Raw genomic sequence first — 55,719 nt, forward strand, 5'->3', positions numbered from 1 at the left:
ATCGAACCCGGAATCTCGAGATTCCGGGTTCGATGCTTTGCATCGCCCCGGAACGAGGTTGTTTACCCCCCTTTGCCTTGATTCCCATGGCCGCCGTCGATACGGTCCCGCGCGATTCAAAACCCCCGCGAGAGCCTGATCTGACGATGGACGCCTCATTGCCCGCCCATATGCGCCCGGACCGCTCGTTCCAGGGCCTGATCCTGGCCCTGCAGCGCTACTGGGCGGATTACGGCTGCGTGATCCTGCAGCCCTACGACATGGAAGTCGGCGCCGGCACCTTCCATCCTGGGACGACCTTGCGTGCGCTCGGACCGCGGCCGTGGAATGCCGCCTATGTGCAGCCCTCGCGTCGGCCCAAGGACGGCCGCTACGGCGAAAACCCGAACCGGCTCCAGCACTATTACCAGTTCCAGGTCATCCTCAAGCCGTCGCCGCCGAACCTCCAGGAGCTGTACCTGAAGTCGCTCGCCGCGATCGGCATCGACTCCGCCGTCCACGACATCCGCTTCGTCGAGGACGATTGGGAGAGCCCGACGCTGGGCGCCTGGGGCCTTGGCTGGGAGTGCTGGTGCGACGGCATGGAAGTCAGCCAGTTCACCTATTTCCAGCAGGTCGCCGGCGTCGAATGCGCACCGGTTGCGGGTGAGCTCACCTACGGCCTCGAACGCCTCGCCTGTTATCTGCAGGGCGTCGATCGCATCATGGACCTGAACTTCAACGGCCGCGAAGGCGCAGAGAAGGTCAGCTACCGCGATGTGTTCTTCCAGGCCGAGCAGGAATATTCGCGGCACAATTTCGAATATGCCGATACGGCGATGCTGTTCGAGCAGTTCAAGATGGCCGAAGCGGCCTGCAAGAAATACCTCGAGGCTGGCTGGCAGAAAAACTCGGAATCCGGCAAGCGCGAGGCCCATCTGATGGCGCTCCCCGCCTATGACCAGTGCATCAAGGCGAGCCATGTCTTCAACCTGCTCGATGCGCGCGGCGTGATTTCGGTGACGGAGCGACAGAGCTACATCTTCCGGGTTCGCGAGTTGGCGAAAGCCTGCGGCGAAGCCTGGGTGCACACCGAAGCCGGTGGAGCGGCCTGATGCCAGATCTCTTGCTTGAACTGTTTTCCGAAGAAATTCCCGCGCGCATGCAGGCCAAGGCGGCCGATGATCTGCGCCGCCTGGTCACCGACAAGCTCGTCGCCGAGGGCCTGGTCTACGAAGGCGCGAAAGCCTTCGCGACGCCGCGCCGTCTTGCGCTCACCGTGCATGGCATCCCCGCGCGTCAGCCTGACCTGAAAACCGAACGCCGCGGGCCCAAAGTCGGCGCCCCCGATGCGGCCGTGCAGGGCTTTCTGAAGGCCACAGGCTTGAAGTCACTGGATGAGGCCAAGATCCAGCGCGACCCGAAGGGTGATTTCTACATCGGATTGATCGAGAAGCCCGGCCGCGACGCCATCGACGTGCTCGCGGAAATCCTGCCCGTGATGATCCGCACCTTCCCCTGGCCGAAATCGATGCGCTGGGGCGCGCGCTCGGCCAAGCCGGGCGCGCTGAGCTGGGTGCGTCCGCTGCACGCGATCACCGCGACCTTCGGCCTCGAGACCGAAGAGCCCGATGTCGTGAAGTTTTCCGTCGACGGCATCGAGGCCGGCCAGACCACCTACGGCCATCGCTTCCTCGCGCCGTCGGCTATTTCCGTCCGCCGCTTCGAGGACTACGAAGCCAAGCTCCTGGACGCGAAGGTCGTGCTCGACGCTGAGCGGCGTAAGGACGCGATCCTCACCGATGCCAAGCAGCTTGCCTTCGCGCAAGGGTTCGAGCTCGTCGAGGACCAAAACCTGCTCGACGAGGTCTCGGGCCTCGTCGAATGGCCGGTCGTGCTGATGGGCTCGTTCGAGCAGGAGTTCTTGAAGACTCCCGACGAGGTGATCCGCGCCACCATCCGTAACAACCAGAAATGCTTCGTGGTCAGGGATCCCAAGACCGGGAGGCTGACCAACAAGTTCGTCCTCACGGCGAATATCGAGGCCACCGACGGCGGCAAGGTCATCGTGTCAGGCAACGAGCGCGTGATCCGCGCGCGGCTGTCGGATGCGAAGTTCTTTTACGAGACCGACCTGAAGACCAAGCTCGAGGATCGTCTGCCGAAGTTCGAGCAGATCGTGTTCCACGAGAAGCTCGGCACGCAGGCCGCACGCATCAAGCGGATCGAGCGTCTCGCCGCCGAGATCGCGCCGCTGGTCGGCGCCGATGTCGTCAAGGCGACGCGTGCCGCGCATCTCGCCAAGGCGGATCTGCTGACCGAAGTCGTCGGCGAATTCCCTGAGGTGCAGGGCCTGATGGGCAAGTACTACGCGCTGGCCCAGGGTGAGGACGCCTCGGTCGCGGCTGCCTGCGAGGAGCACTACAAGCCGCAGGGGCCTGCCGACCGCGTGCCGACCGATCCGGTCAGCGTTGCGGTGGCGCTCGCGGACAAGATAGATACGCTCGTTGGGTTCTGGGCGATCGACGAGAAGCCGACGGGCAGCAAGGATCCGTATGCACTGCGTCGTGCGGCGCTGGGTGTGATTAGAATCGCGTTAGAGAACGAGATCGACTTGCATCCAAGAGGTCTCCTCGACTCGCATATCCACACCGTTCGGCCCGACGTCTCTGATACTGAGAAGGGAAACATCGGCGATTCCTTCCAGGACTTCCTGGAAGATCGATTGACGGTTCAACTGAGAGAACAAGGCGCTCGGCATGATCTCGTCGCCGCTGTGCTTGAGCTTGGCGGAAACGAGGCTGGGCTGCTTTCAATCGTCCGCCGCGTCGATGCACTCGGCAAGTTCCTGGAGTCCGACGACGGCAAGAATCTGCTCGCTGGCACCAAGCGTGCCAGCAACATCCTCTCGATCGAGGAGAAGAAGGACAAGCGCACGTTCGACGGTGCGCCGGATGCCGCGCTCTACGGCCTCGATGAGGAAAAGGCGCTGGCCAAGGCGATCGGCGAGGTGAGGGCGGAAGCAAGTGCCGCCGTCGCCAAGGAAGACTTCGCCGCCGCGATGAGCGCGATGGCAAAGTTGCGTCCGCCGGTCGATGCGTTCTTCGACAAGGTGCGCGTCAACGACGACGATGCCAAGGTGCGCGAGAATCGTTTGAAACTGCTGAACGAGATCCGCAGCGCCACGCGCGGAGTGGCGGATTTCTCGAAGATCCAGGATTGAGGCGCGGTCGGGCGATAGGAACTACTGTCATTCCGGGGCGCGCCACTTGGCGCGAGCCCGGAATCCATTTCTCCTCGTCATGCGCTGCATGATGGATTCCGGGTTCGCGCTCCGCGCGCCCCGGAATGACGAGAGAAAAAATGCCCCACCCGGCGGGGGGAAGACCGGGCGGGGCCTGATGTCCGATTACACTGCTCGCGCCAGCCTGATTGATGTGACGCGACGGACATCTAGTTGATTTCTGGAAGCGCTAGTTCATCACCTCGACGATGCGCCGCGAGCGCGGCTCGACCAGCACCGTCTCGCCGTTCACGACCGTGTAGCGATACGTCGTCGCACCGAAACGTTGCGGCACGTCATAATAAGTGATGCCGGTTTCAGGTAAGGTGGCACCGACCACGACGCGATCGGGAATGCTGAATGCCGGCACACGTTGCTCGACGACATAGTCCCGGAAAGCCGGCCGCTGCTCGACCGCAATCGTTGGGCCGCTGTCAACGACAACGGGCGCGCGTCCCACTGTGATCCCGGTTTGCGCCTGCGCCGCGATCGGCGCGCTGAGCGCGATGCCAAGCGCTGCGAGGGCGAGAATCCTGTTCCGCATGGGCAACTCCTTCGAATCGATTTCAGCCCGCGCCAGTGGCGCGACCGGTTGCCAATGCTGCGCCGCGCGTGATGTTCCGGAAAAAGCCTTGCCGCATACGCGGCAATTTCGGGCAGTTTTCGCGAAGCCTGGAACCGGGATCAGTCCTTGTGCGTCTCTACGGGCGAAACCCGGTCCGCTATGATCCCGCCGCGATTCGCCTCATCCCACGGAAAGATAGTTCATGCACCTCACCGTCGCCCACATCTCGCCGCTCCTGTCGCTGCTTGCGGGCGTTCTCATCCTGATCATGCCGCGCCTGCTCAACTTCATCGTGGCGATCTTTCTCATCCTCAATGGTGCGATCGGGCTCGGTTTGTTGAAGTGGCTCCATCTCTAGGCTTCACTTTTCGGAACTGTTCGACTTGCGCAGGCCTGCCCAAAGTGGTGTAAGGCGCGCGATTTCCCATTCCTCTCGAAGGTTGTGTGCAAGCTATGGCCAAAGCCGCCTCGAAGCCTAAGAAACTCCCAGCGAAATCAAAGCCTTCCGCCAAGGCGAAAGCCGCGCCGGCCGCCCGCAAGGCGCTCCCCAAGAGCAGCTCTGTGAAGAGCGCCCCAAAGCCGGTCGCCAAGGTTGCCGCGAAGGCTGCGGCCAAGCCGGCCGCTAAGGCTGCGACCAAGGCGGCTGCACCGAAGGTCGCTGCCAAGGCTGCTCCAGCCAAGAGCGCGCCGGCAAAGATCCCGGCCAACAAGTGGGTCTTCACCTTCGGCGACGGCAAGGCCGAGGGCCGGACGGAGATGCGCGACCTGCTCGGCGGCAAGGGCGCCAATCTCGCCGAGATGGCCAATCTCGGCCTGCCGGTGCCTCCGGGCTTCACCATCCCGACCTCGGTCTGCACCTATTTCTACGCCCACGACAAATCCTATCCGAAGGAGCTGCAGTCGCAGGTTGAGAAGGCGCTCGACTATATCGGTAAGTTGACCGGCAAGGTGTTTGGCGACACCAAGAACCCGCTGCTGGTGTCCGTACGTTCAGGCGCGCGCGCCTCGATGCCGGGCATGATGGACACCGTGCTCAATCTCGGCCTCAACGACCAGACGGTGGAAGCGCTGTCCGAGCTCTCCGGCGACCGCCGTTTCGCCTATGACAGCTACCGCCGCTTCATCACCATGTATTCCGACGTGGTGCTCGGCTTCGAGCATCATCACTTCGAGGAAATCCTCGACACCTTCAAGGACAGCCAGGGCTATACGCTCGACACCGACCTCACCGCCGAGGACTGGGTCGACCTGGTCGGCAAGTACAAGGACGCGGTCGCGCGCGAGACGGGCAAGGATTTCCCGCAGGATCCGCATGACCAGCTCTGGGGCGCGGTCGGCGCGGTGTTTTCGTCCTGGATGAATGCGCGCGCGGTGACCTACCGCAAGCTGCACGACATTCCGGAATCCTGGGGCACCGCGGTCAACGTGCAGGCCATGGTGTTCGGCAATATGGGCGAGACCTCGGCAACCGGCGTTGCCTTCACCCGCAACCCCTCGACCGGCGAGAGCAAGCTCTACGGCGAGTTCCTGATCAACGCGCAGGGCGAGGACGTGGTGGCGGGCATCCGCACGCCGCAGGACATCACCGAGGAAGCGCGCAAGGAGTCCGGCTCCGACAAGGCATCGATGGAAGCGGCGATGCCTGAGGCCTTCAAGGAGCTGACGCGGATCTACACGCTGCTCGAGAAGCACTACCGTGACATGCAGGACATGGAGTTCACGGTCGAGCAGGGCAAGCTGTGGATGCTGCAGACCCGCGGCGGCAAGCGCACCGCGAAGGCCGCGCTGCGCATCGCGGTCGAACTCGCCAATGAGGGCCTGATCACCAAGAAGGAAGCGGTGATGCGGATCGATCCCGCTTCGCTCGACCAGCTCCTGCATCCGACCATCGATCCCAACGCCAAGCGCGACGTGATCGCGACCGGCCTGCCGGCATCCCCGGGTGCTGCCTCCGGCGAGATCGTGTTCTCGTCGGACGAAGCGGCCAAGCTCCAGGGCGACGGACGCAAGGTGATTCTGGTCCGCATCGAGACCAGCCCCGAAGACATCCACGGCATGCACGCCGCCGAAGGCATCCTGACCACCCGCGGCGGCATGACCTCGCACGCGGCGGTCGTCGCGCGCGGCATGGGCAAGCCCTGCGTCTCCGGCTGCGGCACCATCCGCGTTGATTACGGCCGCGGCACCATGAGCATCGGCTCGCGCACCTTCAAGGCCGGCGACGTCATCACCATCGACGGTTCGCTCGGCCAGGTGCTGGCCGGCCGCATGCCGATGATCGAGCCGGAACTGTCTGGCGAGTTCGGCACGCTGATGAATTGGGCCGACCAGGTCCGCAAGATCGGTGTTCGCGTCAACGGCGACACGCCTGACGATGCCCGCACCGCGATCAAGTTCGGCGCGGAAGGCATCGGCCTCTGCCGCACCGAGCACATGTTCTTCGAGGAGACCCGCATCCGCACCGTGCGCGAGATGATCCTCTCCGAGGACGAGCAGTCGCGCCGTGCCGCGCTGGCAAAACTCTTGCCGATGCAGCGCGCCGATTTCGTCGAGCTGTTCGAGATCATGAAGGGCCTGCCCGTCACGATCCGCTTGCTCGATCCGCCGCTGCACGAGTTCCTGCCGCACACCCATGCCGAGGTCGAGGAAGTGGCGCGCGCCATGAACACCGATCCGCGGCGCCTGGCTGACCGCGCGCGCGAGTTGTCGGAGTTCAATCCGATGCTCGGCTTCCGCGGCTGCCGTATCGCGATCGCCTATCCCGAGATCGCCGAGATGCAGGCACGCGCCATCTTCGAGGCCGCGGTCGAGGCCGAGAAGCGCACCGGCAAGGCCGTCGGCCTCGAGGTGATGGTGCCGCTGATCGCGACCAAGGCCGAGCTCGACCTGGTCAAGGGCCGCATCGACGCCACCGCGAAGTCGGTGATGCGCGAGACCAACACCAAGATCGCCTATCAGGTCGGCACCATGATCGAGCTGCCGCGCGCCTGCCTGCTCGCGGAAGAGATCGCCGAGAGCGCCGAGTTCTTCTCGTTCGGCACCAACGACCTGACGCAGACGACCTACGGCATCAGCCGCGACGACGCCGCGAGCTTCCTCGGTCCCTACGTGACCAAGGGCATCCTCTCGATCGATCCCTTCATCTCGCTCGACCAGCAAGGCGTCGGCGAACTGGTCAAGATCGGCGTAGCGCGCGGCCGCAAGGCGCGCCCGAAGCTCAAGATGGGCATTTGCGGCGAGCACGGTGGCGATCCGGCCTCCGTTGCCTTCTGCCACAATGTCGGCCTCGACTACGTATCGTGCTCGCCCTACCGCGTGCCGATCGCGCGCCTCGCCGCCGCGCAGGCCGCGCTCGGCAAGGCGGTTGCGAGCCAGGCGTAAGGACGAGTTGAGTGGTTGAATGCGAAGAGGCGGGGCTTCGGCTCCGCCTCTTTCATTTGAGCCCATGCTCTCTCCACGTCATTGCGAGCGCAGCGAAGCAATCCAGAATCCCTCCGCGGAAAGACGCTGGATTGCTTCGCTGCGCTCGCAATGACGAGTGTGTTGCGGCAGCGCGAGTTCATCACGCGTCCCGTAATGATACGTGCGCGCAAGAATCATCAGAAAGAGTTCCTTCACCATTCGCATTGACCGATTGTTTACCGCTTCTCGCGACGCGACGTTTACCAATGCGCAGCATCGCCCCGTGGAAACACCTGACATTGCTTGAGTGTGCCTTGCGCGCAACGCGGATTAACGCCCCGGCAACCTAAATTAGATACTCACGATAAAGATCGAATTGCACGGATGTACTGAGTTCGATCAGAACGGGCGTAAGCGTAGCGTGAGCGTATCGATGTCAGTGTTGCGTAACCATCCGAAGGGTGCGCGGTTCGCATCCTTCGGACTCGGTCTCTGCATCTTCGCATTGATGCCGAGAGAGATCGGATATCAGGACATAGGCTCGCTGCTGGCGCGTCAGCCCGGCGTTGCCGAGCGCTGGCAGAAGCAGGTGTTCTCTGCGGCCTCGTCCATTCAGCTTGCCACTTACAGCTTCTCGCGCCCCATCGGCACATCCGCGCCGCAGAGCGCGATGGTGCGTCTCGCCAGTCTCGATGGCCGCGATGTCACCGGTTCCATTTCGCGCAACCCGGTGCTGCAAGCGCCTGCGCGCTACCAGGCCTCCGACTTTCCCAGGGTTGACCGTGCGCTGAAGGGCGATCGGCTCGCCACCGTGACGCCCGCGCCTGTGCCTGAGCCGGCAGCTCCAGCCGCGACGCCCGCGCAGGAAAATGCCGCGACCTCGAACAGCTCCGTGTTCGGCGCGAAAACTGCCGTGCTGCCCGCCGTACAGCCGCAAGCGATGTCGCCGGAGTCCGCGGCGGCGCTCGATCCCGAGTTGCAGGAGGCGATGCGTGCGCCGCCGTTGGCTCAATATACAAATGCGCCGAGGGCAGACGACAACGCCCTGTCGTTTGCAGCACAGCCACTCAACACGCTGAAGCAGGCGACGGTCGAAGCTCCGCCGCGCGATCCCTTCAGCATCAAGACCTCGAACCTGTTCTTCGGCAGCTCTTCACTGGGCGGTAACCTCGAGAGCATCGAGAGCTGGCAGCCCGGCGCCGAGCCGCTGATCGTGATGCCCGACCCTGATATGAAGCTGGCCTCGCTGTCGCCGGCGAACGAGGACGCCGCGAGCGCCACCGAGAGCGGCGAGAGCGTCGCGCCGAAGGGTGAGGTCAACGCCGACAACCAGCGCGCAAAATCTCCGGCCGAGCGGCTGGCCCTCGACGAGAAATCACGCGCGAAGTCGGAAAAGTGTCTTGCAGAAGCCGTCTATTTCGAATCCCGCGGGGAGGCCGTGCGCGGCCAGATCGCGGTCGCGCAAGTTGTGATGAACCGCGTATTTTCAGGCAAGTATCCTGATACGGTGTGCGGCGTGGTCTATCAGAACAAGTACCGCCACTTCGCCTGCCAGTTCACCTTTGCCTGCGACAACAATCCCGACGTGATCCGCGAGCCCGAGATGTGGGAGCGCGCCAAGAAGATTTCGAAGGCCATGCTCGACGGCCAGATCTGGCTGCCTGAAGTGGGCAAGTCGACGCATTACCACGCCTATTGGGTGCGTCCGTCCTGGGTCGCCGAGATGAAGAAGATGTACAAGACAGGCGTGCACACTTTCTACCGGCCGCGCAATTGGGGCGACGGCAGCGAGGAGCCGAGCTGGGGCACGCCGGCGCAGACCGCCGCGCTCTCGGCCGAGCTCGTCCAGGAGGCGAAGAGCTCAGCCGAGATGGGCGTGACGGAGCGGCGCTAAAAGCGCGTCTCACATCTCGATATCCAACGCGCAGTCGAGATTCGGCGCCGAATGCGTCAGCGCGCCCGAGGAGGCGTAATCGACGCCGGTGGTCGCGATCGCCGCAATCGAGTCCGGCGTGACGCCGCCGGAGGCTTCCAGCTTCACGCGGCCTTCCGTCATCCTGACAGCCTCGCGCAGCGTCGCGACGTCCATGTTGTCGAGCAGCACGGCCTCGGCCAGCCCAGTGTCGAGCACCTCGCGGAGCTGCGCCAGCGTATCCACCTCGATCTCGATCTTGACGAGATGGCCGGCATGGGCCCGAGCGCGCTCCAGCACGGGACGGATGCCGCCGGCGACTGCGATGTGGTTGTCCTTGATCAGGATGGCATCGTCGAGGCCGAAACGGTGGTTGAAGCCGCCGCCGCAACGCACCGCGTATTTCTCCAGCGCCCGCAATCCGGGCGTGGTCTTTCGCGTGCAGCAGATGCGCATTTTCGTGCCTTCGGTACGCGCGACATAGTCGGCCGTGAGTGTCGCGACACCGGAGAGACGGCCGACGAAGTTCAGTGCAGTCCGTTCCGCGGTGAGGATCGCACGGGCCGGACCGGAGATCGTCAACACCTGTTGCCCGCGGGCGATGCGCGCGGCGTCGCGGACATGCGCGTGGACCTCGATGTCGGTCGATAGCTTTTGCAGCGTCGCCAGCGCCAGCGGCAGGCCGGCGATGACACCGGACTGGCGTGCGATCAGGACGGCTTGCGCCTTGGTCGCTTCGGGGATCGTTGCGAGCGAGGTGATGTCGCCGGCGCGGCCGAGATCCTCGTCGAGTGCGCGATGCACGGCATCATCGATGGCGAGTGGAGAGAGGAAGGCGTCGGGATAGAGCAGGGAGGTGGGGGTGATCATGACAAACTCCGTCAGGCGATCATGGATTGAGCGATGCGTGGAAGTGAATGCGCGCTGAGCCCGTCCGCGATCTCGCGTGCTTGAGCGAGCGTCGTCATCGTTCTCTGCGCCAGCGCAGGCGCCTCCTCGGGATGGTCAGAGCGGAAATGCGCGCCACGGCTCTCGCGCCGGCTCCAGGCCGCGGAAGCAACGAGCAAGGCCGCCGTTGCCATGTGGCGGACCGCGGTGCTTGTTGCTGAGCGTTCCAGTGCACCAAAACTGCGTACGGCTTCTGCGAGCCCGTAGTGCTCGCGGATCACGCCGACATTTGTGCTCATCATCGCGCGCAGCCGCTTCGCGGCGCTTGCATCCGGCGCGCTGCCGCGTGGCGTCACCAGTGTTTCGGGGAGCCCGGCAGGTGAGGGGATCGCCTGGCCGGCGATGTCGTCGGCGATGCGCGCGGCGTAGACCACCGCCTCCAGCAGCGAATTTGACGCAAGCCGGTTGGCGCCATGCATGCCCGTTGACGAGACTTCGCCGCTGGCCCAGAGCCCGTCGATCGAGCTGCGGCCGCGCGCGTCGACCGCGATGCCGCCCATGTGATAGTGCACCGCCGGCGCGATCGGGATGACTTGAATCGCTGGATCGATGCCGCCGGCAATGCAGCTTGCATGCACTGTCGGGAATCTTTCAGCGAAATGGGCGCCCAGTGCCTGCCGCGCATCGAGGAAGGCGCCGCGGCCCGCCGCGATCTCGGCGAACACGCCGCGGGCCACGATGTCGCGCGGCCCGAGTTCGGCGAGGGGATGTTGCGCCGCCATGAAGCGCTCACCCTCGCTGTTGATCAAGGTCGCGCCTTCGCCGCGCAGCGCCTCGGTCGCAAGCGGCGCCGGATCACGCCCGACCATGATGGCGGTCGGGTGGAATTGCACGAATTCCGGATCGGCGATCACAGCGCCGGCGCGAGCGGCGATCGCGAGGCCAGATCCCTGGGCCTCAGCCGGATTGGTGGTGACGGCATAGAGATGGCCGATGCCGCCGGTCGCGAGCACGACTGCGCGCGAGGCGATCATCACGGGCCTTGCCGCAAAATTGCCGGCCTCGCGCAATTGAAGGCCGGTGACGGCGCCATCGTCGGTGAGCAGCGCTTCGGCGACAAAACCTTCGATCAGGCGGATCGACGGCGTGCGGCGTACAGCCTCGCTCAGTGCCGCGATGATGGCTGCGCCCGCGCCATCGCCGCGGACGTGCACGATCCGCCGCGCCGAATGCGCGGCTTCCCGCCCCACTGCAAGCCGGCCTTCGAGATCGCGGTCGAACGGCACGCCATAGGCGAGCAGATCGTGAATCCGCGGGCCGGCCTCGCGCGCGATACCGAGCGCGATCGCTTCATCGACGATGCCGCCGCCGACCGCAATCGTATCCGCGGCATGTGCCTCGGGACTGTCGCCATCGGCGACGGCAGCCGCGATGCCGCCTTGCGCCCACGCGGATGAGGCGCCCTGTCCGAGCGGCGCCGCCGAGATCAGCGTCACCGGCCGCGGCGCGAGTTTCAGTGCGCAGAACAATCCGGCGAGGCCGCCGCCGACGATCACGACATCGTCGGTGGAGCGGGTGAGGTTGTGGATGTTTGTCATGGCTCTTTCCTTTCACTCAACTGTCGTCCCAGCGAAAGCTGGGACCCATACGCCGCGGCGGAAGTTGTCTGGCGAAGCTCTGCAACGTCGTTCTTCGCAACCACATCTTCCTGTGGTTTTGGGTCCCGGATCTGCGCTTCGCCTGTCCGGGACGACACCGAATGTGTTGTCAGTTCTTCAAATTGATCATCCGCTCGACCGAACGCCGCGCGCGTCCTGCAAGCGCGGGATCGATCGTCACTTCCTCGCCAAGCGTCAGCAGGCTCTCCAGGATGTTGGCCAGCGTGATGCGCTTCATGTGCGGGCAGAGATTGCAGGGGCGCAGCATCTCGACATCAGGCAGCTCGGCGCGGACATTGTCGGCCATCGAGCATTCCGTGATCATCACGAGGCGCTTCGGCCGCCGTTCGCGCACCCAATTGATCATGTGCGCGGTCGAGCCGGTGAAGTCGGCTTCCGCCAGCACATCAGGCGGACATTCGGGATGCGCGATGATCTGCACGGAGGGGTCGGCATCGCGGAAGGCGCGCAGCTCCTCGCCGGTGAAGCGCTCATGCACCTCGCACGCGCCCTTCCAGGCGATGATCTTCACGTCGGTCTTCGAGGCCACGTAAGTTGCGAGATAGCGGTCGGGCAGGAAGATCACGCGCGGTGCGTTCAGGCTCTCGACCACCTGCACCGCGTTTGACGAGGTGCAGCAGATGTCGACCTCCGCCTTCACTTCCGCCGACGTATTGACATAGGCAACGACAGGCACGCCGGGAAACTTCTCGCGGAGCAGCCGGACGTCTGCGCCGGTGATGCTGGCGGCGAGCGAGCAGCCGGCGCGTGTATCAGGGATTAGCACCGTCTTGTCCGGATTAAGCAGCTTCGACGTCTCCGCCATGAAGTGCACGCCGCACTGGACGATGATGTCGGCCTTCACCTTGGTGGCCTCGACGGCGAGCTGGAGCGAGTCGCCGCCGATGTCGGCAACGCCGCGAAAGATCTCCGGCGCCTGGTAATTGTGCGCGAGGATCACCGCGTTGCGCTCGCGCTTGAGCTGGTTGATCGCGTGAATCGTCGGCGCCATCAGCGGCCACTCGATCGCCGGGATCACATGTTTGACGCGCTCGTAGATCGGCGCGGTCGCGCGTTCCACCTCGCCGGTCCATTCCAGCAAAGGGCGCGGCAGCGTCCCTGATCGTGCCGGCGCGACCGGAGTGGGGGTGGCTTGGCCCTTCGGCCGGTCGGCGAAATCATCAGGGCCGTAAATTTCAGCAATCGGCATCGAAGCCTCCCGTGCAGGTCAATTATGCTCTATTTGAGTATATACGGACCCTGAGAAATCCGGCCGAAGCGGCCGGTGGGATTTCGCCAGAGCTTACATATACTCAATCTGAGTAAATCTGAAATAGCACGCCCTTCGGCGATCCGCTAGGCCGAGTCGCACACATTTCCGTCAACTCGTGCTCCGTGCGCCGACCCAGGCAGCGATCAAACGCAATGCTCCCGCAAAAGCCCTTCATGGAACGCAATCATTTTTGACTTTCGATTTTCATGCATCTGCATTAAACGGCTGACTCGCGGCCGCCGATTTGCGAACCGCCAACGCCGAATGAGGAACACCATGTCGATCCCAGCGGGCGAGCTCGCTCCCTCTCGTTCCTCCAATTGGCGCACCCCGGCGGTCATCATCCTCTGCGGCTGCGCGATCGGCATGCTCGGCTTCGGTCCGCGCTCGGCGCTGGGCTTCTTCGTGCAGCCGATGAGCCATGAGTTCGCCTGGGGGCGCGACGTGTTCGGCCTCGCCATCGCTTTCCAGAATCTGTTGTGGGGGTTGGGCCAGCCGTTCGCCGGCGCGGTCGCCGATCGCTTCGGCCTGTTCCGTGTGATGTGCGTCGGCGCGCTGCTCTATGCCGGCGGGCTTCTCTTGATGCGCTATTCGTCGACGCCGCTGTCGCTCAACATCGGTGCGGGCGTGATGGTCGGTTTCGGCCTCGCCGGTTGCTCGTTCAATCTGGTGCTGTCGGCGTTCACGAAACTATTGCCAGCCGAGAAGCGCGGGCTTGCGCTCGGCGCCGGCACTGCGGCGGGCTCGCTCGGCCAGTTCCTGTTCGCGCCGATCGGCGTCGCCCTGATCGACAATTTCGGCTGGCAGCAGGCGCTCACCGTGTTCGGCTTCCTGATGCTCCTGATCATCCCCCTTGCGCTGGCGATCTCGACGCCGCCGGTCGCAACCACGGCCAACGCGGCGCCCGCGGATGAGCAGACCATCACCAGGGCGCTTGCCGAGGCTTTTGGTCATCGCTCCTACGTGCTGTTGGTGCTCGGCTTCTTCACCTGCGGCTTCCAGCTCGCTTTCATCACCGTGCATCTGCCGGCGTTCCTGGTCGATCGCGGCATCTCGACGCAAACCGGCGGCTGGGTGATCGCGGCTATCGGCCTGTTCAACATCATGGGCTCGCTCAGCGTCGGCTATCTCCAGAATAGCTTGCCGAAGCGCTACATCCTCTCGGCGATCTATTTCACCCGTGCGCTCGCGACGCTCGCCTTCATCTCGTTTCCGATCACGCCGTTCTCCGCGATCGCGTTCGGTGCAATCTCCGGCCTCACCTGGCTGTCGACGGTGCCGCCGACCTCGGCGCTGGTGGCGCTGATGTTCGGCACGCGCTGGCTGGCGACGCTCTATGGCTTCGCCTTCGTCAGCCATCAGGTCGGCGGTTTCCTCGGCGTCTGGTTAGGTGGCATCGTCTTCGAGAAGTTCGGTTCCTATACGCCGATCTGGTGGCTCTCGATCCTATTCGGTGTGCTCTCGGCGCTGATCAATCTCCCGATCGTGGAGAAGCCGGTTCAGCGAGTGGTTGCGCAGCCTGCCTGATCGGCTAAACATCCCGGTCAAACAAGTCAGGGAGTTTGCTGTGGCCACGTTCAAGGCGATCCGGATCGACAAGGCGGACAAAGGCACTACCGTCGCGCTCACGCAGTTCGACGAAGCCGAGCTGATGGACGGCGACGTCACCGTCCGCGTTGAATGGTCGACGCTGAACTACAAGGATGGCCTCGCGCTGACAGGCAAAGCGCCGGTGGTGCGCCGCTTCCCAATGATCGCCGGCATCGATTTCGCAGGCACGGTCGAAGCCTCCTCCCATCCGCAGTGGAAGGCCGGCGACAAGGTCGTCTGCACCGGCTGGGGCATGGGCGAGACCCATCTCGGCGCCTATGCCGAGAAGGCGCGGGTCAAGGGCGACTGGCTGGTCGCCCTGCCGCAGGGCCTGTCGGCGCGCGATGCCATGGCGATCGGCACCGCCGGCTTCACCGCGATGCTCTCGGTGCTGGCGCTGGAGAAGCACGGCCTGTCGCCGAAGAGTGGCCCTGTGGTCGTGACCGGCGCGGCAGGCGGTGTCGGCTCGGTCGCCATCGCCGTGCTGTCCCGGCTCGGCTACCACGTCATCGCCTCGACCGGCCGCGCCTCCGAGGCCGATTACCTGAAGAACCTGGGTGCCGCCGAGGTGATCGACCGCAGTGAATTGTCCGCACCGGCAAAGCCGCTGGCCAAGGAGCGCTGGGCGGGCGGCGTCGATAGCGTCGGCTCGACCACGCTGGCGAATCTGCTGTCGATGACCAGGTACGGTGGCGCCATCGCCGCCTGCGGTCTCGCGGCTGGCATGGACCTGCCGTCTTCTGTCGCACCCTTCATTTTGCGCGGGGTGTGCCTTCTCGGCATCGATTCCGTGATGTGTCCGATCGAACCGCGAAAAGCCGCCTGGCAGCGCCTCGCCTCCGATCTGGACAGGGCGAAACTATCTGAAATCACTACGGAAATTTCGCTCGATCAGGCTCCGGAATGGGGTGCGAAAATCCTGGCCGGCCAGGTCCGCGGCCGCATCGTGGTAAAAATTCTCTAACGACGTTCAGACTTTACCAACCAAGCTGCTTCAATGTCGCCATGGTTAGTATGGTAAGCAGCGGGTAAAGAGATAAAGGCATCGCCCGCTGCGGGGTCGGTTCGGAGTAGAGCATGCTTGCGCGTATTGTGTTGGGGGCTGTCACGGCAGTCGTGACGTTTGCACCGGCCATCGCCTTGGCTGGGAGTATGAACGCCGACGAGGCACGCCGCTTCGTCGCCGGCAAGGTCTTCGCCTTCACCTGTTTCGACGGTACCCGCGGCGCAGGCCGGATCCTTGACGATCTCGGTGCTGCCGGCGCGGTGCAGTTCTCGGGCTCGGGCCCGGTGCGCCATCTCCGCCTGCCGGGCAACACTCTCCAGATCCGCGGCCAGAACGTTTGCGCCTCGATTAAGGGCATTCCGTTCGAGCCTTGTTTCAACCTTGAGAAGACCGACGACCGCAGCTTCCGCGGCTCGGTCTCAGGCATGGGCTTTGCCTATTGCGACTTCCACCACCAGGGCGGCAACCAGATGCTGATGGCGCGTGCCGTCGCACGGCCGCGCTCGCTGCATGCACCGGAGCAGACCGGTTCGGTCAATACGTCGAGCACCGAGGTTGCCGCGCGGGTCGAGACGCCGAGGGTCGAGAGCAGCCGGATCGAGCCGGTGAGGTCGGACGCGAGGTCCGAGCCAAAGTCGGAATCGAAGAACGAAGGTCCGCTGGAACTGCGCCGCTCGACCGAGTGATGTCAGGCGCAAGCCTGCGCGCTCAATTTACCCGCTTTTGACGAATGCATCGCACGCGAAGCCGTGGCGCCGTAGTCATACGGCCCGCGGTTTTTATGCCTTGGTAGCGACTGTCGCCCCAGCCTGCGCAACGGCCGGGAGGCGGCCCTACGCAAGAGTTCGATAATGTCGCTGTATTTCTTTCGCATCAGCACCGGCCGATATTCCGGCGCCGCTGATCAGCCGTACGAGTTCGAGGATCGTGCTGCGGCCTGGACCGAGATGACCGAGGTCTGCGCCAATCTGCTCGGCAGCATCGCCCGCAATCTGAAGCCGAATGCGAAATGGAGCATGGAGCTGCTCGACGAGAACAAGCAGCCGGTGTTTCGCATCAGCTTGGCCGGCGAAGCCGTCGGATGCAAAATGACCCCGCGTTGACTTGAGGCTGCAATTTACAACTATGACGAGATCAAATTCCTTCGATTTCAATTATGTAGCGCAAAAAATCAGTACTTCTGCGGATCTCGCCGTTAACCGCAGATGGAGCTCTGGCCGATAGCCTTCCGGGTAAGGGCGATCAACGTCCAAGCGGCCGGCAATGACATGGCTGCTCGCGTTTCTGAGGAAGCGGGAATGTTGAGCCACATCAGATTGCGCATAGGAATTGCGCTGCCGGCGATCATCGCGGCGCTGGTGCTACTGGGTGTGGGATCGGCTAGTTTGATTGCCTTCCACGCCATCGGCAAGCGGCAGGATGCCGATGCGTTCCTGAAGGTCAATCGCGCCGCCCAACTGCTGCTCCAGAGCGCAGGACAATGGGCGATCGAACGCGGACTGACCAACGGCGCGCTGAAATCCGCCGATCCACTTGCTTACGAACGCGCTGCCGAGATCGACAAGGCCCAAGGATCGGCGGACGCGGCGTTCCAAGCAGCTATCGTCGAGATCCGGTCCATTCCTGAAATGGCGCTGGCGCAGTCGCAAATTGCGGAAGCCCAGGCCAGATTCGAGTCGCTGCGCGGCCTCCGAGCGAACGCCGCCACCAATCTCTCACGGCCACGCTCCGAACGGGCTCCTGAGGTGGTCGACGGCTTCGCCGCCGCGATCACCGACGTGATCGAGATCGCGAGCAACCGGTTGCGGTTAACGCTCGAGACTTTGACCAGTCCTCCCGCCGCAAAACTCGCCCAGCTCATTGGCGTGCGGCACCTGACGGCCCAAATGGCCGAGAACGCGGGGAGAGAGCGTGCGCTGCTCGCCGGTGCTGTCGGCGCTCGCGCCAAGCTTGGCGCTGGCGAACTCCAGCGTCTCGCCGGGCTGCGGTCCAAGGTCGAGCTCGCATGGGAGGCGGTGGTGCCGCTGCGGCTCCGCCCGGATTTGCCGACGGGGATCGGCGAGTCCATGGCCGAAGTGGAGAGGACCTATTTCGGCAGCTACGGAGAGACTCGTGCGCGTGTGCTTTCGGCCGGGGACTCCGGGGCTTATACGATCAGCGGGGCCGACTACTTCGCTCGCGCGACAGCAGGTATCAATGCCGTACTGAAGCTTGCAGGGTCCATCGGATCAGCTGCCGAGCAAGAAGCAAATCTGGAGGCGACGTCCAGTCTCCGGAATTTCATCATCACGCTTGCGTTTCTCGGCATCTCGCTGGTTCTGGCAGGGCTGAGCTTCTGGATTACCTTCTCGCGCATTCTCAAGCCGCTTTCCGCGATCACGGCCGCGATGAGAGGATTGGCTGATCGAGATTTCGAGGTCGAAGTGCCGTGCGCGGGCCAGCCTGTTGAAATAGGAGAGATGGCGCGAGCAGTGGAGGTGTTCAAGCAGAACGGCCTTGCGGTCGACCGGATGAGGGCAGAGCAGGCCGACGCGGCTCGGGTTGCCGCCGAGCAGCGCAAGGCCGAGATGCACAAGCTTGCCGACGGGTTCGAAGCGGCGGTCGGCGAAATCATCGAGACGGTGTCTTCCGCCTCGACCGAGCTCGAAGCGTCGGCCTCCACGCTGACCTCGACGGCGGAGCGCGCACAAAAGCTCACCACCATGGTCGCTGCCGCCTCCGAGGAAGCATCCACCAACGTGCAGTCGGTGGCGTCGGCGACCGAGGAGCTGTCGTCGTCGATCACAGAGATCAGCCGGCAGGTGCAGGAATCCGCCCGCGTCGCCGGCGATGCGGTCGACCAGGCCCGCACCACGACCGATCGCGTCAGCGAGCTCTCCGCGGCCGCGACGCGGATCGGCGACGTGGTCGAGCTGATCAACACCATTGCCGGCCAGACCAACCTGCTGGCACTCAATGCCACCATCGAGGCCGCGCGCGCCGGTGAGGCCGGCCGCGGCTTTGCTGTGGTGGCCTCCGAGGTCAAGGCCCTCGCCGAGCAGACCGCGAAGGCGACCGGCGAGATCGGCCAACAGATCGCCAGCATTCAGACCGCGACGGAATTCTCGGTCGGTGCCATCAAGGACATCAGCGACACCATCGAGAAACTGTCCGAAATTTCCTCGACAATCGCAGCCGCCGTCGAGGAGCAGGGCGCCGCGACGCAGGAGATTTCCCGCAACGTACAGCAGGCGGCTGAAGGCACCCATCAGGTTTCGGCCAACATCACCGACGTACAGCGCGGCGCGAGCGAGACCGGCTCCGCCTCCGCGCAGGTGCTCTCGGCGGCGCAGTCGCTGTCCGGCGACAGCAACCGTCTCAAGCTCGAGGTCGGCAAGTTCTTGGGTACCGTTCGCGCCGCCTGATCCAGGCCTGCCCCGTTCACGGCGCGCCGGCCGCGGCGCACCGGTGTGGCGCGATGGAACGTTCGCGACGCCGCAACAAATGGTTGTGGAAGAAATAACGGCCACAATGTCACTATCCGTAGTTCCACGTAGGTCTCTGTTAACGGCTGGTTGCAACTATGTGCGCAATCTTGCCGGATAAGAACCAGCCAGCATTGTTGGAATGACCCGCCCTGCCGTCCGTCTGACGGTCATGGCGCGGGTGACGTGTGCGTTTAGGTCTCATCGGGATTTGTCGTGATGTCGAAATTGTCGATCGTCTTCAAGCTTCTGACCGTGTTGTCGGTCCTCGTGCTCTCGCTCGCCGGCGTCGGCGTCGTGGCAATCGGCACGATGCAGAACATCAATTCCCACACAGTCGAGATCGCGGAGAGCTGGCTGCCGAGCGTGCGTGCGCTGGGCTCGATGCGGGCTGACATTAACGAGCTGCGCGTCGCGCTTCGCCTGCACCTGATGCAGGACACAATCGAGGGCAAGGAGGCCGCCGAGAAGCGGCTGGCCTCGCTGCAGGCGCGCATCGAGACCACCCGCAAGGTCTACGAGCCGCTGATTACCTCGGCCGAAGAGCGCTCGCTCTACCAGCAATGGACCAAGGCGTGGGCCGATTACCTGACGGGCGTGCAGGATGTGATGGCGCTGTCGCGCAAGAGCCCCGGAAAGTTCCCGACTGACGCCAACGAGATGTTGCAGACCAAGGTCGCGAAGATGGCCCAGGCGGCCGATCCGCTGCTTCAGAAGGGCATTGAGCTGAACAATCACGGCGCCGAGCTGGAGACGAAGCAGGCGGCCGACAGCTACGCCATGATCTTCCGCGTGCTGGTGGGCATCATCATTGCTTCGGTCGCGATCGCGATCGGCGCGGCTTACTATCTCGTGCGCGACGTGTCGCGCGGCATTGCCTCGATCATCAAGCCGATGCAGTCGCTCGGGGAAGGCGATCTGTCGGCAGAGGTGCCGCACCGTGGCGAGAAGACCGAGATCGGATCGATGGCGGATGCGCTGCAGATCTTCAAGGAAGCGCTGATCGCCAAGCGGGCCGCCGACGAGGCGGCGAGGCTCGACGCCGAGGCCAAGATCGAGCGTGGTCGCCGCGTCGACGCCATCACCCGCAAGTTCGAGGCCATGATCGGCGAAGTCGTTGGCACCGTGTCGTCGGCCTCGACCGAGCTCGAGGCTTCCGCGTCGACGCTGACCAATACTGCCCAGCGCGGACAGGAACTGGCGACTGTCGTCGCCGCGGCTTCCGAGGAAGCATCCACCAACGTGCAGGCGGTGGCTTCCGCTTCCGAGGAGCTCTCGTCTTCCATCACCGAGATCAGCCGCCGTGTGCAGGACTCGGCACGGATGGCGGCGGAAGCCGTCGAGCAGGCGTCGCGGACCAACGAGCGCGTCAACGAGCTGTCGCAGGCGGCCGCCCGCATCGGCGACGTCGTCGAGCTGATCAACACAATCGCGGGCCAGACCAATCTGCTGGCCTTGAACGCCACCATCGAGGCGGCGCGCGCGGGCGAGGCCGGCCGCGGCTTTGCCGTCGTCGCCTCCGAGGTGAAGGCGCTGGCCGAACAGACCGCGAAGGCAACCGGCGAGATCGGGGCGCAGGTCTCGGGCATTCAGGCCGCAACGCAGGAATCCGTCAACGCCATCCAGGAGATCGGCGGCACCATCGAGCGGCTGTCGGAAGTGTCGGCGGCGATCGCCGCCGCGGTCGAGGAGCAGGGCGCGGCGACGCAGGAGATTTCGCGCAACGTCCAGCAGGCCTCGGTTGGCACCCAGGAGGTGTCGTCGAACATTACCGACGTGCAGCGCGGTGCGATCGAGACCGGCGAGGCGTCAGTCGAAGTCCTGTCGGCGGCGAAGTCGCTCGCGTCCGACAGCACACGCCTCAAGGTCGAGGTCGCGCAGTTCCTGGAGTCGGTCCGCGCGGCCTGATCCTTTAGCTGCCCGTCTGCGGAGCCGGCGGTGGCGTTGCGTGCCGCCGGAACAGGATGCGCTGGTAGAGCCAGCCGATCGCGACCAGCACGATGCCGAGGCCCATGAACGACAGGGCCCGATAGACGCCTGTCAGCGTCGACATGTCGATGACGAAGGCCTTCAGGATCGTCAGCGCGATGACGGCGGCGGACGCCAGCCGTGCCCGCTCGGAGTTGGCGAGAATGCCGATGCCGAGCAGCATGACGCCGAAGGCGAGCCAGCCGATCGAATAGGTGTATTGCTCGGCCCCCGTGGTCTCGCCGGTGGTGAGGAACGGGCCGTGATAGAAGCGGCGGATCTCCAGCGTCAGGTAGACAAGCGCAAACACCAGCGCCGCACCCGCAATCGTATTCGCATAGATCTTGCCCCGCGCGTCAGCCACCGCATAAGCGAGCAGCAGCATCAGCACCGCCGGCAATGCGTAGCCGAGCAGCAGCAGGTTGAACAAGGCGCCGCCGACATCAATGTGCCACAGCAGCGGGTTCTCCAGGAACAGCAGGCCGAACACGCTGACGAAGCCTGCGATCGCCGTGAGCACGATCGCGCCGACATTGTGCACGATGCTGTGGCTGCGCAGCCGCAGCCGCTCCAGTCCGATCGCCATCGCCAGCGCCACGCAGACCTGCAGCGCGGCTTCGAGCAGCGAGGGCGATGCGATCATGTCGCCGCCGGTCGCGAAGTGGCGGACCTCCATGAAGGCGAGCAGCGCGGTGAACAGGATCGCGGCCGCTTCCACCATGCGCAGCGGCGCATCGTCGCCCCTGCGGCGCAGGAAGTGGCTCGCCGCCCAGAACGAGGCGGCCGGCAGGCCATAGCCCCACAGCAGCCAGTTGAAGATCGGCGTGGTACCGACGGCATCTCCGACGATGCGCGGATCATAGAGGATGCGCGCGGTGACGATGCCGGCGAAGATGGCGGCAAGCCAGCGCAGGAATGGGATCGGCCGCTGCAGCGCGATCCAGGCGGTGCCGAGCGACATCAGCGCCAGCGCGATGGTCAGCCAGCCCTTCTCCAGCGCGAAGGTCAGCGCCAGCGCCAGCGCGCCGAGCGTGCCGGTCGCAAACAGCGCCGTCGAGATCGCAAGGCCCGGCCGGCTCTCCCGACGGGTCAGCGTTTCCGTCGCAAAGCCAAAGGCTGCGGCGAGCAGCACCGCGAGGATCGCGAACGGGATCGAGCGGTCGAGATGGGCAATGCGGGCGTAGAGCGCGATGAGGATCGCGATTGGCGTCGCGACACCAGCTGCCGACCACACCACGGGAATGATGGCCGAATGGGAGCGTCCTTGCGCGAAGAAGCCGGCGATGCCGAAGCCGGCGGCAAAGATCGCGGCCATCACCAGATGCTGCGTCACCGCGCTATCGATCGCGGTCGGCGTGATGCCGGGCATTGGGCCGCCCGGCAGCACCAGCATGTCAGGATTGGCGCGCACCGCCCATTCGGCGAACACGATGAACACGGTTGCAGCGGCCGCGCCCAGCGCGCCGACGGCGGCCTCCGCGCGCCAGGCGACGAACAGCGTCGCCGCAACAAGCAGCGTGAAGGCGATCAGCGACAGGTCGGCATGCGCGCTCGACAGCACGATCAGCATCGCGCCGAACAGATAGGCGCCCAGCGTGCTCGACGAGACCGGTTCGATCTGTCCGCCTTCGATGGTCGGGCCGAACATGAAGCCGCAGACGACCAGCAGTGCAGCGAGCACGAAGCCGGCGATCACGTGGAATGCGTGCGGCGCGACGTGCAGGTCACCGGTGTCGAGGCCCGGGAAAGTCCAGAGCACGGCGAAGACGATCGTCGTGACCGCGAGCCAGCGCCACAGCCGGATGCGGGCGAGGCCAAAGCTCGCGGCGGTGACGACGGCGAGATAGATGTACAATGCCCAATAGTCCGGCTTGCCGCTGGAGACGAGCACCGGCGTCGCGAAGGCTCCTACGACGCCGAGGCCCGCGAGCGCCGGTCCGTGCAGCAATGCTGCTGCGAGCGTGGCCATCGCCACGATGCCGAGCAGCACGAAGGCGGTGGCGGGCACGAGGAAGCCATAGAGCGCGTAGGCCGCATACACGGTTGCGAAAGCCACCGCCGTTCCGGCCGCGGTGAGGATCGCGGGGATGTTGGCAATCGGCAGCGCTGCAATGCTCGAGATGCTTTCTTTGCGCCGCGTCCATTCGCCGGCACCCAAAAGCGCGGCCGCGAACAGGCCGCCGAGGAACACGCGTACGCCGGGGCCGACAAGGCCAGCCTCGATCGAATAGCGCACCATGAAGAAGCCACCGAGCGCAAGCGCCAGGCCGCCGATCCATACCACCCAGCGGGTGCCGAGCCGTTCCTCGAAACCGGGGGCGGGGGCGGGCAAAGGTGGCGGCGGTGCGTCGGCTGCGGGGCTGGCCTCAGGACTTGCTTCGGGCGGAGGCGGCGAAGCCTCTTCGGTGACGAGCGGCGGCGCGGTCTCGGCTTCCGGCGCAAGCGGCGGCGGCTCTGCCGCACTTGTCGTGGGCGTGCTTGGCTGCTCCTGCACGGGCAGCGGTGGCGGTGGCTGAACCTGTCGCTGCGCCCGCAGCGCGGCCTCCAGCGAGCCCAGCCGACGGCGCAGTTCGGTCGCCTGGTTCGACGCTTTCAGCGCGATCAGGAACGCGGCGATCGCAATCATCACTGCAAAGACGTCGAACGGGGCGTCGAACATGGGGCCTCCTGGCAATCGGCGGGCGGGGGCCGACCGCAATCTTGATCTAGCGCCGGGAGCGTACCCGCAAGCCGGGCGCCGGCCGTTCCTGGAGCACGTCGCGGCGGAAGCGATAGAGGGCCGCCGGTCTCCCGCCCGTCTGTGTCGACATCACGCCGGTCGGTTCGACCAGCGCCTCGGTTTCGACTAGACGACGGAAATTCTGTTTGTGCAGATGCCGGCCGGAGATCGCCTCCACCGTATACTGCAACTCAGTGAGTGTGAACTCGGCGGGCAAAAGTTCAAACACCACAGGACGATACTTCAGCTTTGCGCGCAGCCTGGCAATCGCGGTGGCGAGGATCCGGCGGTGGTCGAAGCGCATGGACGTGCCGAGCACGGGCAGGGACTTGCGCGCCAGTGCCGCAGGCCGGCCGTCGCGCCGGGCTTCCTCGACGAGGCCGGCCTCATAGAGTAGCTCGTAGCGGTCGAGCACGCGCTCCTCGTCCCAGGAAGCACCCTCGAGGCCGAAATAGAACCGCACGCGATCCTTGCGCGGCAGCGCGCGCGTCGTCTCGGGCGTCTCTTCCTCGGCCCATGCCGTCAGCGCCGGAATGATGTCACGGGCGATGATCGCCGGTGGCGCCTCGCGCCAGTCCTCCCAGGGGAAGAAGCGATACCAGGGCTCGAAGCTCGCGGCATTCGCGGCACCCTCGGCGCCGCGTGTCAGCGCGAGATAGCCGATCGACACCATATGCGCGCCGGTGTCGCCGGCCTCGGCATGACGGCCGCGATCGCCAAACGTATAGAGCTGCTCGACATAGCCGAGCCGCAATCCCGCCTGTTCCTCGACCCAGGCGCGCAGGCCGATCTCGAAGGTGCGATGGCTCGGCGCATCGAATGGACCGAACGGCAGGCCGGCGAGCCCGTCAGCGCCGCGCGCAGTCAGCACCAGCGGCTCGTGATCCTCGATCGCGACGATCGCGGCAGTCAGGCCGATCTCGATCGGCGTCAGCAGCTTGTCGCTCATCCCAAGATCGCTGATGTCATTCGAGCTCGATCACGAAGGGGCGGCCTTCGACCAGCATCTCGCCCGGCCCCATCTCGTCGAGCGCGCGCAGCATGCGGCCGTTGCGCCCCAACGCACGGTCGGCGAGATCGACGATGCGCCGGTTCGGCGAGGCGATCGGGGAGGCCGCGCGGATCTTCTTCGCGATCTCGATCTCGTCGCGATCAGGATTGAGCGCGCAGACGGCGGCGAACGCGCTCGCCGTGGAGCGGCTGATGCCGGCATAGCAATGCACCACGAGCGGCGCAGCGCGGTCCCAGCCGCGCACGAAATTCAGCACCTGCTCGATGTGGGTCTTGGACGGCGCGACAAAGCCGTCCATCTCCTCGGTGATGTCGTCCATCGACACCTTGAGATGATTGGCCGGCAGCACCGACACCGGCCGCGCCACCTGTTCGACATTGGCCATCACGGTCAGCACATGGCTGGCCCCGGTGCGGCGAACGGTTTCGGGAAGGGCGGCGAGCGAGCAGACGTGGATCATGGCGGACCTTTTTGGGCGATTATAGCCGGTGCCGTAGAGTGGGCAAAGCGCCTCAACATCGTCGTTCCGGCGAAGCGTGAGGCGGCACCAACCCAATACGTGCTCACGCAAACACGGCGCCAAATCGCTCCAGAAACTGCTTTTCGGCCCGCGCCGCCGTCCAGGGCGTCAGATAGTCGCGCCTGATATTGTCGGAGAGGCCGGGATCCCTGCCGAACAGGCGCTTGGCCTCGCTCTCGCTGAAGCCGGCAAGCTCGGTCGCCTCGAGGTAAGCCGCGCCGCGATCGGCGGCCTTGATCGCCTGCGTGATCTCGTCAGGGAGCACTGGCGGCAGGCCGAAGCGGATGTGGATGGCGCCGAGCAGGCGCTTCTCCACTGCCTTGTAATGGCCGTCGAGCACGGCCTTGAACGGCGAGATCATGTCGCCGATCACATATTCGGGCGCATCGTGCAGCAGGGCTGCGAGCCGCATGCGCTGGTCGACGCGCGGCATCTCGTGCCGCAGCACGGTCTCGACCAGTAGCGTGTGCTGTGCCACCGAAAAGATATGCGCCCCTGTGGTCTGCCCGTTCCAGCGGGCGACGCGCGCCAGCCCATGTGCGATGTCGGCGATCTCGATATCGAGCGGGGAGGGATCGAGCAGATCGAGCCGCCGGCCCGACAGCATCCGCTGCCAGGCGCGCAACTCCACTGCGCGCGCGGTCTTCTTGGCGGTCATTTGGCCTTGAGGCGCGGCTTGCGCTGCATCTTGCTGCAGGTGGCGTGGCAATGGCAGTCGACGAGATGATCGTTGACCATGCCGGTCGCCTGCATGAAGGCATAGACGATGGTCGGGCCGACGAATTTGAAGCCGCGCGAGGACAGCTCCTTGGAGATCTGAACCGACAGCGGCGTCGACGCCGGCACGCTCGCCGTGGTCTTGAAGTTGTTGACCTTGGGCCGGCCGTCCATGAAGTCCCACAGCAGCTTCGAGAAGCCGGGTCCGTTTTCCATGATGTCGAGATACGACTTCGCACTCAGGATCGCGCCGTCGATTTTGGCCTTGTTGCGCACGATGCCGGCATCGTTCATCAGCGCGTGCACTTTCTTCTCGTTGTAGCGCGCGATCTTCTCCGGCTGGAAATCGTCGAAGGCTTTGCGGAAATTATCGCGCTTGCGCAGGATCGTGATCCAGGACAAGCCGGCCTGAAAGCCGTCGAGGATCAGCTTTTCATAGAGTGCGCGGTCGTCATATTCAGGCACACCCCATTCGGTGTCGTGATAGGCGACATAGAGCGGGTCTTCGCCGGGCCAGGGGCAGCGGGTCTTTCCGTCGGGATGCAGGCGGGGAGCACGGCTCATGCGATGGGCTGCTTTGCGGGAATGCGAACGATTTCGGGTTCTGCCAGCTTCAGCGTGAGTCCGCCAGCCGTCAGCGGCTGGCCGGCATCGAGCGCATCCGCAACGCGGTCGATGCGCACCAGCGCAATGCCCTTGCCCTTCGCCGATGAGCCCATGGTGCCGACGGACCTGTCGCCGACCATGACACTGACGCCAACTTCCGGCGAGGAGTCCTCGAGCAGCACCTTCACGCTGCGGGTGCGCGCGGTGCCGCGATGCTGCATGCGCGAGACGACTTCCTGGCCGACATAGCAGCCCTTGTCGAAATCGACGCCGGCAAGGCGATCCATGTTGGTCTCGTGCGGGAAAGCGTCGCTGTATATGAAATCGAGCCCGCCGCGCGGCACGCCGAGCGCGATCCGGTGCGCCTCGTATTCGCTGGCATCGACCAGCTCCGCGCCGATCAGGTCCGAGAGCTTCTGCTTGAGATCCTCGGGGATCAGAATGCGCGAGCCAAGCTCGGCATTGCGGGGATCGGCAAAGGCTAGGTCCGGTTGCGCAGCAAGCTGGCCATCCCAGGCCGCGAGCACGCCGAGATCGAGGATGTCCACCGTCACCTTGGCGCGCAGCTTGTAGAATTTCAGCTTGGTGGCGAGGCCATCGGCCAGCGGCTTCGGACAGTCGATCAGGAACCCGCCGCCATGGCCGCCAGGGGCTTCCGTGATCAGGAAATCCACGATGATCTTGCCCTGCGGCGTCAGCAGCGCGCCGAATCGCCCCAACCCCGGCTTGAGCCTGTCGACATCGGTCGTGATGAGGCCGTTGAGGAAGTTGCGTGCGTCCTCGCCGGCGACCTTGATCACGCCCCGGTCGGGAAGAAACGCTGATTTCATGCGAAAATCTCTTGCGACATGTTGCTTCGGAACGTAAGCCCGCAAGGCATAAACGACAAGACCTCGAGCCCTGCGCTTGGGGATGAGAGGGGCCTTCAGCCATGACCCAGCGCTTCGACGTGATCCTCAAAGGCGGCACCGTCGTCAATCAGGACGGCGAGGCCGTTCGCGACATCGGCATCGCCAATGGCCGCATCGCCGAGCTGGGCCCGCGGTCGCAAGGCTCCGCCGCCGAGGTGATCGATTGCAAGGGCCTGCACATCCTGCCCGGCGTGATGGATACGCAGGTGCATTTCCGCGAGCCCGGGCTGGAGCACAAGGAAGATCTCGAGACCGGCTCGCGCAGCGCCGTGATGGGCGGCGTCACCGCCGTGTTCGAGATGCCGAACACGTCGCCGCTCACGGTGACCGAGGCCACCTTCACCGACAAGGTGAAGCGCGCCCATCACCGCATGCATTGCGATTTCGCCTTCTTCATCGGCGGCACCCGCGAGAACGTGCAGGACCTGCCGGTGCTGGAGCGTGCCCCGGGTTGCGCCGGCGTCAAGGTCTTCATCGGCTCGTCGACCGGCGCGCTGCTGGTGGAGGACGACGAGAGCCTGCGCCGAATCTTCCAGGTGATCCAACGCCGCGCCGCCTTCCATGCCGAGGACGAGTATCGCCTCAACGACCGCAAGTCGCTCCGCATCGAGGGCGATCCGCGCTCGCATCCGGTCTGGCGCGACGAGACCGCGGCTCTGATGGCGACCCAGCGACTGGTCAAGATCGCGCATGAGACGGGAAAACGCATCCACGTGTTGCACATCTCGACCAAGGAAGAGATCGAGTTCCTGCGCGACCACAAGGACGTCGCGTCCTGCGAGGCGACGCCGCACCATCTCACGCTGGTCGCGCCGGAATGCTACGAGCGGCTCGGCACGCTGGCGCAGATGAACCCGCCGGTGCGCGGCGCCGACCACCGTGCCGGCATCTGGCGCGGCATCGAGCAGGGCATCATCGACGTGCTCGGGTCCGACCACGCGCCGCACACGCTGGAAGAGAAGCAGAAGACCTATCCCGCTTCGCCCTCCGGCATGACCGGCGTGCAGACGCTGGTGCCGCTGATGCTCGACCACGTCAACGCGGGCCGGCTTTCTCTCGCGCGCTTCGTCGATCTCACCAGCGCCGGGCCCGCGCGTCTCTACAACATGGCCTGCAAGGGCCGCATCGCCGCCGGCTACGACGCCGACCTCACGGTGGTGGACCTCAAGCGCAGCGAAACCATCACCAACAAATGGGTGGCGTCGAAGGCCGGCTGGACCCCGTATGACGGCGTGCGCGTCACGGGCTGGCCCGTCGGTACCTTCATCCGCGGCCGCCGCGTGATGTGGCAGGGCGAACTGGTGACGCCGTCGCAGGGCGAGGCGGTGCGGTTTCTGGAGACGTTGAAGCAGTAGCCGATGTGCAGGGACGCGCAGTGTTTCCCCAGCCGTCATTGCGAGCGTAGCGAAGCAATCCAGAATCCCTCCACGGCGGCAGTCTGGATGGCTTCGCTGCGCTCGCAATGACGAGGGGGGAGGTCTACACTTCCGCGCGAACGGGAGTGCAGTCAATGTCCCAGCCCACCGCCCTCATCACCACCGCGCAACTCGCCGCGATCCTCGGCGACCCCCATCTCCGCCTCTACGATTGCACGACCTACAACGAGCCGGTGCCACCAGGCAGCGACGTGCCGTATCGGGCCGTCCCCGGCGACAAGACCTTCGCGGCCGGCCACATCCCCGGCGCCGATTTCCTCGATCTGCAGGGCGAGTTCTCCGACGCTTCCGCGCAACAATTCTTCATGATGCCTGATGTGGCCCAGTTAGAGGCCGCCTTCGGCCGCCACGGGCTCGATGCTAGCAAGACCGTCGTGCTCTACAGCATCGGCACCATGATGTGGTCGACGCGGTTCTGGTGGATGCTGCGTTCGCTCGGCGTCGATGCGCGCGTGCTCGACGGCGGTTTTGACAAATGGAAGGACGAGGGGCGGGCGGTCGAGACCGGTGCGCCGAAGGGCTATCCGGCGACGAGCTTCAAAGCCGCGCCGCGTACCGGCTTCTTCGTCGACAAGGATTTTGTGAAGGCGCGGATCGGCGATCCCGCGACAGTCACTGTCAACGCGCTCGGACCACAATTTCATAGGGGGCTCGAGCCGAGCCGCTATGGCCGGCCAGGCCGCGTGCCCGGTAGCGTCAACGTGTCGGCTGCAACCCTCGTCAATGCCGACAAGACGCTGACGACGCTCGCCGATGCCGAAGTCAAGTTCACCTCCGCTGGCGTCACGCGCGACAAGAGCGTGATCCTCTATTGCGGCGGCGGAATCTCGGCGACGATCGACCTGCTCATGCTGACGCAGCTCGGCTACGACAGGCTGACGCTCTACGATGCTTCCATGGGCGAGTGGGCAAGGGACCCGACACTGCCGATCGAGACGGATTAGGGACGAATCTTGCCTTCCGGTAGAGGGTAAGAAAGTTGGGAACCTTTTCTGCCGGCCTGCATCCAATACCTGGAACCAACGGAGACAGGTGACCGCCATGCAACGGAGCGCAGCCGGCCTGTCCGCCGGACTCAGGGTATCGGAAGCCGAGCTGATCGATCGGGCGCGCAGCCGGGACGAGGCCGCGCTCCGCGAGATCATGCAGGCCAATAACCGCCGGCTCTACCGCCTCGCGCGCGGAATCTTGCGCAGCGATAGCGAGGCCGAGGATGTGGTGCAGGAAACCTATGTCCGCGCCTTCACCCATCTCGACGGCTTCAAGGGCGAGTCCGCGTTGTCGACCTGGTTGTCGCGTATCGCCATCAACGAGGCACTTGGCCGGGCCCGAAGTGCAAAACCGCATGTCGAGCTCGACTCAGTGCCGGAGGAGGCGCTTGAAGCGCAGATCATCAGGTTTCCCGTTTCTCCCGCAGGCGATCCGGAAAGGACCATGGCTCAACGTGAAATCCAGCGCGTCGTGGAACGCGCCATCGACGAATTACCGGACGCCTTCCGCATGGTTTTCGTCGCACGCGTCATGGAGGGCATGAACATCGAGGAGACCGCCGATCTGCTCGGCGTGAAACCCGAAACCGTGAAGACGCGGCTGCACCGCGCCCGCACCATGCTGCGTGAGAATGTCGAGAAGGAGATCGGCCCGGTGATGATGGACGCGTTTCCGTTCGCCGGCTGGCGCTGCGAGCGGCTGACGGAAGCAGTGCTTAAGCGCCTCGGAATCGGCGGTTGATTTTTTTCGGGAACGTTTGCGCGAAGCACCCATCCAATTCCTGTGAAGCAACGCCGGCAAACCGCCAGCACAGGAGTGTCAGACCATGCTCGTTCGTTGGAGCGCGGCGATCGCCGCCACCATTCTGTTGTCCAGCCCCGTGCTGATGCAAGGTGCACGCGCGGCCGATAAGCTTACCGATCCGCAGATCGCCCACATCGCTTACACCGCGGGCGTAATCGACATCAACGCGGCAAAGCAGGCGCAGAAGAAAGCGAAGAACAAGGACGTCAAGGCATTCGCCGACGACATGTTGCGCGACCACGAGGCGGTCAACAAACAGGCGCTCGCGCTGGTCAAGAAGCTGAACGTCACGCCCGAGGATAACGACACCAGCAAGGCACTGGCCAAGCAGGCCAGCGACAAGCTGGCCGAGCTCGACAAACTCGACGGCGCCGCCTTCGACAAGGCCTATGTCGCCAATGAGGTCGCCTATCACAAGACGGTCAACGGCGCGCTGGAGACGCAGCTCATTCCGTCCGCTGGTAATGCCGAACTGAAGAGCCTGCTGCAGACCGGCCTGAAGATCTTTCAGGGCCACCAGCAGCATGCCGAGCACGTCGCGTCGGAACTGAAATAGGGAGCGTGCGATGAAGCCGGGACGACTGTTTTCGATCGCCCTTGTCTTTGCGGCGACGGTCGTCCCGGCGCACGCCGCAACGATCGAGATCACGATGGAAAATCTCGTGATCTCGCCGGCGGAGGTGTCGGCGAAAGTCGGCGACACCATCACCTGGATCAACAGGGACGTCTTCGCCCACACTGCCACCGCGACGAACGGCGATTTCGACGTGACGCTGCCGCCGAAGAAGTCGGCGACGTTGGTTCTGAAGAAGGCGGGAACCGTCGACTATTACTGTCGCTTTCATCCCAACATGAAAGCGACGCTCAAGATCGAGCCTTGATGAAGACCCTGCCTGCGGGGGGGCTTTGTCAGGGAGGGCTTACTGCCGTGCGAGGCTGACGGAGAACTCGCCATTGCGGATGCGCGCGGGAAAACCCTCGACGAATTTCGCCACCGCGTCCTCGCCATAGGTGCCCACGAGTTCGGCCAGCGCCGCAAACAGGCTCGCCTGCGCCAGGCAATCGCCGTCGACGCCGTCATGGCGTGCTTCGGCCCAGGCCTCGTTCAGATAGCTCAGGGCGGCCTGTTTCTGCTCGTGATCGGGCAGCGGCGCGCGGGCGGGGGCGTAGGAAATCGGCTGGCTCATGAAACTCGATCAGGGCTGGGGCGCGATCCACGGCGATGCGCTGTGCGGGAGGTGTAGCACGCGCATTAACGACCGCTAGGCCACATCTTTAAGAACGGTTAACGGCTGTGAACAAAGTCGATGACAGGGTTCCAGTCGCTGTTATTCCGGGGCGCGACGAAGTCGCGAGCTATGATGCGCAATTGCGCATCTGAGAATCCATCAGGCCGCCGAGTTGGTGGTGAGGTGGCTCCCGGGTTCGCGCTACGCGCGCCCCGGAATGACGAATGGAGGGTTTCAGTTCGCGTAACGCGCCGTCAGATCCCGCGAGATCTTCGAGCCTTCCTCGATGTAGCGGCGAATCGCCACCGTCGCCGCCGGCGTGCAGCTTCGGTAGGTCTGCTGGAAGCCGTTATAGCCGCGGTTGAACGCGGCGATCATGCGGGTGCGCCGCTCGCCGGCGGGGGTCTCGGCATCGATCAGCGCCTGCATCTCGCTGCGCCATTTGTTGCCCTCGTTGGAGCCGCAGATGCCGCGCAGGTAGTGCAGCCCGCCCAAAATCTCGGCCAGCCGCTGCAAATCGGCGTCGAACGGCGCAGCCACGTCCTGGGCCCGGGCGGGCGCGGAAGCGCAGGCGAGGATCAGGGCAAAAATGGCCAGAAATCGCGGGAACATCGGCGGCGTGTATGCCCCCTCAGGGCTGATGACGCAAGGCGGGCGCTCAGGGGCCGATCAGGCGCGCGGCGGACTGGATGATCTCCTCCAGTCCCCCGGTCAGCTTGAGGTCGCTGAGGCTGCCGAGCGCGTCAGGGGCGATCCACCTGAAATCGTCGAGTTCGTCGTTCAGGGCCGGTTCCCGGGCCACCCAGCGGGCGGCAAAGGACATGATCAGGTAATGGCCGGCACCGGGTGCGGCCGGCAGCACCTCGCGCCAGCCAGCAAGGCCGACGATCTCGATAGCGAGCCCGGTCTCCTCGTCGACCTCACGGCTCAGGGCCTGGTGCAGCGATTCGCCGAATTCGACCCGCCCGCCGGGCAGCGAATAGAAGCCCTTGGCGGGGGAGCGGGCGCGTCGCGTCAGCAGCACCTTGCCGTCGCGGAAAATCGCGGCACTGACCGCGATCTGGGGATGGGTCGGCTGGACGACGGATGCCATGCTTTTGACGACCTGGCTCAGTTCGCCATGATGGTATCGACGTCGGCTTCCGCGCCGCCATTGATGATGCCGCCGCAAGCCGCGATCAGCGGCTTGACCCAAGCCGTCGCCTGCTCGGCCAGCCGAACGCGGGTCGTGTCCTTCTCGACCTCGCGCATGGCCGAGCCGACCGCTGATAGAATCGAGGTCATGGTGTCGGTGATGTGGTCGAATTGGGCGCGCACGCTCGGTTCGGCCTTCTCATAGGCTTCGATGGCGAGATCCCGCGCCTTGAAGTTCGAGGCCGTAAAATGTTCGGCATAGGACAGCGGCGACCAGGTCAGGAAATCCTCGGCGCATTCGGGCATGTCCGGGACCATCTCCAGGAGCATGACCGCTTCATTGAAATGGTTGAGATAGTCCGTGGCAAGCCCGGTTCGCGGGTTGATGTTGGCCACGCGCAGCCGCTCAGCCCAGGCCGCGGCCTCGGGGCCCGTCTGTGCGCGCGTTGCGGGTTGGGAGGCCATTGAGCTCATCGGCCGCAGTGTTAACGTTCGGGGTTAAAAGGACCTCAACGGACCCTATATTGGCGCAAGGATGTGTGGACGCTTCGTCATAACTTCGGCCCCCGCGGCCTTACGGCAACTGTTCGGCTATATCGACCAGCCGAATTTCCCGCCCCGGTACAATGTCGCCCCGACACAACCGATTCCGGTGGTGTTGGTCGAGAATGGCGCGCGCCATTTCCGCCTGATGCGCTGGGGCCTGCTGCCGAGTTGGGTCAAGGACCCGAAGGGCTTTACGCTTCTCATCAACGCCCGCTCGGAGACGGTGCTGGAGAAGCCCGCGTTCAAAAAAGCAATTCGCCGGCGACGCGGCCTGATCCCGGCTGATGGCTATTACGAATGGAAATCGGAAGGCGGCCGCAAGCAGCCGTTCTTCATCCATCACGCCGACGGTGCGCCGCTCGGTTTCGCCGCATTGTTCGAAACCTGGATCGGGCCGAACGGCGAGGAGCTCGACACGGTCGCGATCGTGACGGCCGCTGCGGGCGAGGGCCTGGCCACGCTGCATGACCGCGTGCCCGTCACCATCAGCCCGCGCGATTTCGAGCGCTGGCTCGATTGCCGCGGCGACGAGATCGATTCGGTTCTGCCGCTGATGACGGCGCCGCGCGTCGGCGAATTCGCCTGGCACCCGGTCTCCACCCGCGTCAACCGCGTTGCCAATGACGACGAGCAACTGCTCCTGCCGATCAGCGCGGAGGAGATGGAGGCGGAGGCAGAGGTTGCGAAGCCCAAGAAGGCGGTGCGGAAGGTTGCTGCTGCGTCACCGGATGATGGGCAGGGCTCGTTGTTCTAGGCGCGCTGCCGTAGGGTAGGCAAAGGCGCAACGCGCAGTGCCCACCACCTCTCGCTTCAATACGCGATGGTGGGCACGCTTCGCTTTGCCCACCCTACAAGAGCTTGACTTGTTCGCCTCAGGCCGCAGCGACCGCCGATCCGAGCGCGGCGTTGCTGAACGCCTCGCCGCCGATCCCCCAGCCACCATCCACAGCGTAGCTGACATTTGCAAAAATGTGCTCGCGCCTGATGCGTCCCTCGGCGGCCTTCTCGATGATGGCGGTTCCCTCGGAGATCCAGGCGTCCTTCAGCTCCTGTGTCGGCAGCACGAAGGACGGCACCTTGAGCTCGAACACGGCGATGTCGGCAGGCTTGCCGCCGGAATAGGTGCGCCGCTTCGGCACTACGGTGACCTCGCCGATGACGTTCGGCGTCATGAAGCGGTTGCCGGTCAAGCCGTGCAGGCGGAGCAGCAACTCGGTCAGCTTGCCGAACGCCTCGGCTTCGCCTGATGGCGTCAGCGCGCCTTCGGGAACGATGATCTGGATAGGCATGTGAGGTCTCCCTTTGAACCGTAACATAACGGTCGTTATATAGAACATAACGATCGTTATCTCGTCAAGTCTAATATAACGATCGCTATCGAGAGGTGAGCTTTGATGGCACGACCGAAGAAGAGCGATGGTGACGCACGTGCGCGGCTGGCGGATGCGGTCGGGCGCGGCTTCCGCACCGGCGGATTCGGCGGCGCCGGGGTGGACGCGCTCGCAAAGGGGGCGGGCCTCACCTCGGGCGCGTTCTACGCCCATTTCGACTCCAAGGCGGATGCATTTCGGCTGGCGGTCGCGGATGGGCTCGCCTTCCTGCGCGGCGGCATCGCGCAGTTTCAGGCGCAATACGGCAACGCCTGGCGTGAGCCGTTCATCGATTTCTATCTCGGTGAGCGAATGGAGGTTGGCCTCGATGAGGCCTGCGCGCTTCCGAGCTTTTCCTCCGATGTCGCGCGCTCGGACGCGGCGACGCGCACTGTCTACCAGGCAGAGCTGGAGCGCCTCGCGGATCTCGTCGCGCAAGGCTTTCGCGGCACGCATGCGCGCCAGCGCGCGCTGGCGCTGCTGGCGATCCTGACAGGTGCCGCCGACATGGCGCGCGCGGTGAAGGACGATTCCATCAGGCGCGAGATCCTCGCCGCGGCCAAGGTCGCGGCCAAGGCGATCTAGCTCTCAGACGATCTCCCGCGCTCTCAGCGCCGCGATCTCCGCCGCGTCAAAGCCCAGCTCGGCCAGCACCGCATCCGTATCCGCCCCGAGTTCCGGCGCCATCCTGTCGAGCTTGCCGCCGCCATGGGCGAGCTTGAAGCCGCTGCCGGCAAAGCGCAGGCGGCCGTAAGGCGTGTCGAGCTCCTGGATCGCACCGCGCGCCTTGATCTGCGGATGGTCGATCACCTCTTCGATCTTCCAGATGCTGGCGCAGGGCGCCCCGGCGTCCTCGAGGATCGTCTCCCATTCACGCGCGGGCTTTGCCGCAAGTGCCCCTTCGATGATGGCGCGCAGCGCCGGCTCGTTCTCGTTGCGCGAAAACCAGTCGGCAAAGCGCGGATCGCTCAGCGTGTCCTCGCGGCCGAGCGTGGTCATCAGCGCGCGGTACTGCTTCTCGTTGTTGACCGCGAGCAGGATGTAACCGTCGCCCGCCCTAAACAGGTTCGCGGTGGTCTTGCGGCTGACTGCCTGGTTGCCTGAGAGCTGCTGGCGATGGCCGGCGACCGACCAATCCGCAATCTGCCCTGACAGAAACGCCATCGTCGCCTCCAGCATGGAGACGTCGACGAGCTGGCCCTTGCCGGTGCGGTCGCGCTGGTAGAGCGCGCTCGACACCGCAAATGCGGCCGTTGCGCCCGACAGCACGTCGCACACGGCAAAGCCCGCCCGCGTCGGGCCCGTCTCGGGGTGACCGGTGATCGCCATGATGCCCGACAGCGCCTGGATCTTGCCGTCATAGCCGGGCCGCAGACGGTCCGGGCCGGTCTGGCCGAAACCCGACACCGCGCAATAGATCAGATTTGGATTGATCGCCGAGAGCGCCTCATAGCCGATGCCGAGCTTGTCCATCACGCCCGGGCGGAAATTTTCCATGACGACGTCGACTGTCGCGGCAAGCTTCTTCACGATCGCGATCGCGTCAGGCTTTTGCAGATCGAGCGTCAGGCTGCGCTTGTTGCCGTTGATGGCCTGGAACGCCGGTGCCAGTCCGCGCTCTGCCCATTCGCGGCTGAGTGGCGTGCGACGCATGTCCTCGCCCTCGCGCCGCTCGACCTTGATGACGTCGGCTCCCAGAAGTGCGAGCTGGTAGCTCGCATAGGGCCCGGCCAGCACTTGCGTGAAGTCCAGGATCTTCACGCCTTCGAACGGTCGCGTCACGTCTCTCTCCCTGCTTATTGTCGTTATTGGAAGGACGTCAGGCGGCGCGGTTGCCGCGCGCGATCTCCTTCTGCTTGTCGAATTCGGCGCGGCGGCGGGCGAGCTCCTCCGGTGAAAGCTGCGCGACGTTGTTGTAGTCGAGCTTCCAGGAGGCGTCTTCGTTCCAGCGCAGCGGCGACTGCATCGTGGTCTGCGGCCCGCTCGCGGTCTCCAATAGTTTGAGCGCGAGCTCCAGCGTTTGCGCCTGCGAGGCGATGTCCTGCGGCTTGCCGGCGGAATTGCCGAGCGGGAAGTCGCTGAACAAAAAGCGCGGCACGGCCGCTTGTTCGATGATGTCCTTGGCACAGCCCATGATCACGGTCGCAATGCCGTTGGCTTCGAGGTGCCTTGCGACCAGCGCCGTGGTCTGATGGCAGACCGGGCAGTTCGGCACCAGCACGGCGACATCGACCTTGTCGGCAAGGCAGCGCGCCAGAATCTCCGGCGCGTCGGTGTCGAGCGTGACGCGATGGCTGCGATTGGTCGGCGCGCCGAAGAAGCGCGGCGCGACCCCGCCGATGCGGCCCGTAGCGCTTGCCTTCAAAAGCTGCGGCAGTGGAAACCAGGTGCCGTTGTCGGTCGCCGTGGTGTGTTTGCGGTCGTAACCGATATGCGAGATGCGCAAATCGTGCTGTTGCGAGGTGTCGCCGTCATAGACTTGGTAGAATTTGGCGCTGCCATTATACGCCGCGCCCGGGCCTTGATCACCCTTGGCGGGATCGTAGGGCGCGGCCGTCGTGATGATGGTGACACGCGACTCCGCCAGCGGTTTCGTCAGCTTCTGGAACGGCGCCGCGGTGTAATGCGCCCAGCGATACGGCGTGGTGTAGCCGATCGCGCTGTAATAATCCCGCGTGCGCTGCATATAAGGGATCGGGGAATCATAGTCGGGCGCAAAACCGAATTCGTCGTCGCGCGGAGCGGACATGGGCGCGTCTCCTGGTTCTTGTTGAGAGGCAGACTAGAGATAGTTTTCGGGTTGCTCAACAGGGGCCAGGGCCGCGCAGGCCAGAATTGCCACCGCAGCGGTCTAGCGAAAGATATGGAGCGCGGCGTATTGCAGCAGCATGATCGCCTTGCCGTCGATGATCCTGCCGTCGGCGATCATCGCCAGTGCCTCGTCGATGCCGAGCTCCAGCACCTCGATGTCCTCGCCCTCGTGCTCGAGGCCGCCGCCGTCGCTGACCCGCATGTGCGGCGCGTACTCGGCGACGAAGAAATGCAGCTTTTCGGTGATGGCGCCCGGGCTCATGAAGGCTTCGAACACCTTGTGCACGTGGTGCAGGCGATAGCCGGTTTCTTCCTCGGCCTCGGCACGGATGCGCTCCTCCGGCGAGGCATTGTCCAGCACGCCGGCGGCCGCTTCGATCAGTAGATCGTCGTAGCCGCGGATGAAAGCCGGCAGGCGGAACTGGCGCACCAGGATCACGCTGCGCTGCGCGCGATTGTAGGGCAAGATGGCGGCCGCGTTGTCGCGCTCATAGGTCTCGCGCTTCTGCGTCTGCCACTCGCCATTGGCGCGCCGGTAGTCGAACGTGGTGCTCTTCAGCGTGGTCCAGCCGTCCGAGAGCACGCGAACGTCCTTGATGCGGACGCGGTCGGAAATGGTCATGACTGTCTTTCAGTGTTCGCGGCCGTCGAGCCACTTCTGGAACATCACCGAGGTCGATTCCTCGAAGCGGAGCGATTGATAGAACGCACTCGCCTGCGCATTCTCGCGGCGAACCAGCAGCTGCAGCTTGGCGATGCCGGCATTGCGCAGCCAGTCCTCGGCGGCCGCCATGATCGCCCGGCCATAGCCGCGCTTGCGGCCATCGGGGTCGACCGCGACGTAATAGACCCAGCCGCGATGACCGTCATGGCCGACCATGACGGTCGCCACGATCGCGCTATTGTCGCGGCCAACAAGCACCGTCGAGTTCTCGCGCCGCCGTGCCAGCGCGATATCGGTATGCGGATCGTTCCAGGGGCGCGTCAGGCCGCAGCGCTGCCACAGCGCCACCACCGGCTCGACATCGGTGTCGTTGATGGCATCGATCTTGAGAGCAGACATGCCTACAGCACTTTCCCCGGATTCATGATGCCCAGTGGATCGAGCATCGCCTTGATCGACCGCATCAGCTCGATCGCGGTCTTGTCTTTGACGTCAGGCAGCTCGTCGCGCTTGAGCACGCCGATGCCGTGCTCGGCCGAGATCGAGCCGCCCATGCGCAGCACGATCTCGAACACCACGGCGTTCATCTCATGCCAGCGTGCGAGAAAGTCAGCGGTGTTGGCGCCGATCGGCTCGCTGACATTGTAATGCAAATTGCCGTCGCCGAGATGGCCGAACGGCACCGGCCGTGCACCGGGGATCAGTTTGACCACAGCGGCATTGGCCTCCTCGATGAAGGCCGGCACCGCAGCGACGGGAACGGAGATGTCGTGCTTGATCGAGCCGCCCTCCGGCTTCTGCGCCGCCGACATCTCCTCGCGCAGCTTCCAGAAATTGCTGCGCTGGGTGAGGTTGGCCGCGATCACGGCGTCGTCGACGATCTCTTCCTCCATGGCGCGCCCGAGGATCGTCTCCAGCGGCGTGCGGGCGTCGTCGCCGGGGGAGGACAATTCCATCAGCACATACCAGGGGTGCTTCTCGCTGAGCGGATCACGCACGTCGATGCCGTGCCGCACCGAGAAATCGACCGCCATCTCCGAGAGTAGCTCAAAGCTCGTCAGCGCATTCGCGGCCTCGCCCTGCGCGATCGTCAGCAGCTTGAGTGCCGCCGCCGGCGATTTCAGCCCGACATAGGCGGTCTCGATCGCCCGCGGCTTCGGAAACAGCTTGAGCGTGGCCGCGGTGATGATGCCTAGCGTGCCTTCGGCGCCGATGAAGAGATTGTGCAGATTGTAGCCGGTGTTGTCCTTCTTCAGCTTCGACAGCAGGTTGAGCACGCGCCCGTCAGCCAGCACCACCTCGAGGCCCAGCACCATCTCGCGCGCGACGCCATAGGCGAGCGCCGCGGTGCCGCCGGCGTTGGTCGAGAGATTTCCGCCGATGGTGCAGCTGCCTTCCGCGCCCAGCGACAGCGGAAACAGTCGGTCCACATCGGACGCCTTCTGCTGCGCGATCTGCAATATCACGCCGGCCTCACACGTCATGGTGTTGGAAGCGGTGTCGACCTCGCGGATCTTGTCCAGGCGGCGCAGCGACACAACGACCTCGCCATTATGCGGCGTCTGGCCCCCGACGAGCCCGGTATTGCCGCCCTGCGGCACCAGCGCGATTCTGTGTTCGGAAGCGAGCTTGCAGATCGCGGACACTTCCGCCGTCGAACCCGGGCGCAGCACCAGCGGCGAGCGGCCGTGGAACAGGTTGCGCTCCTCGGTGACGTAAGCCTCGATATCGGCCGCATCGGTGATCGCATGGCGATCGCCGACGATCTTGCGGAATTGGTCGATCAGCTCAGGCGCAAGCGGCGGGGTGGCGGATTGATTGATGTTCATCGTGTCTTGTTCCACTCTTATCGTGCCACCGCAGCTCGCCGCAGCCGGTCGTTGATTGCTTCGCCCAAGCCTTCTTCCGGAATCGTCATCACGGCGATCGCTCGCGGTGTCTTCGCGTCGAGGCTGCGAAGATAGCCGAACAGATTGGCCGCGGCTTCATCGAGATCGCCCGTGGACGACAAATTCATGACGGCGGCGGCGGCCTCCACACCGGGCAGGCGCACAGGGCCAAAGGCCAGCAGCGCCTCGCCGGGCGCAACGTCCTGCGCGTGAAGCCGCACAGTGGCGCGCGGCGCGTAATGCGAGGCCAGCATGCCCGGCGCCAGCGGCTGGCTGTCGTCGCTGTCGGCCTCGACGAGTGGCCGCGCCAGCGGCGCGCCGAGCACGGCCTCGATCCGCTCGCGCGACAGTCCGCCGGGGCGGAGCAGCATCGGCGCCTCGAAGCAGCCGACGATGGTCGATTCGACGCCGACCGCAACCGGCCCGCCGTCGATGATCAGGTCGATCCGTCCCGCAAGATCGCTCTCCACGTGGGCCGCCAGCGTCGGCGAGACGTGGCCGGAGATATTTGCGGACGGTGCCACCACCGCCCCGCCAAAGGTGCGCAGGATCGCCTCCGCCACCGGATGGGCGGGAATGCGGATCGCGACGGTGTCGAGGCCTGCCGTGGCGAGATCAGAGACCGGACAATCATCCGTCTTCGGCACCACCAGCGTCAGCGGTCCCGGCCAGAAGGCCTCCGCAAGCCTGAGCGCGCGCGCATCGAACCGGCCGATCCGCCGTGCCGCCGCGAGGTCGGGGACATGGGCGATCAGCGGATTGAACGCCGGCCGGCCCTTGGCGCTGTAGATGTGGGCGACCGCAGTGGCATTGGCGGCATCGGCGCCGAGCCCATAGACCGTCTCGGTTGGAAACGCGACCAGCCCGCCGGCGGCCAGGGTCCGGGCGGCGGCTTGTGCGCCGGCCTCACCGGCTGGCAAAATCAGCGTTTCAAGACCCGTTTTCACAGGGACAAAATTCCTCAGCTCGGCCGCTTGCGGTGCGCCAAACCCGACGCTATAAGCCGGCCTCTTGTCGGAGTGTGGCTCAGCCCGGTAGAGCACTGCGTTCGGGACGCAGGGGTCGCAGGTTCGAATCCTGCCACTCCGACCATTCTTCCAAAAGTTGACGTTTTCCAAAGGCTTGGCGGACCGGCCGCCAGCGTCTCGAGACGCCTTTGTGCAACGATTTTGAGGGCGGGTCCACGGCCGATTTGGTTCGCGCAGGGGCGGTTGCCGCAGCGGCATGGCTGGCCCGAGGATAATCCAACGCTGGCGGTCAATGACGTCTTGTGGATCGCGCGGCCCAGACCCCTGGCTTCAATCGGTATTCATCCAACACAAACGGCGCGGCCGAGATCGACCGCGCCGTTGTAATCTTTCAGGACTGTGCCTCAGTACGCGTACGGTGCCGGTCCGTAAGCCGGCGTGCCCCAGCCGGGCTCGTCATATCCGTAACCGGGCTCGCGATAGCCATAGGTGTTGGTTTGACTCCAGCCGCCGACGGGACGGCACTGACCGACGCCGGCCATCAGCTGGCCGCCGCTCATGGCTGGACCCGCGGCGCCGACAGCCGCTCCGGCCGGAGGGGTACACCCGCCCGGACCGCGTCCCGCGGCGAGGCTGGGGCTTAGAGTCGCGAGTGGCAAAATCGCGGCCATCAGTGCGGCCGCGCTCACAAGTTTCATGCGTGTCATGGTTGTCTCCATGTCAGGTTTCGACACGGGGGCCAATCCCTGCTGCCTTCGGCCGTTCCTTGCCGACGGATCGCGATTTCGCGAGCGCAAAAGATTTCTTCCGGATTTCGCGGCACGGCGCGATTCACTCACACGAGCTTGTCCTTTCGAGCGTGCGTCATCACCGCCGCGCTACCAGCACACCCACCAGAAACGCCACGATCAGTGACGGCAGCGGGGCCTCGCGGACCATGCCGCGGACGATGTCTGACCAGTGCTGATCGGGGACGAGTCCTGGCGATCTGATCTCGGCCGCCGGCGCGATCTCCCACTCCGTCGCAAGCTCGGCGATCTCGCTTGAAGCCAGACGTACGCCATCACGCACGCGGAAGATCGCGGCCTCCGCGCGCTCGCGCGGGGCGAGCAGCATCACGGTTGCGATTGCCGTGCGCAGCGTCATCTCGCCAAAGCCTTGCAGCCTCACCGACTCCTCGGGTTCGGACGTCATGCAAAAATCCTCACAGCGCGAAGTGGCGCGCGATGGTGAAGGCCACCGTCGCGCACAAAACCAGCGTGGAAACCGCGCCGGCCACACCACGCGCGAAAAGGGCTCGCGTCAGATGCCTGGTCATGATTTTGCTCCATGCTCCCCATGGAAATGGCGGGGCGGAGCGTTGGTTCCGAGGCGCTGTGCCGAATCGTCCTGCGCGCAGGCGCGGCTACTTCCGCAGCAACTCGCGCAGCGCCGCCGTCGCCTCGGCGCAGCGGATGTCGTCGATCTCCCTGGACAGGTTGAGCGCGCTCGATTTCAGCTCTTCCACCTTCCAGCTTTCGGGATGCTGGCTCTCGAGCTGGCTTAGCCGCTTGTTCAGATCATCCAATCTGGATTGAAGCTGCCCGATGCTGGCGGCTCCATTCACGTTCCAAACGCGTTGTGCACGCATCGTCGTTCCCCTGACTTGTCTCACGGCGTTGTGAGCAGGGTTCGTGGCCGCAATGGGCGTTTCTTTTGTCCGGTCTTAGATCGTCGGGAACCGTTGCAGATTGGCAACGAAAGTTCCTGGAATGCCTGATTTCGCCAAAATTCCTTGCGGCATCCGGCCCGGCAGGCGCGGAATCTGCATGGGCGCAGCTGGATATGCGGCGGCTCTCGGGAAATCCGGGGCGCGTATGAGGGCAAAGGCGTGGCGAGATTTTTGACTGTTGCGGCCGGCCAGCTCGGCCCGATCGCGAGAAGCGAGACGCGGACTGAGGTCGTCGGGCGGCTGATGGCGTTGATGCGCCAGGCCAAGGCCAATGGCTGCGATCTGATCGTCTATCCCGAGCTCGCGCTGACCACGTTCTTTCCGCGCTGGTATTTTGAGGATCAGGCCGAGATTGACGGCTTCTTTGAACGCGAGATGCCGGGGCCGGAGACGCAAGCGCTGTTCGACCTCGCGCGCGAGAGCGGCATCGGCTTTTGCCTCGGCTATGCGGAGCTCACGGTCGAGACTGGCATCGTCCATCGTTACAACACGTCGATCCTCATCGACAAAAGCGGCGCGACGGTTGCGAAGTACCGTAAGGTCCATCTGCCCGGTCATGCCGAGCATGAGCCATGGCGCAAGTTTCAGCATCTGGAGAAGCGCTATTTCGAGCCCGGCTCCGGCTTCGGTGTCGTTGACGCCTTCGGCGGCGTGATGGGAATGGCGATCTGCAACGATCGCCGCTGGAGCGAGACCTATCGGGTGATGGGCTTGCAGGGCGTCGAGATGGTGATGATCGGCTACAACACGCCGGTGCACAATCCGCCGGCGCCCGAGCACGACGATCTCTCGCTGTTCCACAACCATCTGGTGATGCAGTCTGGCGCCTATCAGAACGGCACCTTCGTCGTCGGCGTCGCCAAGGCCGGTGTTGAAGAGGGCGTCGACCATATCGGCGGCAGCTGCATCATCGCGCCATCAGGCGAGATCATCGCGCGATGCACCACCAAGGGCGACGAGCTCGCGTTTGCCCGCTGCGATCTCGACCTCTGCAACTCCTACAAGCGCACGACGTTCAATTTCGATGTTCACCGCCAGCCGCAGGCCTACGGGATGATCGTGGAGCGGAAGGGCGTGACGACCATGGCGGACGGCACGCCCGTGCGGCGGAAGGGGTGATCGCTCTTCGCGTGTCGGGTTGCCATTCTGTCTCCTCATCGTCGTTCTGGCGAAGGCCATGATGACGCCAGGGTGGGGCCGTTGTCGCGTCCCCAACAATCACAAACACGTGCCTTTATTTGGGAACAATCATTCCCTAATATATCGCGATGCAAAAGGCCGCCCGAAAATCCGAGCCATCAGCCCATCCTCCCGGTCGTCCCCGGGAGTTCAACATGGACTCAGCGCTCGACGGCGCCATCAGGGTGTTCTGCGAGCGCGGCTATCATGCGACCTCGATCGGAGAGCTCACGGCGGCCATGCGGCTTGCCACCGGCAGCGTCTACAAGGCGTTTCGCGACAAGCATGCCGTCTTCCTTGCCGCCTTCGAGCGCTACGTGGCGGTGCGGAGCGAGCAGACCCGCAATGCAGCCGCGCGCGGCGCCAATGGCCGCGAGCGGGTGCGCAACGTGCTGCTGTCCTATGTCGAGCACTCGCAAGGCGCAGAGGGGCGCCGCGGCTGCATCGTGGTCGGCAGCGCGGTCGAACTGTCGGCGGTCGATCCGGTGATGCGTGCGCGCGTCACAACGCAGCTCAAGACCAACGAAAGCTTCATCGCCGGCCTCATTCGCGAGGGACAGGCCGACGGCTCGATCCCGGACCATGTCGACGCCCACGATACCGCACGGCTGATGATCTGCATGACGCAGGGGCTGCGCGTCGTCGGCAAGGCGCGCCTGCCGCTCGACGGCGAGCGCCTGGTCGGCGTCGCGATGAGGCTGCTTGCCTGAATTGTTGTCGAATTAGGGAACGAACGTTTCCTATATGTAGAGAGAGTCCTGGAGAGCTTGGAATGACGATGAATGCCACGATCGAGACCGCGCCGGAGACGGATGCGGTGTCGCAACGACTGACCTTCGTGCTAGCCGCGGCCTGTGGCATGGTCGCCGCCAACATCTACTACGCTCAGCCGCTGATCGCCCCGATCAGCGCCGCGCTCGGCCTGTCGCATGCGGCGGCCGGCCTGATCGTAACCATGACGCAGATCGGCTATGGCACGGGGCTGCTGTTTATCGTGCCGCTCGGCGATCTCGTCGAGAACCGCACGCTGATCTGCACCGTCATCGCGCTCGGTGCGGCGGCACTGGTGGCGGCCGGCTCTGCGACCCATGCGCTGCCGTTTCTGATCGCGGCGCTGTTCATCGGCCTCGGCTCGGTCGCGGTGCAGATCATCGTTCCCTATGCCGCCCATCTGGCGCCGGAAGCCATTCGAGGCAGGGTCGTCGGCAACGTCTCGACCGGATTGATGCTCGGCATCATGCTGGCGCGGCCGGCCTCGAGCTTCATCACCGCGGCGCTGTCGTGGCATGCGGTGTTCTTCTGCTCGGCGGCGTTGATGATCGCGCTCATCGTCGTGCTTCGCCTGACGCTGCCGCAGCGCAAGCCGGTGGCGCGGATGCACTACGGCGCGTTGTTGCTGTCGATGCCGCATCTGGTGCGGACCATGCCGCTGCTGCGGCGCCGCGCGCTCTACCAGGCCGGCCTGTTCGGTGCCTTCGCCCTGTTCTGGACGGTCGTTCCGCTGCAGCTTGCCAGCCAATTCGGCTTCACCCAGAGCGGCATCGCGCTGTTCGCGCTCGCCGGCGTGTCAGGCGTGTTCGCGGCGCCGATCGCAGGGCGGCTCGCCGATCGCGGCCACAGCCGCATCGCCACGCTTGCTGCGATGCTGTTCGTCGCCGTCGGCTTCCTCGTCACGCATGTCGGTGCGGCCGGATCGGTGCTCAATCTTGCCTGTCTGGTCGTTGCCGCAATCGCGATCGATTTCGGCGTGCAGGGCAATGTCGTGCTGGGCTTCCGCGCCATCTTCGTGCTCGGCCACGAGCATCGCAGCCGTCTCAACGGCCTCTACATGGCGACGTTCTTCGCCGCCGGCGCGGCCGGATCCGCGGTCGGAGCCTGGGCGTTCGCGCAAGGCGGCTGGACGCTGGCTTCTGCCATTGGCCTTGCGCTGCCCGTCGCCGGCCTGATCTACGCTGCAACCGAATAGCGGTACGATTGTGTGCCGGGACCGTTTACCAAGGCTCGGATAGTCGGGCGCACAGGGCGTAATTTCCGCTTCGCAGAGTCCCTGCAGCTGTAGTACTTTGGTCGCAAGCGGCCTGGCTAACGGCGGCAGGGGGAGGCCCTATGAGGCGTGCGGGACTGGTTGGCGTACCGCGAGTACGGCCATGGTCGTGGCAGGCATTTCTGCTCGGATTTGTTTCGGTCGCGGTGTCGGCTGCGCTTCAAGGCGTCTGCGTCGCGCTCGGCGCCAAGCTCTATTTCGCAACCTTCCTGCCCGGCCTGTTCGTGCTCGGCCTTGTCGCGGGCGCGCCTGCGGCCATCTTCGCAGCTCTGCTCACCATTCCGGTGGTGTGGTTTGCGTTCATGCCGCCGGTCTTCGAGATCACCCCGCTGACCGCTGCTGACGCTGATTCCATCAACCTGTTCTTCCTGCTTGCCGTCCTCCTGATCGGCCTGGCCGATCTCTGCCGCAAGGCCATGGCGATCGTCAGCCGCGGCGGATTGAAGGCGTCAGGCGAGAGCGCGGCAACGAATTCGCAATAGACGGAGGGTGTTGCGATCAGGCCGTTGCGCGCGCGCAACAGTCCGGCAACCATCCGTGCAGCCGGATCGCGCCGCTAACTTTTCGAAAAAGATTTGGCCGCAGTTTCTCCCGCGGGATTACGAGGGAGTTTTGGTCATGAACGGGCACGCCATTTTCGAGAACGTGCGCCGCTACCGCGGCATCGCATCGCTCTATCGCCAGACCGCGGCGTTTCGTCCGAGCCAGCGCCGGTCGCTGCTGGAGCAGGCCAGCGAGTGGGAAGCCCGCGCGCTATCGGAGCTGGAAGCCTATTTCGCCGCGCACGCCGATTTCGCCACGCCGCGCGCCGCCTGATGGTTAACCATCGCGAGTATGCGTGCCGGCAGGATACGTGGGCCATACGGAGTTACGCCGCCGACCCCGTATGCTAGCAATTCGCCGACCAATTCCGTCACGACGACCGGGCACGCGATGACCACCTTCAACCGCATCTTTACGACAGAGCGTCTGCTCCAGATCATCGTCATTCTGGCGGCGACGATCGCAATGAAGCTGATGGGCTGAACGCGGCGCTATCGCTCGCCGAAATCGGGCACTTCAGGCAGATAATTCGCGCCCTCCGAGCCCAGGAAATCGAACATCGCCTGCGCCGGCGGCAGCAGCACCTTGTCGCTGCGGCGGATCACGTACCATTGCCGGACGATCGGCAGGCCCGCGACGTCGAGCACGACGAGGCGGCCCTCGGCGAGCTCATGCGCCACGGTGTGCGCCGAGATGAAGGCGATGCCGAGCCCGGCGATGACAGCCTGCTTGATGGTCTCGTTGCTGCTCATCTCCATGCCGATGATCGGCTCGAGGTCCGACTTCTGAAACATCCCCTCCATCAGCGTGCGGGTGCCTGATCCCGGCTCGCGCGTAAGGAAAGTCTCGTGCACGAGGTCAGTCAGGCTCAGGCCTGAATCCTTCTCCAGCCAGTGTCCCTTGCGCGCGACGATGATGTGCGGATTGCGCCCGAGCTGGCGCACGTCGACGCTGACGTCGGCCGGTGGCCGACCCATCACGGCGAAATCGAGCTCGTAGCCGTGCATGGCCTCGCGGATCTCCTCGCGGTTGCCGATGGTGAGCTTGATCTCGATCTTCGGCGAGCGCTTGGAGAACGCCGCGATCGCGTGCGGCACGAAATATTTCGCGGTCGAGACCGCCCCAAGGTGCACCGTTCCGCCGGTCTTGCCGGCGAGCAGGTCGAGCGCACCCTGGCAGTCGGCGATCGCGGCTTCGACGCGTTCGGCGAGCGCCAGCACCTCCCGACCTGCCTCGGTCAGTAGCATGCCGTCCCCGGTCCGCTGCACCAGCGGCAAACCCGCAAGGTCCTGAAGTTGCCGGAGTTGCTGCGTCACCGCCGGTTGCGTCAGCCCGAGCTGGGTCGAGGCCGCCGTCACGCTGCCCTTGGCCGAGAGCGCGGCAAGCGAGCGCAACTGCCGGATCGTCATATGCCGGAGTTGGGTCGCCGCATGGCCGGAACCATTATAAGGAAATTCTTTGGCACTCATTATGATTAGAAATTTTCCTTATTAAGCCGCCCCTGTCAATCTCATCGTGCTGGGACAGACCGCACCGACCTCCGGAAGGGAGGGAACTGGATGCGATGCCCACAAGGGGATGGACGCAGATGACCGGGCAACTCAGGCTGGACGACCACCTTCAACGCTATTCCGAGACGGCGCCGCACGCGCTGGCCGTCGCGGCCGCAGTCGACGCCATCGCAACCGCCGCGATCGAGATCGCCGACCTCATCGCCACAGGCGCTCTCGCCGACGCCTCCGGCCTGACCACCGGCTGCAACAGTGACGGCGACATCCAGCGCGACCTCGACGTGCAGGCCGATGCGATCCTGCGCCGCTGCCTCGGCAAGCTGCCGATCGCGGCGCTGGCGTCGGAAGAGATGCGCGAGCCGCAGATCGGCGACCGCGCAGCCGAGATTTGTGTCGCGATCGATCCGCTCGACGGCTCCTCCAACATCGACCTGAACATGACCGTCGGCACGATCTTCTCGATCCTGCCGGCACCCGACGATCTCGGCCTCGCCTTCCATCAGCGCGGCTCGGCGCAGCTGGCGGCAGGCTTCGTCACGTACGGGCCGCAAGTGTCACTGGTGCTAACGCTCGGCGATGGCGTCGACATCTTCACCCTCGATCGCAAGGCCGGCTGCTTCCGTCTCGCGCGGAGCGCCGTACAGATCTCCGAAACTTGCGAGGAGTTCGCGATCAACGTCTCCAACCGTCGCCATTGGGATCCGCCGGTGCGCGCCTTCATCGACGAATGTCTCGCCGGCATCGACGGGCCCGCGAACCACAATTTCAACATGCGCTGGATCGGCTCGCTGGTTGCTGAAGCCTATCGCATCCTGACCCGCGGCGGCGTGTTCCTCTATCCTTCGGACGCGCGGCCTGGTTATGGCGACGGCCGCCTGCGCCTCGTCTACGAGGCCCACCCGATGGCCATGATCATCGAGCAGGCCGGCGGCTCGGCCTCGACCGGGCGCGAGCGCATCCTCGATCTGTCAGCGCAAAGCCTGCACCAGCGCGTGCCCCTGATCATGGGCTCGAGCAACGAGGTGCGGCGCGTCGCTGAGCTGCACTGCGATCCGCTGCTGGTCGCCAGCGTCTCCGCACCGCTGTTCGCGCGGCGCGGCTTCTTCCGGCTGTGAGCGAGGTGACCCATGTCCAGGAAGCATCCCATCATCTCCATTACCGGCTCGTCCGGTGCCGGCACCACCTCGGTCAAGAAGACCTTTGAGCAGATCTTCTTCCGCGAGAAGGTCAACGCCGTCTACATCGAGGGCGATGCGTTCCATCGCTATGACCGCGCCGAGATGCGTGCGCAGATGGCGACGGAGGCCGAACGCGGCAACAAGCATTTCAGCCATTTCAGCCCCGAGACCAATCTGTTCGAGGAGCTGGAGCGTGCCTTCCGCGATTATGGCGAGACCGGCACGGCGGTGACGCGGCACTACGTGCACGACGAGGAGGAGTCCGCGCTGCACGGCGCCGCGCCCGGCACCTTCACCGAATGGGAACGACTGGCGGAGAACTCGGACCTCTTGTTCTACGAGGGCCTGCACGGTGCCGTCGTCACCGACAGGGTCAATGTCGCGCGCTATGCCGACCTCAAGATCGGCGTCGTGCCCGTCATCAATCTCGAGTGGATCCAGAAGCTGCACCGCGACCGCAGCGCGCGGGGCTATTCGACCGAGGCCGTGACCGACACGATCCTGCGGCGGATGCCTGATTACATCCACTACATCTGCCCGCAATTCACCGAGACCGACATCAATTTCCAGCGGGTGCCGACGGTGGACACGTCAAATCCGTTCATCGCGCGCTGGATCCCGACGCCTGACGAATCGATGGTCGTGATCCGCTTCAAGAATCCACGTGGCATCGACTTTCCCTATCTGCTGTCGATGCTGCCGCACAGCTGGATGTCGCGGGCGAATTCGATCGTGTGTCCGGGTGCGAAACTCGACCTCGCCATGCAGCTGATCCTGACGCCGCTGATCATGCAGCTGATCGAGCGCAAGCGCAGCCTGAAGTGATCTGCAAGATCGACAATTGGAGGATCTGATGAACATTTCGGTTCATGCCGACGCCGACCTCACGGCCGTCGCGCACAGCGATCTCGCCAACGCCGTCCGCTTCCTCGCGGTCGATGCCATCGAGACCTCGCAGTCCGGTCATCCCGGCCTGCCCATGGGCATGGCCGATGTCGCGACAGTGTTGTTCTCGCGCTTCCTCAAATTCGACTCGGCGCATCCGAACTGGCCGGATCGCGATCGTTTTGTCCTCTCGGCGGGCCATGGCTCGATGCTGCTGTACGCGTTGCTGCATCTCACTGGCGGTGATGTCAGCCTCGACGACATCAAGGCCTTCAGGCAGTGGGGCTCGAAGACACCGGGACATCCGGAATATGGCCACACGCCCGGCGTCGAGACCACGACGGGTCCGCTGGGGCAGGGGATCGCGACTGCCGTGGGTATGGCGCTCGCCGAGCGTATGGCCAATGCGCGGCATGGTGATGGTCTTGTGGACCACTTCACCTATGTGATCGCAGGCGACGGCTGTCTCATGGAGGGCATCAGTCAGGAGGCGATCTCGCTCGCAGGACATCTTGGGCTCGGCCGCCTGATCGTGCTGTTCGACGACAACGGCATTTCGATCGATGGGCCGACGTCGCTCGCGACCTCGGATGACCAGCTGGCACGTTTCGCGGCTTCAGGCTGGTCGGTGCGCCGCGTTGATGGCCACGATCCCGAAGCCGTTGCTCAGGCGATCGCGGAAGAGCGCGAAACCGGAAAGCCGTCGCTGATCGCCTGCCGCACCATCATCGGCTATGGCGCACCGGACCGTCAGGGCACCGAGAAGGCGCATGGCGCGCCGCTCGGCACCGAGCAGGCCGCGGCAGCAAGGCGAACGCTTGGCTGGGATTATCAGCCCTTCGTGGTGCCGATCCCTGTCGCAAAGGCGTGGCGGATGATCGGGCAGCGCGGGCAGGTCGAACGCCTCGCCTGGCTCGACCGCTACGAAGACGCGACGCCCGACCAGCGCGACCTCTTCATTGAGGGCAAGTCGGTTGCCCTGCCGAACGCCTATGCCCAGGCCTCGGCGAAATTGCGCGAGCGCTTTGCCACCGAGCGTCCCAAGCTCGCGACGCGGCAAGCCTCGCAACAGGTGCTCGATGGCATCGCGGGGACCATCCCTGGCTTCGTCGGTGGCTCGGCAGACCTGACGCATTCAAACCTGACGCATGCCAAGGCCCAGACGCCCGTCAAGCGCGATGCGTTCGCCGGCAACTACATCCACTACGGCATCCGCGAGCACGGTATGGCCGCTGCGATGAATGGTCTCGCGCTGCACGGCGGCTTCATTCCCTATGGCGGCACATTCCTCGCGTTTTCCGATTACAGCCGGCCGGCAATCCGCCTTGCGGCCCTGATGCGGCTGCGTGTCATCCATGTGATGACGCACGACTCCATCGGGCTCGGCGAGGATGGGCCGACGCATCAGCCGGTCGAGCATCTCGCCGCGCTGCGCGTCATTCCGAACTTGCTCGTGTTCCGCCCCGCCGACGCGGTCGAGACGCTGGAAGCCTGGGACTGCGCGCTTGCGAGCGAAGATCGTCCGTCCGTGCTGTGCTTGTCGCGGCAAGCTCTGCCGACCTTCCGCAGCGATGTCCGCGGCCGAAACCGCGTCGCACGCGGTGCTTATGTGATCGTTTCGCCGGACGGCGGCCGTGACGTGACGTTGATGGCCACAGGCTCGGAAGTCTCGATCGCGCTGGAGGCCGCCCGGCTGCTCGCGACCGAGTACGTCCGCGCGGCCGTGGTCTCCGCACCTTGCTTCGCTCTGTTCGAGGAGCAGCCGGATGACTATCGCGCCGCCGTTCTCGGCACCGCGCCACGTGTCGGCGTCGAGGCGGCGGTCGCCGGTGATTGGTTTCGCTGGATCGGCGCTGACGGCGAGTTCGTCGGCATGCGCGGCTTCGGCGCCTCGGCGCCGGCACCGGTGCTCTACCGCGAGTTCGGCATCACGCCGCAGAGCGTCGCCGAAGCTGCCCGCCGGGCGATTGCCCGCGTCAGCAAGCCATAACAGGAGGAAGTCCCGTGGCCCGTATCACCCTTCGCCAATTGCTCGACCACGCCGCGTCCCACGGCTACGCGGTGCCGGCGTTCAACATCAACAACATGGAGCAGGGCATCGCGATCATGCAGGCGGCGGCCGAGGTCGATGCGCCCGTCATCATCCAGGCCTCGCGCGGCGCGCGCAGCTATGCCGGCGATCTCATGCTTTCGCATATGATCGACGCGCTGGAGCGGACCTATCCGGACATCCCGCTCTGCATGCATCAGGACCACGGCAATGACGAGGCGACCTGCGCCTCGGCCATCGCGAACGGCTTCACCTCGGTGATGATGGACGGCTCGCTCAAGGCCGATGCCAAGACCGCCGCCGACTACGACTACAACGTCGCGATCACCCGCCGTGTGGTCGATCTCGCCCATTGGGTCGGCGCCTCCGTCGAAGGCGAGCTTGGCGTGCTCGGCTCGCTCGAGCACGGCGGCGGCGAGCAGGAGGATGGCCACGGCGTCGAGGGCAAGGTCAGCCACGACCAGCTGTTGACCGACCCTGATCAGGCCGTCGATTTCGTCCGCGCCACCAAGGTCGATGCGCTCGCCATCGCGATGGGCACCTCGCACGGCGCCTACAAGTTCAGCCGCAAGCCTGACGGCGATATCCTGGCGATGCGGGTGGTCGAGGAGATCCATCGGCGGCTGCCGAACACGCATCTGGTGATGCACGGCTCCTCGTCGGTGCCGCAGCCGCTTCAGGACATGTTCAACCAGTTCGGCGGCGAGATGCCGCAGACCTGGGGCGTGCCGGTCGAGGAGATCGTGCGCGGCATCGAGAGCGGCGTGCGCAAGGTCAATATCGATACCGATTGCCGCCTGGCCATGACAGCCGTGTTCCGGAAAGTGGCTGCACAATCGCGCTCCGAGTTCGATCCGCGCAAATTCCTCAAGCCCGCGATGGATGCGATGCGCGAGCTCTGCCGCGACCGTTTCGAGCAGTTCGGCACCGCGGGCCATGCCAGTAAGATCAAGGTGGTTCCGTTGAACGAGATGGCACGGCGCTACCGCATCGGCGAGCTCGACCCGCGCACCGGCACGCGCGAGCCGGTCGCAGCCTAGTCATTCAGAGAGAGAAGAGCAGGAGAGAGCCATGAACGCACATGCTGGAACCGTCCGCGGCAAAGAGCGCTATCGCTCGGGCACGATGGAATACGCGCGCATGGGCTATTGGGAGCCCGAATACACGCCGAAGGACACCGACGTCATCGCGCTGTTCCGCGTCACGCCGCAGGATGGGGTGGACCCGATCGAGGCATCGGCTGCAGTGGCCGGCGAGTCCTCCACCGCAACCTGGACGGTGGTGTGGACCGATCGCCTGACCGCGGCCGAGAAATATCGCGCGAAGTGCTACCGCGTCGACCCGGTGCCGGGCACGCCGGGATCGTATTTCGCCTACATCGCCTATGACCTCGATTTGTTCGAGCCCGGCTCGATCGCGAACCTCTCGGCATCGATCATCGGCAACGTGTTCGGCTTCAAGCCGCTGAAGGCGCTACGGCTGGAAGACATGCGCTTCCCGGTCGCCTATGTGAAGACGTTCCAGGGCCCCGCAACCGGCATCGTGGTCGAGCGCGAGCGGCTCGACAAGTTCGGCCGTCCGCTGCTGGGCGCAACCGTGAAGCCGAAGCTCGGGCTATCGGGCCGCAACTATGGCCGCGTGGTCTATGAGGCGCTGAAGGGCGGGCTCGACTTCACCAAGGACGACGAGAACATCAACTCGCAGCCCTTCATGCACTGGCGTGACCGCTTCCTCTATTGCATGGAGGCCGTGAACCGCGCGCAGGCGGCCTCCGGCGAGGTCAAGGGCACGTACCTCAACGTCACCGCTGCTACGATGGAGGATATGTACGAGCGCGCGGAGTTCGCCAAAGAGCTCGGGTCGTGCATCGTCATGATCGATCTCGTGATCGGCTACACCGCGATCCAGTCCATGGCGAAATGGGCACGCCGCAACGACATGATCCTGCATCTGCATCGCGCCGGTCACTCGACCTACACGCGGCAGAAGAGCCACGGCGTATCGTTCCGCGTCATCGCCAAATGGATGCGGCTCGCGGGTGTCGACCACATCCATGCCGGCACGGTGGTCGGCAAGCTCGAAGGCGATCCCAACACCACCCGTGGCTATTACGATGTCTGTCGCGAGGAGTTCAATCCAACCAGGCTCGAGCACGGCATCTTCTTCGATCAGTCCTGGGCGAGCCTGAACAAGATGATGCCGGTCGCCTCCGGCGGCATCCATGCCGGCCAGATGCATCAACTGCTCGATCTGCTCGGTGAGGACGTCGTGCTGCAATTCGGCGGCGGCACCATCGGCCATCCCATGGGCATCGCGGCCGGTGCGATCGCCAACCGCGTGGCGCTGGAAGCCATGATCCTCGCCCGTAACGAGGGCCGCGACTACGTCCATGAAGGGCCGGAGATCCTGGCCAAGGCAGCCCAAACCTGCACGCCGCTGAAGTCGGCGCTCGAGGTCTGGAAGGACGTCACCTTCAATTATCAATCCACCGACACGCCGGACTTCGTGCCGACGGCGCTGGAAACCGTCTGAGGAGCTTTGACATGAAACTGACCCAGGGCTGCTTCTCGTTCCTGCCTGATCTCACCGACGACCAGATCTACAAGCAGGTGCAATACTGCCTTGCCAACGGCTGGGCGGTGAATATCGAGTTCACCGACGATCCGCATCCCCGCAACACCTATTGGGAGATGTGGGGCCTGCCGATGTTCGATCTCCAGGACGCCGCCGGCGTGATGATGGAGCTCGCCGAGTGTCGCAGGGTGTACGGCGACCGTTACATCCGCATCAGCGGTTTCGATTCCAGCCACGGTTGGGAATCGGTGCGGATCTCCTTCATCGTCAATCGGCCGCCGAAGGAGGCCGAGTTCGAGCTGGTGCGGCAGGAGGTCGGCGGCCGTGCGATCCGCTACACCACGGTGCGCAAGCCTGCAGCCCACGCCGAGCAGTAGCCATTCCTTTCCGCGCGGAGCGCTCCCTGCTCCGTTTCCTTGGCGGACCACTGCTTCGCCGCTCCCCCCGCGGCGAAGCTCTTTTCTTCGAGGCCAGCCATGCTCGACGTTCCCCGCGCCACGACATCGGAGCCGAACGAAACCCATTTCGATCTCCGCAAGGAGGCCGAGGCGGCCGGGATCACCGACACGCTGCAGCAGCTCGAGCGGGAGTTGATCGGCCTGAAGCCGGTCAAGAGCCGCGTGCGACAGATCGCATCATTGCTGCTGATCGAACGCATCCGTCAGCGCGTGGGGCTCGCATCGGCGCCGCCCACGCTGCACATGTCGTTCACCGGGAATCCCGGCACCGG

At 64.8% G+C, this 55,719-nt stretch carries 56 protein-coding genes and 1 tRNA gene (1 of these 57 only partly in view); 31 read left to right on the top strand and 26 right to left on the bottom strand.

Translation table 11 applies throughout. The features are described from left to right. Positions 1–146: 146 nt before the first annotated feature. Positions 147–1,094, top strand: a complete 948-nt coding sequence (locus L6639_RS20110; RefSeq protein WP_237863372.1) for a glycine--tRNA ligase subunit alpha — start codon at positions 147–149, stop codon at positions 1,092–1,094. Continuing rightward, positions 1,094–3,202: a glycine--tRNA ligase subunit beta gene (gene glyS, locus L6639_RS20115; protein ID WP_237863373.1), complete on the top strand. Its 2,109-nt coding sequence runs from the start codon at positions 1,094–1,096 to the stop codon at positions 3,200–3,202. The genes L6639_RS20110 and glyS overlap by 1 nt, the downstream gene beginning before the upstream one ends. 250 nt (positions 3,203–3,452) lie before the next feature. Here the strand turns inward: glyS and L6639_RS20120 are convergent, their stop codons facing one another. Beyond that, entirely contained in the window at positions 3,453–3,806 is a 354-nt protein-coding gene (locus tag L6639_RS20120) for a DUF1236 domain-containing protein (protein ID WP_237863374.1), read from the bottom strand. 223 nt (positions 3,807–4,029) lie between these two features. Here L6639_RS20120 and L6639_RS20125 point away from each other — a divergent pair, with 223 nt between their 5' ends. Both L6639_RS20125 and ppdK read left to right on the top strand, forming a co-directional pair. Continuing rightward, positions 4,030–4,185: a DUF3096 domain-containing protein gene (locus L6639_RS20125; RefSeq protein WP_128953280.1), complete on the top strand. Its 156-nt coding sequence runs from the start codon at positions 4,030–4,032 to the stop codon at positions 4,183–4,185. 95 nt (positions 4,186–4,280) lie between these two features. Further along, positions 4,281–7,208 carry a pyruvate, phosphate dikinase gene (gene ppdK / locus L6639_RS20130; RefSeq protein ID WP_237863375.1) on the top strand — a complete coding sequence of 976 codons (2,928 nt, stop codon included), beginning with the start codon at positions 4,281–4,283 and terminating at the stop codon, positions 7,206–7,208. A 78-nt stretch (positions 7,209–7,286) separates the two neighbouring features. Here ppdK and L6639_RS20135 read toward each other — a convergent pair whose 3' ends face one another. Beyond that, a complete protein-coding gene (locus L6639_RS20135) occupies positions 7,287–7,448 on the bottom strand; it encodes a hypothetical protein (protein WP_237863376.1) in 162 nt (53 codons plus the stop codon). Positions 7,449–7,662: 214 nt separating this feature from the next. On the opposite strand from L6639_RS20135, the gene L6639_RS20140 reads away from it, so the two are divergent. Beyond that, positions 7,663–9,123 carry a cell wall hydrolase gene (locus tag L6639_RS20140; protein WP_237863377.1) on the top strand — a complete coding sequence of 487 codons (1,461 nt, stop codon included), beginning with the start codon at positions 7,663–7,665 and terminating at the stop codon, positions 9,121–9,123. Positions 9,124–9,132: 9 nt separating this feature from the next. On the opposite strand, the gene nadC is transcribed toward L6639_RS20140, so the two are convergent. The 3 genes from nadC to nadA form a co-directional block, all read right to left on the bottom strand. Next, positions 9,133–10,011, bottom strand: a complete 879-nt coding sequence (nadC, locus tag L6639_RS20145; RefSeq protein ID WP_237863378.1) for a carboxylating nicotinate-nucleotide diphosphorylase — start codon at positions 10,009–10,011, stop codon at positions 9,133–9,135. A gap of 11 nt (positions 10,012–10,022) precedes the next feature. Next, positions 10,023–11,627: an L-aspartate oxidase gene (locus L6639_RS20150; RefSeq protein ID WP_237863379.1), complete on the bottom strand. Its 1,605-nt coding sequence runs from the start codon at positions 11,625–11,627 to the stop codon at positions 10,023–10,025. A gap of 169 nt (positions 11,628–11,796) precedes the next feature. Next, complete coding sequence (gene nadA / locus L6639_RS20155) at positions 11,797–12,897, bottom strand: quinolinate synthase NadA (protein WP_237863380.1); 1,101 nt, start codon at positions 12,895–12,897, stop codon at positions 11,797–11,799. 339 nt (positions 12,898–13,236) lie between these two features. Between nadA and L6639_RS20160 the strand changes: the two genes are divergently transcribed. The 6 genes from L6639_RS20160 (at position 13,237) to L6639_RS20185 (ending at position 20,928) form a co-directional block, all read left to right on the top strand. Further along, positions 13,237–14,487, top strand: a complete 1,251-nt coding sequence (locus L6639_RS20160; protein WP_237863381.1) for an MFS transporter — start codon at positions 13,237–13,239, stop codon at positions 14,485–14,487. Between the two features lie 40 nt (positions 14,488–14,527). After that, complete coding sequence (gene acuI, locus L6639_RS20165; protein ID WP_237863382.1) at positions 14,528–15,514, top strand: acrylyl-CoA reductase (NADPH); 987 nt, start codon at positions 14,528–14,530, stop codon at positions 15,512–15,514. Between the two features lie 113 nt (positions 15,515–15,627). After that, positions 15,628–16,242: a hypothetical protein gene (locus tag L6639_RS20170; protein WP_237863383.1), complete on the top strand. Its 615-nt coding sequence runs from the start codon at positions 15,628–15,630 to the stop codon at positions 16,240–16,242. A gap of 165 nt (positions 16,243–16,407) precedes the next feature. Beyond that, complete coding sequence (locus L6639_RS20175; RefSeq protein ID WP_237863384.1) at positions 16,408–16,659, top strand: DUF6894 family protein; 252 nt, start codon at positions 16,408–16,410, stop codon at positions 16,657–16,659. Between the two features lie 195 nt (positions 16,660–16,854). Further along, a complete protein-coding gene (locus L6639_RS20180) occupies positions 16,855–18,960 on the top strand; it encodes a methyl-accepting chemotaxis protein (RefSeq protein WP_237863385.1) in 2,106 nt (701 codons plus the stop codon). Between the two features lie 279 nt (positions 18,961–19,239). Beyond that, positions 19,240–20,928 (top strand): methyl-accepting chemotaxis protein, encoded by a 1,689-nt coding sequence (locus L6639_RS20185; protein WP_237863386.1) that lies wholly within the window; start codon positions 19,240–19,242, stop codon positions 20,926–20,928. 4 nt (positions 20,929–20,932) lie between these two features. Here the strand turns inward: L6639_RS20185 and L6639_RS20190 are convergent, their stop codons facing one another. From L6639_RS20190 to ygfZ, 6 genes are all read right to left on the bottom strand, one after another. After that, positions 20,933–23,647: a DUF2339 domain-containing protein gene (locus L6639_RS20190; protein ID WP_237863387.1), complete on the bottom strand. Its 2,715-nt coding sequence runs from the start codon at positions 23,645–23,647 to the stop codon at positions 20,933–20,935. Between the two features lie 46 nt (positions 23,648–23,693). Continuing rightward, positions 23,694–24,656 (bottom strand): NUDIX hydrolase, encoded by a 963-nt coding sequence (locus L6639_RS20195; protein ID WP_237863388.1) that lies wholly within the window; start codon positions 24,654–24,656, stop codon positions 23,694–23,696. Positions 24,657–24,672: 16 nt separating this feature from the next. After that, complete coding sequence (locus L6639_RS20200; protein ID WP_237863389.1) at positions 24,673–25,179, bottom strand: tyrosine phosphatase family protein; 507 nt, start codon at positions 25,177–25,179, stop codon at positions 24,673–24,675. Positions 25,180–25,282: 103 nt separating this feature from the next. Next, positions 25,283–25,897: an HD family hydrolase gene (locus tag L6639_RS20205; RefSeq protein ID WP_237863390.1), complete on the bottom strand. Its 615-nt coding sequence runs from the start codon at positions 25,895–25,897 to the stop codon at positions 25,283–25,285. Then, positions 25,894–26,520 (bottom strand): DNA-3-methyladenine glycosylase I, encoded by a 627-nt coding sequence (locus L6639_RS20210; RefSeq protein WP_237863391.1) that lies wholly within the window; start codon positions 26,518–26,520, stop codon positions 25,894–25,896. Before L6639_RS20210 ends, L6639_RS20205 begins: the two co-directional genes overlap by 4 nt. Continuing rightward, a complete protein-coding gene (ygfZ, locus tag L6639_RS20215) occupies positions 26,517–27,392 on the bottom strand; it encodes a CAF17-like 4Fe-4S cluster assembly/insertion protein YgfZ (protein WP_237863392.1) in 876 nt (291 codons plus the stop codon). Before ygfZ ends, L6639_RS20210 begins: the two co-directional genes overlap by 4 nt. Before the next feature lie 101 nt (positions 27,393–27,493). Between ygfZ and L6639_RS20220 the strand changes: the two genes are divergently transcribed. The 5 genes from L6639_RS20220 (at position 27,494) to L6639_RS20240 (ending at position 31,584) form a co-directional block, all read left to right on the top strand. Further along, positions 27,494–28,828 carry a dihydroorotase gene (locus L6639_RS20220; RefSeq protein ID WP_237863393.1) on the top strand — a complete coding sequence of 445 codons (1,335 nt, stop codon included), beginning with the start codon at positions 27,494–27,496 and terminating at the stop codon, positions 28,826–28,828. Between the two features lie 155 nt (positions 28,829–28,983). After that, entirely contained in the window at positions 28,984–29,853 is an 870-nt protein-coding gene (locus tag L6639_RS20225) for a sulfurtransferase (RefSeq protein ID WP_237863394.1), read from the top strand. Between the two features lie 97 nt (positions 29,854–29,950). Then, entirely contained in the window at positions 29,951–30,640 is a 690-nt protein-coding gene (locus tag L6639_RS20230; protein WP_237863395.1) for an RNA polymerase sigma factor, read from the top strand. An 85-nt stretch (positions 30,641–30,725) separates the two neighbouring features. Continuing rightward, entirely contained in the window at positions 30,726–31,259 is a 534-nt protein-coding gene (locus L6639_RS20235) for a DUF4142 domain-containing protein (RefSeq protein WP_237863396.1), read from the top strand. Positions 31,260–31,269: 10 nt separating this feature from the next. Next, on the top strand, positions 31,270–31,584 hold the full coding sequence (locus L6639_RS20240; protein ID WP_237863397.1) for a cupredoxin domain-containing protein: 315 nt from the start codon (positions 31,270–31,272) through the stop codon (positions 31,582–31,584). A 39-nt stretch (positions 31,585–31,623) separates the two neighbouring features. Here L6639_RS20240 and L6639_RS20245 read toward each other — a convergent pair whose 3' ends face one another. The 4 genes from L6639_RS20245 to L6639_RS20260 form a co-directional block, all read right to left on the bottom strand. After that, positions 31,624–31,890 carry a hypothetical protein gene (locus tag L6639_RS20245; RefSeq protein WP_057757219.1) on the bottom strand — a complete coding sequence of 89 codons (267 nt, stop codon included), beginning with the start codon at positions 31,888–31,890 and terminating at the stop codon, positions 31,624–31,626. A 276-nt stretch (positions 31,891–32,166) separates the two neighbouring features. Further along, positions 32,167–32,544: a TIGR02301 family protein gene (locus L6639_RS20250; protein ID WP_237863398.1), complete on the bottom strand. Its 378-nt coding sequence runs from the start codon at positions 32,542–32,544 to the stop codon at positions 32,167–32,169. A 46-nt stretch (positions 32,545–32,590) separates the two neighbouring features. Continuing rightward, positions 32,591–33,025: an NUDIX hydrolase gene (locus tag L6639_RS20255; protein WP_237863399.1), complete on the bottom strand. Its 435-nt coding sequence runs from the start codon at positions 33,023–33,025 to the stop codon at positions 32,591–32,593. A 17-nt stretch (positions 33,026–33,042) separates the two neighbouring features. Further along, positions 33,043–33,540 (bottom strand): hypothetical protein, encoded by a 498-nt coding sequence (locus L6639_RS20260; protein WP_237863400.1) that lies wholly within the window; start codon positions 33,538–33,540, stop codon positions 33,043–33,045. Between the two features lie 61 nt (positions 33,541–33,601). Here L6639_RS20260 and L6639_RS20265 point away from each other — a divergent pair, with 61 nt between their 5' ends. Further along, positions 33,602–34,366, top strand: coding sequence for an SOS response-associated peptidase (locus L6639_RS20265; protein WP_237863401.1), 765 nt, complete (start codon positions 33,602–33,604; stop codon positions 34,364–34,366). Positions 34,367–34,484: 118 nt separating this feature from the next. Here L6639_RS20265 and L6639_RS20270 read toward each other — a convergent pair whose 3' ends face one another. Beyond that, entirely contained in the window at positions 34,485–34,901 is a 417-nt protein-coding gene (locus tag L6639_RS20270) for a Tautomerase enzyme (RefSeq protein WP_237863402.1), read from the bottom strand. A gap of 105 nt (positions 34,902–35,006) precedes the next feature. Here L6639_RS20270 and L6639_RS20275 point away from each other — a divergent pair, with 105 nt between their 5' ends. Continuing rightward, entirely contained in the window at positions 35,007–35,567 is a 561-nt protein-coding gene (locus L6639_RS20275; RefSeq protein ID WP_237863403.1) for a TetR family transcriptional regulator, read from the top strand. A 3-nt stretch (positions 35,568–35,570) separates the two neighbouring features. Here L6639_RS20275 and L6639_RS20280 read toward each other — a convergent pair whose 3' ends face one another. From L6639_RS20280 to L6639_RS20305, 6 genes are all read right to left on the bottom strand, one after another. Then, positions 35,571–36,764, bottom strand: coding sequence for a CaiB/BaiF CoA transferase family protein (locus L6639_RS20280; RefSeq protein ID WP_237863404.1), 1,194 nt, complete (start codon positions 36,762–36,764; stop codon positions 35,571–35,573). Positions 36,765–36,801: 37 nt separating this feature from the next. Beyond that, positions 36,802–37,731, bottom strand: a complete 930-nt coding sequence (locus L6639_RS20285; RefSeq protein ID WP_237863405.1) for a glycine reductase — start codon at positions 37,729–37,731, stop codon at positions 36,802–36,804. Between the two features lie 102 nt (positions 37,732–37,833). Further along, positions 37,834–38,415: an NUDIX hydrolase gene (locus L6639_RS20290; RefSeq protein ID WP_237863406.1), complete on the bottom strand. Its 582-nt coding sequence runs from the start codon at positions 38,413–38,415 to the stop codon at positions 37,834–37,836. Positions 38,416–38,424: 9 nt separating this feature from the next. Continuing rightward, the gene (locus L6639_RS20295) at positions 38,425–38,856 is read right to left on the bottom strand and encodes a GNAT family acetyltransferase (RefSeq protein WP_237863407.1); all 432 of its coding nucleotides are present in this window, start codon (positions 38,854–38,856) and stop codon (positions 38,425–38,427) included. A gap of 2 nt (positions 38,857–38,858) precedes the next feature. Then, positions 38,859–40,286, bottom strand: coding sequence for an FAD-binding oxidoreductase (locus L6639_RS20300; protein WP_237863408.1), 1,428 nt, complete (start codon positions 40,284–40,286; stop codon positions 38,859–38,861). A gap of 17 nt (positions 40,287–40,303) precedes the next feature. Further along, positions 40,304–41,293, bottom strand: coding sequence for an L-threonylcarbamoyladenylate synthase (locus L6639_RS20305; protein ID WP_237863409.1), 990 nt, complete (start codon positions 41,291–41,293; stop codon positions 40,304–40,306). Positions 41,294–41,361: 68 nt separating this feature from the next. Between L6639_RS20305 and L6639_RS20310 the strand changes: the two genes are divergently transcribed. Then, positions 41,362–41,438, top strand: a tRNA-Pro gene (locus L6639_RS20310). Between the two features lie 280 nt (positions 41,439–41,718). Here L6639_RS20310 and L6639_RS20315 read toward each other — a convergent pair. From L6639_RS20315 to L6639_RS20325, 3 genes are all read right to left on the bottom strand, one after another. Beyond that, positions 41,719–42,021: a hypothetical protein gene (locus L6639_RS20315; RefSeq protein WP_237863410.1), complete on the bottom strand. Its 303-nt coding sequence runs from the start codon at positions 42,019–42,021 to the stop codon at positions 41,719–41,721. Positions 42,022–42,181: 160 nt separating this feature from the next. After that, positions 42,182–42,508, bottom strand: a complete 327-nt coding sequence (locus L6639_RS20320) for a hypothetical protein (RefSeq protein WP_237863411.1) — start codon at positions 42,506–42,508, stop codon at positions 42,182–42,184. 211 nt (positions 42,509–42,719) lie between these two features. Next, a complete protein-coding gene (locus L6639_RS20325; protein ID WP_237863412.1) occupies positions 42,720–42,944 on the bottom strand; it encodes a hypothetical protein in 225 nt (74 codons plus the stop codon). A gap of 240 nt (positions 42,945–43,184) precedes the next feature. On the opposite strand from L6639_RS20325, the gene L6639_RS20330 reads away from it, so the two are divergent. The 5 genes from L6639_RS20330 (at position 43,185) to L6639_RS20350 (ending at position 47,064) form a co-directional block, all read left to right on the top strand. Continuing rightward, positions 43,185–44,144 carry an N-carbamoyl-D-amino-acid hydrolase gene (locus L6639_RS20330; protein ID WP_237863413.1) on the top strand — a complete coding sequence of 320 codons (960 nt, stop codon included), beginning with the start codon at positions 43,185–43,187 and terminating at the stop codon, positions 44,142–44,144. A 215-nt stretch (positions 44,145–44,359) separates the two neighbouring features. After that, positions 44,360–44,914, top strand: coding sequence for a TetR/AcrR family transcriptional regulator (locus L6639_RS20335; RefSeq protein ID WP_237863414.1), 555 nt, complete (start codon positions 44,360–44,362; stop codon positions 44,912–44,914). 62 nt (positions 44,915–44,976) lie between these two features. Further along, positions 44,977–46,170, top strand: coding sequence for an MFS transporter (locus tag L6639_RS20340; RefSeq protein WP_237863415.1), 1,194 nt, complete (start codon positions 44,977–44,979; stop codon positions 46,168–46,170). Between the two features lie 140 nt (positions 46,171–46,310). Then, positions 46,311–46,730, top strand: coding sequence for a DUF4118 domain-containing protein (locus tag L6639_RS20345; RefSeq protein WP_237863416.1), 420 nt, complete (start codon positions 46,311–46,313; stop codon positions 46,728–46,730). Between the two features lie 136 nt (positions 46,731–46,866). Further along, complete coding sequence (locus tag L6639_RS20350) at positions 46,867–47,064, top strand: hypothetical protein (RefSeq protein WP_237863417.1); 198 nt, start codon at positions 46,867–46,869, stop codon at positions 47,062–47,064. A gap of 218 nt (positions 47,065–47,282) precedes the next feature. Here L6639_RS20350 and L6639_RS20355 read toward each other — a convergent pair whose 3' ends face one another. Next, positions 47,283–48,260, bottom strand: a complete 978-nt coding sequence (locus L6639_RS20355; protein WP_237863418.1) for a LysR family transcriptional regulator — start codon at positions 48,258–48,260, stop codon at positions 47,283–47,285. 119 nt (positions 48,261–48,379) lie between these two features. On the opposite strand from L6639_RS20355, the gene L6639_RS20360 reads away from it, so the two are divergent. The 7 genes from L6639_RS20360 to cbbX all read left to right on the top strand — a co-directional run. Continuing rightward, positions 48,380–49,417, top strand: a complete 1,038-nt coding sequence (locus L6639_RS20360) for a class 1 fructose-bisphosphatase (protein ID WP_237863419.1) — start codon at positions 48,380–48,382, stop codon at positions 49,415–49,417. A 12-nt stretch (positions 49,418–49,429) separates the two neighbouring features. Beyond that, positions 49,430–50,305: a phosphoribulokinase gene (locus tag L6639_RS20365; RefSeq protein ID WP_237863420.1), complete on the top strand. Its 876-nt coding sequence runs from the start codon at positions 49,430–49,432 to the stop codon at positions 50,303–50,305. Between the two features lie 28 nt (positions 50,306–50,333). Next, positions 50,334–52,355, top strand: a complete 2,022-nt coding sequence (tkt, locus tag L6639_RS20370; protein ID WP_237863421.1) for a transketolase — start codon at positions 50,334–50,336, stop codon at positions 52,353–52,355. A 14-nt stretch (positions 52,356–52,369) separates the two neighbouring features. Further along, positions 52,370–53,455 carry a class II fructose-bisphosphate aldolase gene (fba, locus tag L6639_RS20375; protein WP_237863422.1) on the top strand — a complete coding sequence of 362 codons (1,086 nt, stop codon included), beginning with the start codon at positions 52,370–52,372 and terminating at the stop codon, positions 53,453–53,455. Between the two features lie 31 nt (positions 53,456–53,486). After that, positions 53,487–54,947 (top strand): form I ribulose bisphosphate carboxylase large subunit, encoded by a 1,461-nt coding sequence (locus tag L6639_RS20380; protein ID WP_237863423.1) that lies wholly within the window; start codon positions 53,487–53,489, stop codon positions 54,945–54,947. A gap of 11 nt (positions 54,948–54,958) precedes the next feature. Continuing rightward, entirely contained in the window at positions 54,959–55,366 is a 408-nt protein-coding gene (locus L6639_RS20385) for a ribulose bisphosphate carboxylase small subunit (protein ID WP_237863424.1), read from the top strand. Between the two features lie 99 nt (positions 55,367–55,465). Further along, a protein-coding gene (gene cbbX, locus L6639_RS20390) for a CbbX protein (protein ID WP_237863425.1) crosses the window boundary here: on the top strand, positions 55,466–55,719 show its 5' end (the start). The gene runs 679 nt beyond the window's last position; the window shows 254 of its 933 coding nt (coding positions 1–254); it begins with the start codon at positions 55,466–55,468; the stop codon falls past the right edge of the window.

This window comes from Bradyrhizobium zhengyangense (assembly GCF_022012555.1).
Lineage (GTDB): Bacteria > Pseudomonadota > Alphaproteobacteria > Rhizobiales > Xanthobacteraceae > Bradyrhizobium > Bradyrhizobium zhengyangense.

Excerpts from the sequence above, each read along its gene's own strand:
- L6639_RS20110 (WP_237863372.1), top strand. The coding sequence starts at position 147 with ATGGACGCCTCATTGCCCGCCCATATGCGCCCGGACCGCTCGTTCCAG.
- glyS (WP_237863373.1), top strand. The coding sequence starts at position 1,094 with ATGCCAGATCTCTTGCTTGAACTGTTTTCCGAAGAAATTCCCGCGCGC.
- L6639_RS20120 (WP_237863374.1), bottom strand. The coding sequence starts at position 3,806 with ATGCGGAACAGGATTCTCGCCCTCGCAGCGCTTGGCATCGCGCTCAGC.
- L6639_RS20125 (WP_128953280.1), top strand. The coding sequence starts at position 4,030 with ATGCACCTCACCGTCGCCCACATCTCGCCGCTCCTGTCGCTGCTTGCG.
- ppdK (WP_237863375.1), top strand. The coding sequence starts at position 4,281 with ATGGCCAAAGCCGCCTCGAAGCCTAAGAAACTCCCAGCGAAATCAAAG.
- L6639_RS20135 (WP_237863376.1), bottom strand. The coding sequence starts at position 7,448 with ATGGTGAAGGAACTCTTTCTGATGATTCTTGCGCGCACGTATCATTAC.
- L6639_RS20140 (WP_237863377.1), top strand. The coding sequence starts at position 7,663 with ATGTCAGTGTTGCGTAACCATCCGAAGGGTGCGCGGTTCGCATCCTTC.
- nadC (WP_237863378.1), bottom strand. The coding sequence starts at position 10,011 with ATGATCACCCCCACCTCCCTGCTCTATCCCGACGCCTTCCTCTCTCCA.
- L6639_RS20150 (WP_237863379.1), bottom strand. The coding sequence starts at position 11,627 with ATGACAAACATCCACAACCTCACCCGCTCCACCGACGATGTCGTGATC.
- nadA (WP_237863380.1), bottom strand. The coding sequence starts at position 12,897 with ATGCCGATTGCTGAAATTTACGGCCCTGATGATTTCGCCGACCGGCCG.
- L6639_RS20160 (WP_237863381.1), top strand. The coding sequence starts at position 13,237 with ATGTCGATCCCAGCGGGCGAGCTCGCTCCCTCTCGTTCCTCCAATTGG.
- L6639_RS20170 (WP_237863383.1), top strand. The coding sequence starts at position 15,628 with ATGCTTGCGCGTATTGTGTTGGGGGCTGTCACGGCAGTCGTGACGTTT.
- L6639_RS20175 (WP_237863384.1), top strand. The coding sequence starts at position 16,408 with ATGTCGCTGTATTTCTTTCGCATCAGCACCGGCCGATATTCCGGCGCC.
- L6639_RS20180 (WP_237863385.1), top strand. The coding sequence starts at position 16,855 with ATGTTGAGCCACATCAGATTGCGCATAGGAATTGCGCTGCCGGCGATC.
- L6639_RS20185 (WP_237863386.1), top strand. The coding sequence starts at position 19,240 with ATGTCGAAATTGTCGATCGTCTTCAAGCTTCTGACCGTGTTGTCGGTC.
- L6639_RS20190 (WP_237863387.1), bottom strand. The coding sequence starts at position 23,647 with ATGTTCGACGCCCCGTTCGACGTCTTTGCAGTGATGATTGCGATCGCC.
- L6639_RS20195 (WP_237863388.1), bottom strand. The coding sequence starts at position 24,656 with ATGAGCGACAAGCTGCTGACGCCGATCGAGATCGGCCTGACTGCCGCG.
- L6639_RS20200 (WP_237863389.1), bottom strand. The coding sequence starts at position 25,179 with ATGATCCACGTCTGCTCGCTCGCCGCCCTTCCCGAAACCGTTCGCCGC.
- L6639_RS20205 (WP_237863390.1), bottom strand. The coding sequence starts at position 25,897 with ATGACCGCCAAGAAGACCGCGCGCGCAGTGGAGTTGCGCGCCTGGCAG.
- L6639_RS20210 (WP_237863391.1), bottom strand. The coding sequence starts at position 26,520 with ATGAGCCGTGCTCCCCGCCTGCATCCCGACGGAAAGACCCGCTGCCCC.
- ygfZ (WP_237863392.1), bottom strand. The coding sequence starts at position 27,392 with ATGAAATCAGCGTTTCTTCCCGACCGGGGCGTGATCAAGGTCGCCGGC.
- L6639_RS20220 (WP_237863393.1), top strand. The coding sequence starts at position 27,494 with ATGACCCAGCGCTTCGACGTGATCCTCAAAGGCGGCACCGTCGTCAAT.
- L6639_RS20225 (WP_237863394.1), top strand. The coding sequence starts at position 28,984 with ATGTCCCAGCCCACCGCCCTCATCACCACCGCGCAACTCGCCGCGATC.
- L6639_RS20230 (WP_237863395.1), top strand. The coding sequence starts at position 29,951 with ATGCAACGGAGCGCAGCCGGCCTGTCCGCCGGACTCAGGGTATCGGAA.
- L6639_RS20235 (WP_237863396.1), top strand. The coding sequence starts at position 30,726 with ATGCTCGTTCGTTGGAGCGCGGCGATCGCCGCCACCATTCTGTTGTCC.
- L6639_RS20240 (WP_237863397.1), top strand. The coding sequence starts at position 31,270 with ATGAAGCCGGGACGACTGTTTTCGATCGCCCTTGTCTTTGCGGCGACG.
- L6639_RS20245 (WP_057757219.1), bottom strand. The coding sequence starts at position 31,890 with ATGAGCCAGCCGATTTCCTACGCCCCCGCCCGCGCGCCGCTGCCCGAT.
- L6639_RS20250 (WP_237863398.1), bottom strand. The coding sequence starts at position 32,544 with ATGTTCCCGCGATTTCTGGCCATTTTTGCCCTGATCCTCGCCTGCGCT.
- L6639_RS20255 (WP_237863399.1), bottom strand. The coding sequence starts at position 33,025 with ATGGCATCCGTCGTCCAGCCGACCCATCCCCAGATCGCGGTCAGTGCC.
- L6639_RS20260 (WP_237863400.1), bottom strand. The coding sequence starts at position 33,540 with ATGAGCTCAATGGCCTCCCAACCCGCAACGCGCGCACAGACGGGCCCC.
- L6639_RS20265 (WP_237863401.1), top strand. The coding sequence starts at position 33,602 with ATGTGTGGACGCTTCGTCATAACTTCGGCCCCCGCGGCCTTACGGCAA.
- L6639_RS20270 (WP_237863402.1), bottom strand. The coding sequence starts at position 34,901 with ATGCCTATCCAGATCATCGTTCCCGAAGGCGCGCTGACGCCATCAGGC.
- L6639_RS20275 (WP_237863403.1), top strand. The coding sequence starts at position 35,007 with ATGGCACGACCGAAGAAGAGCGATGGTGACGCACGTGCGCGGCTGGCG.
- L6639_RS20285 (WP_237863405.1), bottom strand. The coding sequence starts at position 37,731 with ATGTCCGCTCCGCGCGACGACGAATTCGGTTTTGCGCCCGACTATGAT.
- L6639_RS20290 (WP_237863406.1), bottom strand. The coding sequence starts at position 38,415 with ATGACCATTTCCGACCGCGTCCGCATCAAGGACGTTCGCGTGCTCTCG.
- L6639_RS20295 (WP_237863407.1), bottom strand. The coding sequence starts at position 38,856 with ATGTCTGCTCTCAAGATCGATGCCATCAACGACACCGATGTCGAGCCG.
- L6639_RS20300 (WP_237863408.1), bottom strand. The coding sequence starts at position 40,286 with ATGAACATCAATCAATCCGCCACCCCGCCGCTTGCGCCTGAGCTGATC.
- L6639_RS20315 (WP_237863410.1), bottom strand. The coding sequence starts at position 42,021 with ATGACACGCATGAAACTTGTGAGCGCGGCCGCACTGATGGCCGCGATT.
- L6639_RS20320 (WP_237863411.1), bottom strand. The coding sequence starts at position 42,508 with ATGACGTCCGAACCCGAGGAGTCGGTGAGGCTGCAAGGCTTTGGCGAG.
- L6639_RS20325 (WP_237863412.1), bottom strand. The coding sequence starts at position 42,944 with ATGCGTGCACAACGCGTTTGGAACGTGAATGGAGCCGCCAGCATCGGG.
- L6639_RS20335 (WP_237863414.1), top strand. The coding sequence starts at position 44,360 with ATGGACTCAGCGCTCGACGGCGCCATCAGGGTGTTCTGCGAGCGCGGC.
- L6639_RS20340 (WP_237863415.1), top strand. The coding sequence starts at position 44,977 with ATGACGATGAATGCCACGATCGAGACCGCGCCGGAGACGGATGCGGTG.
- L6639_RS20345 (WP_237863416.1), top strand. The coding sequence starts at position 46,311 with ATGAGGCGTGCGGGACTGGTTGGCGTACCGCGAGTACGGCCATGGTCG.
- L6639_RS20350 (WP_237863417.1), top strand. The coding sequence starts at position 46,867 with ATGAACGGGCACGCCATTTTCGAGAACGTGCGCCGCTACCGCGGCATC.
- L6639_RS20355 (WP_237863418.1), bottom strand. The coding sequence starts at position 48,260 with ATGAGTGCCAAAGAATTTCCTTATAATGGTTCCGGCCATGCGGCGACC.
- L6639_RS20360 (WP_237863419.1), top strand. The coding sequence starts at position 48,380 with ATGACCGGGCAACTCAGGCTGGACGACCACCTTCAACGCTATTCCGAG.
- L6639_RS20365 (WP_237863420.1), top strand. The coding sequence starts at position 49,430 with ATGTCCAGGAAGCATCCCATCATCTCCATTACCGGCTCGTCCGGTGCC.
- tkt (WP_237863421.1), top strand. The coding sequence starts at position 50,334 with ATGAACATTTCGGTTCATGCCGACGCCGACCTCACGGCCGTCGCGCAC.
- L6639_RS20380 (WP_237863423.1), top strand. The coding sequence starts at position 53,487 with ATGAACGCACATGCTGGAACCGTCCGCGGCAAAGAGCGCTATCGCTCG.
- L6639_RS20385 (WP_237863424.1), top strand. The coding sequence starts at position 54,959 with ATGAAACTGACCCAGGGCTGCTTCTCGTTCCTGCCTGATCTCACCGAC.